The organism is Nocardioides jensenii JCM 1364 = NBRC 14755, from assembly GCF_001552535.1.
Lineage (GTDB): Bacteria > Actinomycetota > Actinomycetes > Propionibacteriales > Nocardioidaceae > Nocardioides > Nocardioides jensenii.
In genome coordinates this window covers 1-56349 of the sequence record NZ_BCRJ01000062.1, presented here as the reverse complement: position 1 = coordinate 56349, position 56349 = coordinate 1, and the positions used below count along the sequence as shown (strand labels likewise).

General features: G+C 70.4%; 53 protein-coding genes and 1 pseudogene (1 of these 54 only partly in view). 22 read left to right on the top strand and 32 right to left on the bottom strand.

The window, feature by feature from the left end:
• The 3 genes from NJ4_RS14125 to NJ4_RS14115 all read left to right on the top strand — a co-directional run.
• Nucleotides 1–450 carry the 3' portion of a YceI family protein gene (locus NJ4_RS14125; RefSeq protein WP_067436258.1) on the top strand. 156 nt of this gene lie to the left of the window's left edge, so the window shows 450 of its 606 coding nt (coding positions 157–606); its start codon lies off the left edge, out of view; it ends in the stop codon at nucleotides 448–450.
• 185 nt (nucleotides 451–635) lie between these two features.
• Entirely contained in the window at nucleotides 636–1529 is an 894-nt protein-coding gene (locus NJ4_RS14120; protein WP_067436256.1) for a GNAT family N-acetyltransferase, read from the top strand.
• A gap of 65 nt (nucleotides 1530–1594) precedes the next feature.
• Complete coding sequence (locus NJ4_RS14115; RefSeq protein ID WP_067436253.1) at nucleotides 1595–2464, top strand: ABC-2 transporter permease; 870 nt, start codon at nucleotides 1595–1597, stop codon at nucleotides 2462–2464.
• A 10-nt stretch (nucleotides 2465–2474) separates the two neighbouring features.
• On the opposite strand, the gene trxA is transcribed toward NJ4_RS14115, so the two are convergent.
• Nucleotides 2475–2822, bottom strand: a complete 348-nt coding sequence (gene trxA / locus NJ4_RS14110) for a thioredoxin (protein WP_067436250.1) — start codon at nucleotides 2820–2822, stop codon at nucleotides 2475–2477.
• 116 nt (nucleotides 2823–2938) lie between these two features.
• On the opposite strand from trxA, the gene NJ4_RS14105 reads away from it, so the two are divergent.
• Entirely contained in the window at nucleotides 2939–3511 is a 573-nt protein-coding gene (locus NJ4_RS14105; protein ID WP_067436247.1) for an NADPH-dependent FMN reductase, read from the top strand.
• Nucleotides 3512–3517: 6 nt separating this feature from the next.
• Here NJ4_RS14105 and NJ4_RS14100 read toward each other — a convergent pair whose 3' ends face one another.
• The 4 genes from NJ4_RS14100 to NJ4_RS14085 form a co-directional block, all read right to left on the bottom strand.
• Complete coding sequence (locus tag NJ4_RS14100) at nucleotides 3518–4591, bottom strand: alanine racemase (RefSeq protein WP_067436246.1); 1074 nt, start codon at nucleotides 4589–4591, stop codon at nucleotides 3518–3520.
• Nucleotides 4592–4600: 9 nt separating this feature from the next.
• Entirely contained in the window at nucleotides 4601–6625 is a 2025-nt protein-coding gene (locus NJ4_RS14095) for a spermine/spermidine synthase domain-containing protein (protein WP_067436245.1), read from the bottom strand.
• 96 nt (nucleotides 6626–6721) lie between these two features.
• Complete coding sequence (locus NJ4_RS14090) at nucleotides 6722–7162, bottom strand: pyrimidine dimer DNA glycosylase/endonuclease V (RefSeq protein WP_067436241.1); 441 nt, start codon at nucleotides 7160–7162, stop codon at nucleotides 6722–6724.
• Nucleotides 7162–8439 carry an MFS transporter gene (locus NJ4_RS14085; protein ID WP_245644571.1) on the bottom strand — a complete coding sequence of 426 codons (1278 nt, stop codon included), beginning with the start codon at nucleotides 8437–8439 and terminating at the stop codon, nucleotides 7162–7164. The genes NJ4_RS14090 and NJ4_RS14085 overlap by 1 nt, the downstream gene beginning before the upstream one ends.
• A 55-nt stretch (nucleotides 8440–8494) precedes the next feature.
• On the opposite strand from NJ4_RS14085, the gene NJ4_RS14080 reads away from it, so the two are divergent.
• The 7 genes from NJ4_RS14080 (at nucleotide 8495) to NJ4_RS14045 (ending at nucleotide 19203) form a co-directional block, all read left to right on the top strand.
• On the top strand, nucleotides 8495–10012 hold the full coding sequence (locus NJ4_RS14080; protein ID WP_067436234.1) for an SDR family NAD(P)-dependent oxidoreductase: 1518 nt from the start codon (nucleotides 8495–8497) through the stop codon (nucleotides 10010–10012).
• 104 nt (nucleotides 10013–10116) lie between these two features.
• Complete coding sequence (locus tag NJ4_RS14075; RefSeq protein WP_157551134.1) at nucleotides 10117–10995, top strand: hypothetical protein; 879 nt, start codon at nucleotides 10117–10119, stop codon at nucleotides 10993–10995.
• A gap of 52 nt (nucleotides 10996–11047) precedes the next feature.
• Entirely contained in the window at nucleotides 11048–11638 is a 591-nt protein-coding gene (locus tag NJ4_RS14070) for an ArsR/SmtB family transcription factor (protein WP_456093717.1), read from the top strand.
• A complete protein-coding gene (locus NJ4_RS14065) occupies nucleotides 11635–12864 on the top strand; it encodes an MFS transporter (protein WP_067436225.1) in 1230 nt (409 codons plus the stop codon). Before NJ4_RS14070 ends, NJ4_RS14065 begins: the two co-directional genes overlap by 4 nt.
• Nucleotides 12865–13385: 521 nt before the next feature.
• The gene (locus NJ4_RS14055) at nucleotides 13386–15533 is read left to right on the top strand and encodes an aryl-sulfate sulfotransferase (RefSeq protein ID WP_067436219.1); all 2148 of its coding nucleotides are present in this window, start codon (nucleotides 13386–13388) and stop codon (nucleotides 15531–15533) included.
• A 92-nt stretch (nucleotides 15534–15625) separates the two neighbouring features.
• A complete protein-coding gene (locus NJ4_RS14050) occupies nucleotides 15626–17146 on the top strand; it encodes an MFS transporter (RefSeq protein WP_067436216.1) in 1521 nt (506 codons plus the stop codon).
• Nucleotides 17080–19203 (top strand): oxidoreductase, encoded by a 2124-nt coding sequence (locus NJ4_RS14045; RefSeq protein WP_067436213.1) that lies wholly within the window; start codon nucleotides 17080–17082, stop codon nucleotides 19201–19203. Before NJ4_RS14050 ends, NJ4_RS14045 begins: the two co-directional genes overlap by 67 nt.
• Before the next feature lie 24 nt (nucleotides 19204–19227).
• Here NJ4_RS14045 and NJ4_RS14040 read toward each other — a convergent pair whose 3' ends face one another.
• The 4 genes from NJ4_RS14040 to NJ4_RS26730 are packed head-to-tail and all read right to left on the bottom strand — an operon-like array spanning nucleotide 19228 to nucleotide 24646.
• On the bottom strand, nucleotides 19228–20238 hold the full coding sequence (locus NJ4_RS14040; protein WP_067436209.1) for a GTP pyrophosphokinase: 1011 nt from the start codon (nucleotides 20236–20238) through the stop codon (nucleotides 19228–19230).
• Between the two features lie 60 nt (nucleotides 20239–20298).
• A complete protein-coding gene (locus tag NJ4_RS14035; protein ID WP_067436206.1) occupies nucleotides 20299–21783 on the bottom strand; it encodes an aldehyde dehydrogenase family protein in 1485 nt (494 codons plus the stop codon).
• A complete protein-coding gene (locus NJ4_RS14030) occupies nucleotides 21783–23375 on the bottom strand; it encodes a GMC family oxidoreductase (RefSeq protein WP_067436203.1) in 1593 nt (530 codons plus the stop codon). The genes NJ4_RS14035 and NJ4_RS14030 overlap by 1 nt, the downstream gene beginning before the upstream one ends.
• A gap of 29 nt (nucleotides 23376–23404) precedes the next feature.
• A complete protein-coding gene (locus tag NJ4_RS26730) occupies nucleotides 23405–24646 on the bottom strand; it encodes a putative protein N(5)-glutamine methyltransferase (RefSeq protein WP_082748607.1) in 1242 nt (413 codons plus the stop codon).
• Here NJ4_RS26730 and NJ4_RS14020 point away from each other — a divergent pair.
• Nucleotides 24645–25580 (top strand): M15 family metallopeptidase, encoded by a 936-nt coding sequence (locus tag NJ4_RS14020; RefSeq protein ID WP_082748605.1) that lies wholly within the window; start codon nucleotides 24645–24647, stop codon nucleotides 25578–25580. The two genes, NJ4_RS26730 and NJ4_RS14020, sit on opposite strands and share 2 nt — an antisense overlap.
• 62 nt (nucleotides 25581–25642) lie before the next feature.
• Here NJ4_RS14020 and NJ4_RS14015 read toward each other — a convergent pair whose 3' ends face one another.
• The gene (locus tag NJ4_RS14015; RefSeq protein ID WP_067436197.1) at nucleotides 25643–27490 is read right to left on the bottom strand and encodes a penicillin-binding transpeptidase domain-containing protein; all 1848 of its coding nucleotides are present in this window, start codon (nucleotides 27488–27490) and stop codon (nucleotides 25643–25645) included.
• A gap of 70 nt (nucleotides 27491–27560) precedes the next feature.
• On the opposite strand from NJ4_RS14015, the gene NJ4_RS14010 reads away from it, so the two are divergent.
• Both NJ4_RS14010 and NJ4_RS14005 read left to right on the top strand, forming a co-directional pair.
• The gene (locus tag NJ4_RS14010; protein WP_067436276.1) at nucleotides 27561–28151 is read left to right on the top strand and encodes a GNAT family N-acetyltransferase; all 591 of its coding nucleotides are present in this window, start codon (nucleotides 27561–27563) and stop codon (nucleotides 28149–28151) included.
• A gap of 25 nt (nucleotides 28152–28176) precedes the next feature.
• On the top strand, nucleotides 28177–28593 hold the full coding sequence (locus tag NJ4_RS14005; RefSeq protein WP_067436194.1) for a hypothetical protein: 417 nt from the start codon (nucleotides 28177–28179) through the stop codon (nucleotides 28591–28593).
• Nucleotide 28594: 1 nt separating this feature from the next.
• Here the strand turns inward: NJ4_RS14005 and NJ4_RS14000 are convergent, their stop codons facing one another.
• The 4 genes and pseudogenes from NJ4_RS14000 to NJ4_RS13985 form a co-directional block, all read right to left on the bottom strand.
• Complete coding sequence (locus NJ4_RS14000; protein WP_067436191.1) at nucleotides 28595–29008, bottom strand: VOC family protein; 414 nt, start codon at nucleotides 29006–29008, stop codon at nucleotides 28595–28597.
• A 171-nt stretch (nucleotides 29009–29179) separates the two neighbouring features.
• A pseudogene (locus NJ4_RS13995) lies at nucleotides 29180–30225 on the bottom strand (NAD(P)-dependent alcohol dehydrogenase).
• A gap of 325 nt (nucleotides 30226–30550) precedes the next feature.
• Complete coding sequence (locus NJ4_RS13990; RefSeq protein ID WP_067436187.1) at nucleotides 30551–31831, bottom strand: MFS transporter; 1281 nt, start codon at nucleotides 31829–31831, stop codon at nucleotides 30551–30553.
• 96 nt (nucleotides 31832–31927) lie between these two features.
• Nucleotides 31928–32722 carry a glycoside hydrolase family 25 protein gene (locus NJ4_RS13985; protein ID WP_157551133.1) on the bottom strand — a complete coding sequence of 265 codons (795 nt, stop codon included), beginning with the start codon at nucleotides 32720–32722 and terminating at the stop codon, nucleotides 31928–31930.
• A 57-nt stretch (nucleotides 32723–32779) separates the two neighbouring features.
• Between NJ4_RS13985 and NJ4_RS26725 the strand changes: the two genes are divergently transcribed.
• On the top strand, nucleotides 32780–34477 hold the full coding sequence (locus tag NJ4_RS26725; protein WP_082748603.1) for a glutaminase: 1698 nt from the start codon (nucleotides 32780–32782) through the stop codon (nucleotides 34475–34477).
• Nucleotides 34478–34643: 166 nt separating this feature from the next.
• Here NJ4_RS26725 and NJ4_RS13975 read toward each other — a convergent pair whose 3' ends face one another.
• Complete coding sequence (locus NJ4_RS13975; RefSeq protein WP_067436181.1) at nucleotides 34644–35756, bottom strand: DNA glycosylase AlkZ-like family protein; 1113 nt, start codon at nucleotides 35754–35756, stop codon at nucleotides 34644–34646.
• Complete coding sequence (locus tag NJ4_RS13970) at nucleotides 35753–36343, bottom strand: GNAT family N-acetyltransferase (RefSeq protein WP_067436178.1); 591 nt, start codon at nucleotides 36341–36343, stop codon at nucleotides 35753–35755. Before NJ4_RS13970 ends, NJ4_RS13975 begins: the two co-directional genes overlap by 4 nt.
• 58 nt (nucleotides 36344–36401) lie before the next feature.
• Between NJ4_RS13970 and NJ4_RS13965 the strand changes: the two genes are divergently transcribed.
• The gene (locus NJ4_RS13965; RefSeq protein ID WP_067436175.1) at nucleotides 36402–37382 is read left to right on the top strand and encodes a helix-turn-helix transcriptional regulator; all 981 of its coding nucleotides are present in this window, start codon (nucleotides 36402–36404) and stop codon (nucleotides 37380–37382) included.
• Nucleotides 37383–37438: 56 nt separating this feature from the next.
• On the opposite strand, the gene NJ4_RS13960 is transcribed toward NJ4_RS13965, so the two are convergent.
• Genes NJ4_RS13960 through NJ4_RS13950 form a run of 3 tightly spaced genes read right to left on the bottom strand, consistent with a single transcriptional unit; the run spans nucleotide 37439 to nucleotide 38936 of the window.
• Nucleotides 37439–38227 (bottom strand): hypothetical protein, encoded by a 789-nt coding sequence (locus NJ4_RS13960; RefSeq protein WP_067436171.1) that lies wholly within the window; start codon nucleotides 38225–38227, stop codon nucleotides 37439–37441.
• A gap of 56 nt (nucleotides 38228–38283) precedes the next feature.
• Nucleotides 38284–38688, bottom strand: a complete 405-nt coding sequence (locus NJ4_RS13955; RefSeq protein ID WP_067436168.1) for a type II toxin-antitoxin system VapC family toxin — start codon at nucleotides 38686–38688, stop codon at nucleotides 38284–38286.
• Nucleotides 38689–38690: 2 nt separating this feature from the next.
• Nucleotides 38691–38936, bottom strand: coding sequence for an AbrB/MazE/SpoVT family DNA-binding domain-containing protein (locus tag NJ4_RS13950; RefSeq protein ID WP_067436165.1), 246 nt, complete (start codon nucleotides 38934–38936; stop codon nucleotides 38691–38693).
• Between the two features lie 67 nt (nucleotides 38937–39003).
• Between NJ4_RS13950 and NJ4_RS13945 the strand changes: the two genes are divergently transcribed.
• Nucleotides 39004–39288, top strand: a complete 285-nt coding sequence (locus NJ4_RS13945; RefSeq protein ID WP_067436162.1) for a hypothetical protein — start codon at nucleotides 39004–39006, stop codon at nucleotides 39286–39288.
• A 25-nt stretch (nucleotides 39289–39313) separates the two neighbouring features.
• Here NJ4_RS13945 and NJ4_RS13940 read toward each other — a convergent pair whose 3' ends face one another.
• Together NJ4_RS13940 and NJ4_RS13935 are read right to left on the bottom strand one after the other, a co-directional pair.
• Nucleotides 39314–40132 (bottom strand): dienelactone hydrolase family protein, encoded by an 819-nt coding sequence (locus NJ4_RS13940; protein ID WP_067436158.1) that lies wholly within the window; start codon nucleotides 40130–40132, stop codon nucleotides 39314–39316.
• A gap of 40 nt (nucleotides 40133–40172) precedes the next feature.
• The gene (locus NJ4_RS13935; protein WP_067436155.1) at nucleotides 40173–40841 is read right to left on the bottom strand and encodes a hypothetical protein; all 669 of its coding nucleotides are present in this window, start codon (nucleotides 40839–40841) and stop codon (nucleotides 40173–40175) included.
• 48 nt (nucleotides 40842–40889) lie between these two features.
• Here NJ4_RS13935 and NJ4_RS25980 point away from each other — a divergent pair, with 48 nt between their 5' ends.
• The gene (locus tag NJ4_RS25980) at nucleotides 40890–41051 is read left to right on the top strand and encodes a hypothetical protein (RefSeq protein WP_169799265.1); all 162 of its coding nucleotides are present in this window, start codon (nucleotides 40890–40892) and stop codon (nucleotides 41049–41051) included.
• A gap of 64 nt (nucleotides 41052–41115) precedes the next feature.
• On the opposite strand, the gene NJ4_RS13930 is transcribed toward NJ4_RS25980, so the two are convergent.
• From NJ4_RS13930 to NJ4_RS13910, 5 genes are all read right to left on the bottom strand, one after another.
• Nucleotides 41116–42423, bottom strand: coding sequence for an MFS transporter (locus NJ4_RS13930; protein WP_067436152.1), 1308 nt, complete (start codon nucleotides 42421–42423; stop codon nucleotides 41116–41118).
• An 18-nt stretch (nucleotides 42424–42441) separates the two neighbouring features.
• Nucleotides 42442–43089 (bottom strand): hypothetical protein, encoded by a 648-nt coding sequence (locus NJ4_RS13925; protein WP_067436149.1) that lies wholly within the window; start codon nucleotides 43087–43089, stop codon nucleotides 42442–42444.
• Nucleotides 43090–43247: 158 nt separating this feature from the next.
• Complete coding sequence (katG, locus tag NJ4_RS13920; RefSeq protein WP_067436146.1) at nucleotides 43248–45440, bottom strand: catalase/peroxidase HPI; 2193 nt, start codon at nucleotides 45438–45440, stop codon at nucleotides 43248–43250.
• Nucleotides 45437–45901 carry a Fur family transcriptional regulator gene (locus tag NJ4_RS13915; RefSeq protein ID WP_174524606.1) on the bottom strand — a complete coding sequence of 155 codons (465 nt, stop codon included), beginning with the start codon at nucleotides 45899–45901 and terminating at the stop codon, nucleotides 45437–45439. Before NJ4_RS13915 ends, katG begins: the two co-directional genes overlap by 4 nt.
• A gap of 56 nt (nucleotides 45902–45957) precedes the next feature.
• Complete coding sequence (locus NJ4_RS13910) at nucleotides 45958–48315, bottom strand: ATP-binding cassette domain-containing protein (protein ID WP_067436143.1); 2358 nt, start codon at nucleotides 48313–48315, stop codon at nucleotides 45958–45960.
• A 319-nt stretch (nucleotides 48316–48634) separates the two neighbouring features.
• On the opposite strand from NJ4_RS13910, the gene NJ4_RS13905 reads away from it, so the two are divergent.
• A complete protein-coding gene (locus NJ4_RS13905; RefSeq protein ID WP_067436140.1) occupies nucleotides 48635–49246 on the top strand; it encodes a dihydrofolate reductase family protein in 612 nt (203 codons plus the stop codon).
• Nucleotides 49247–49257: 11 nt separating this feature from the next.
• Here NJ4_RS13905 and NJ4_RS13900 read toward each other — a convergent pair whose 3' ends face one another.
• A complete protein-coding gene (locus NJ4_RS13900) occupies nucleotides 49258–50193 on the bottom strand; it encodes a cation diffusion facilitator family transporter (protein ID WP_067436136.1) in 936 nt (311 codons plus the stop codon).
• 72 nt (nucleotides 50194–50265) lie between these two features.
• Between NJ4_RS13900 and NJ4_RS13895 the strand changes: the two genes are divergently transcribed.
• Together NJ4_RS13895 and NJ4_RS13890 are read left to right on the top strand one after the other, a co-directional pair.
• Nucleotides 50266–51765 (top strand): APC family permease, encoded by a 1500-nt coding sequence (locus NJ4_RS13895; protein ID WP_067436271.1) that lies wholly within the window; start codon nucleotides 50266–50268, stop codon nucleotides 51763–51765.
• Nucleotides 51762–52652: a universal stress protein gene (locus NJ4_RS13890; RefSeq protein ID WP_067436133.1), complete on the top strand. Its 891-nt coding sequence runs from the start codon at nucleotides 51762–51764 to the stop codon at nucleotides 52650–52652. Before NJ4_RS13895 ends, NJ4_RS13890 begins: the two co-directional genes overlap by 4 nt.
• Before the next feature lie 50 nt (nucleotides 52653–52702).
• Here the strand turns inward: NJ4_RS13890 and NJ4_RS13885 are convergent, their stop codons facing one another.
• Both NJ4_RS13885 and NJ4_RS25695 read right to left on the bottom strand, forming a co-directional pair.
• Complete coding sequence (locus tag NJ4_RS13885; RefSeq protein ID WP_067436130.1) at nucleotides 52703–53440, bottom strand: ParB N-terminal domain-containing protein; 738 nt, start codon at nucleotides 53438–53440, stop codon at nucleotides 52703–52705.
• Nucleotides 53428–53580 (bottom strand): hypothetical protein, encoded by a 153-nt coding sequence (locus NJ4_RS25695; protein ID WP_157551132.1) that lies wholly within the window; start codon nucleotides 53578–53580, stop codon nucleotides 53428–53430. The genes NJ4_RS13885 and NJ4_RS25695 overlap by 13 nt, the downstream gene beginning before the upstream one ends.
• An 82-nt stretch (nucleotides 53581–53662) precedes the next feature.
• Here NJ4_RS25695 and NJ4_RS13880 point away from each other — a divergent pair, with 82 nt between their 5' ends.
• On the top strand, nucleotides 53663–54268 hold the full coding sequence (locus NJ4_RS13880; RefSeq protein ID WP_067436127.1) for a TetR/AcrR family transcriptional regulator: 606 nt from the start codon (nucleotides 53663–53665) through the stop codon (nucleotides 54266–54268).
• On the opposite strand, the gene NJ4_RS13875 is transcribed toward NJ4_RS13880, so the two are convergent.
• The 3 genes from NJ4_RS13875 to NJ4_RS13865 form a co-directional block, all read right to left on the bottom strand.
• The gene (locus NJ4_RS13875; RefSeq protein ID WP_067436124.1) at nucleotides 54253–55065 is read right to left on the bottom strand and encodes a putative hydro-lyase; all 813 of its coding nucleotides are present in this window, start codon (nucleotides 55063–55065) and stop codon (nucleotides 54253–54255) included. The two genes, NJ4_RS13880 and NJ4_RS13875, sit on opposite strands and share 16 nt — an antisense overlap.
• Entirely contained in the window at nucleotides 55055–55942 is an 888-nt protein-coding gene (locus NJ4_RS13870) for a 5-oxoprolinase subunit C family protein (protein ID WP_067436121.1), read from the bottom strand. Before NJ4_RS13870 ends, NJ4_RS13875 begins: the two co-directional genes overlap by 11 nt.
• A gap of 3 nt (nucleotides 55943–55945) precedes the next feature.
• The coding region (locus NJ4_RS13865; RefSeq protein WP_157551131.1) for a 5-oxoprolinase subunit B family protein at nucleotides 55946–56349 on the bottom strand (404 nt) is incomplete at its 5' end.

Below are 56349 nucleotides of genomic sequence, written 5' to 3'. Positions count from 1 at the left end.
CGCGGTGCGTTCAAGGAGTTCCAGGGCACCGCGACGATCGACGCGGCGAACCCGGCCGCCTCGAAGGCCGAGCTGACCATCGCCGTCAACAGCGTCGACACCGGCTCCGCGGACCGCGACGGCCACCTGGCCTCCGGCGACTTCTTCGACGTCGAGAAGTTCCCCACGATCACCTTCACCTCCACCAAGGTCGAGGCCGACGGTGACGACTGGGCCGTGACCGGCGACCTCACCATCAAGGACGTCACCAAGCCCGTCACCGTGCCCTTCGAGTTCGTCGGTTCCGCCCAGGACCCGTTCGGCAACGTGCGCGTCGGTTTCGAGGGCGAGATCGTCGTCAACCGCAAGGACTGGGGCCTCTCCTGGAACGCCGCGCTCGAGACCGGTGGCGTGCTCGTCTCCGAGAAGATCAAGCTCAAGTTCGACGTCTCCGCCATCAAGAACGCCTGACCTCACCCGCGGCTTCTTGACCGCACAGCCGGCCGGTCCCCCTGGGGGCCGGCCGGCTTTCGTCGTACCCGAAGAGTCGTACCCGAAGAGTCGTGCCTGAGAAGTCCTGCCCAGGGAGTCCTGCCCAGGGAGTCCTGCCTGAAAAACCAGGTGCGTGCCGGGCCACCGACCCGGACAATCGGGGCATGCCGCTTCCCGCCGGGCTCACCTCACGAGCCCTCCGTCAGGACGACGCACCAGCCGTGACCGCCGTGATGGCCGCCGAGGAGCTGGCCGACGTCGGTGAGGTCGCGATCGAGCTGGCCGACATCGTCAGCGACTGGCAGCGGCCCAGCTTCGACCTCGCCGCGTCCACGCTCGGCGTCTTCGACGGCACCAGGCTGGTCGGCTACGCCGAGCAGTCCGGCCCCGACCGCGCCGACGCCGCGGTCGAGCCGGCGTACCACGGGCGCGGCATCGGCACCGCCCTCGCCGACTGGTTGGAGCAGCACGCCCGCGACGCCGGCAGCACCGTGATCGGCATGCCCGTGCCCCAGGACTCCCCCGGCGACAGGTTCCTCGCGGCCCGCGGCTACGGGGTGCGCTGGACGTCATGGGTCCTCGAGCTGCCGGCCGGCGCCGCGATCGAACCCAGGCCACTGCCCGACGGCTTCCGGCTCCGGCTGGCGGCTCCCGACGACCTGCGTTCGGTGTGGACCGTGGTCGAGGACGCCTTCTTGGAATGGTCGGTGCGCGACCGCGAGCCCTTCGCCGACTTCGAGGCCAAGGTCGTGGGACGCCCCGGCTTCGAACCGTGGAATCTGCGCGTCGTCGTCGACGCGGACGATGCCGTGGTGGGGGTGTCCTCGGTCGTGCTCGCCGACGACTGTGGGTACGTCGACCGCCTCGCCGTCCGCAAGGATCTGCGGGGTCGGGGACTGGCCCAGGCGCTGCTTGCCGACTCCTTCGGCGCGGCCCGAGCGCACGGAGCCGCCCGCTCCGAGCTCGGCACCGACTCGCGCACCGGTGCGCTCAGTCTCTACGCGAAGGTGGGCATGACGGTGACCTCGACCTGGGTCAATCGCGCCATCGACCTGTAGCGCGGCCCCGGCATGGGATATTTGGGGCGAATCCATCCCCCTCGATGCGGTCCCGGGAGTGCCCCATGGCAGAGAAGAAGTCATCGTCCGGCAAGAAGATCGTGCGTGCCGACAAGGCAACGACCCCCAGGAGCGGTGGCTCCGGGAGCAGGGGACGGTCCAACGACACCGGTGTCGATGAGGTCGAGCCGACCTGGAAGCCCACACCCGAGGCGAAGAAGAAGGCGACCACGTTCCGACTGATCGCGGCAGCGCTGTGGGTGCTGGCGATCGCTGGCGAGCTGTTCGGCATCTTCTGGGTGCTGCGCCAGGACGACGTCAACATGGTGCTGCTGATCGCGTTGATCGTGGTGATCGGCGCGCTGGCGATGGGCGGCTCGTTCCTGTGGAAGAAGGCCAACCGGCTCGACCCGGCCTCCCGCCAGGACACCGTGCGGTTCTTCGTGCAGAACCAGCTCGGCGCGATCATCACCGTGATCGCGTTCCTGCCGCTGATCGTGATGATCTTCCTCAACGACACCATGGACAAGAAGGACAAGGCGATCGCCGGCGGCATCGGCATCGCGGTGATGGCCGTGGCGACGCTGTTCGGCATCGAGTGGGACGCGCCGTCGGTCGAGCAGTACACCGAGGAGACCAACCAGGTCGAGGACATCGTCGGGGAGAACCTCGTCTACTGGACGAAGTCCGGTGAGGTCTTCCACCTCTGCGCCGAGGCGAAGGCGGTCAACCGGGAGTCGAAGGACGGCAAGATCTATGAAGGCACCGTCGCCGAGGCCCACGAGGCCGGCAAGTCTCGATTGACCAAGCAGATCGCCCAGGAGACCAGGGAGTGTGGCTTCGACACGCCTGACACCGAGACCAGCGACGCACCCGCTTCGGACGACCCCGAGCCCTCTGGCGCCGTGGAGCCCTCACCCAGCGCAGCCGAGTAGTCCGGGCCCGTCAGGCTTGGTCGTCGACTGCCGAGAGGTCGAGCTCGCGCACCGCGGCGATGACCTGCTCCAGGGCCTCGGCCGGCAGGGCGCCGGGCTGGCTGAAGACCAGCTTGCCCTGCTTGAACGCCATCAGGGTCGGAATCGAGGAGACCCGGGCGGCGGCCGCGAGCTGCTGCTCCTGCTCGGTGTTGATGCTGCCGAAGACGATGTCGGTGTGCTGCTCGGCCGCGGCTTCGTAGATCGGCGCGAAGTTGCGACACGGACCGCACCAGGACGCCCAGAAGTCGACGAGGACGATCTCGTTGGCGGTGATGGTGGACTCGAAGTTGGCGGCACCCAGTTCGATGGCAGACATGGCATCGAGGGTAACCCGACGCCGGTCGTCGCCCGGGTCACGTTGTGCTCACCACCCCGACCCGCCATGGTGGGTACGACGCACTCGGCAGCAAAGACTGACGTGGAGGAATGCGAATGACCGTGCACACCGTGGGACACCTGATCGGCAGTCTGTCGAAGGACTCGATCAACCGTCGCCTGGCGACGGCGCTGATCAAGCTCGCACCCGACAACCTCACCTTCGAGGAGGTCGCCATCAAGGACCTGCCGCTCTACAACCGCGACCTCGACGGCGACTACCCACCCGAGGCCCGCGCCCTCAAGGACCACCTGTCGCGGGTCGACGCGATGCTGTTCGTCACCCCGGAGTACAACCGCGACATCCCCGGCGGCCTCAAGAACGCCATCGACTGGGCCAGCCGGCCCTACGGCAAGAACTCCTTCTCCCGCAAGCCCTCCGCGGTCATCGGTGCATCGATCGGCGCGATCGGCACCGCCGTCGCCCAGCAGAACCTGCGCAGCGTCCTGAGCTTCTGCGACTCGCCCCAGATGAACTCACCCGAGGCCTACATCCAGTTCACCGAGGGCCTCGTGGACGACGACGGCAACGTCACCAACGCCGAGACCGAGGAGTTCCTGCGCGGGTTCATGGCCAACTTCGGTGAGTTCATCACCAGGGTGCGTGCGGTGATCCCGCCCGAGGAGTGAGCCGGTTCACGAGTTCCTCCCACGGGCGGCGATCGCCCACTGCCGGCGTACGACGCGCGCGGCGTCCGCGTCGAGCACGGTGAACGTGTCGGCCAGGTTCACTGCGTTGCAGGCGTGGTTGGGCACCACCCGGACGCGACTTCCCAGCGCCGGCAGCGGCCCCGTCATCTCGACCACGGCATGGTGCTCGGAGAGGATCACGATCCGCGCCTCGGGGTGGTCGAGCAGGCGACCGAAGCCGGTGGCGAACGCCGACCAGTCGGCGCCGAGAGCCTTGCTGCCGGAGTCGAGGACCACCCGTCCACCGGCATGGCTGACCACGGTCGCGACACAGGTCAACGCGATCTGGTCGGGCGTGCAGCTGCCGAGCTCCCACTGCTGGGCGTCGCCGAACACATAGACGCCGGGTCGCAGCTCGGTGATCTCCGAGTCGGCACTCAGGCTGGCGGCGAGACTGGGCGTGGATCCGCCACTGACCACCGACGGCTCGATCCCGACACCACGGAGCGACGCGGCCGCGGTGGCCAGCGCCGTCGCTTCGTCGTGGGCCGCGGTCGTCGTACGGTCAGGGGCGTAGCTGTGGCCGGGAAACGTGAAGACGCCGACGACCGTGTGGCCGGCAGAGCGAGCCGCGAGCGCGACCGAGCCGGCCTCCTCGACGGGCACACCGCTGCGGTGGTGTCCGCTGTCGATCTCGACCAGCACACGTTGCGGCCCGGCCAGCGCCAGCTGGCCGGCCGCCTCGGCGGAGTCGAGACCGACACTGAGCGTGGCTCGTTCGGCGAGTGCCCGCAGGCGCGCGGCCTGGGCCTCGGTGACCCACAGCGGGTAGGCCACGAACACGTCGTCGAAACCGGCCTCGACGAAGACCTCGGCCTCCCCGATCGTGGCCACGGTGATGCCGGCGGAACCTGCCGTGGCCTGGAGCCGGGCAATCTCGACGCACTTGTGGGTCTTGACGTGCGGTCTCATCGACACCCCCCTCGAGGCGGCGAGGGCGGCGACTCGTGCGATGTTCCCTCGCATCCGCGCGGCGTCGATCTCGAGGTACGGCGTGGGCTGCTCGTCGGTTCCGGTCACAGGGCGAACCTAGACCGGAAGGGTGGCCCGAGGCTTCAGCAGGAACGCGGCGAGGTAGAGCACCGCCACCACGATCAGCAGGTTGCGGTAGCCGGTGAGCAGCGCGGAGTACTCCAGGCAGCCACCCACGATGGCGCCGAGCAGGTTCACCCCGAACGCCGCCTGGGAGTCGCCGGACACCTCGAACCGTTTCGCGAAGGCGATGTTGGCCAGGTAGATCGGCGCGAAGGCCAGCAGCACCGCCACCAGCAGTCGCGGGGTGAAGGACAGGCCGAGCAGCCAGGCGGGCTGGACCACCCAGGCGACCGCGAGCGAGATCGCGACCAGGCCGAACACCACCGGCAGCGACGGCGTGCGGAGCCTGCGGGTGGTCTCCACCGCAGCCAGCACGATCAACAGCACTCCGGCGAAGACCATCGCGTTCACGATCCAGGTGGTGCCGAACAGCAGCGCGAAGGTCGCGATGTTCTTGGTCTCCAGCAGCAGGAAGGCGGCGCCCATGAAGAACAGGTCCGCGTAGGGCCGCATCGCGCGCAACGGGCCGCCGAACGCCCGCACCAGGAGGAGCGAGATGAGCAGGATGCCGCCCAGCGCCCACAGGTAGATGGTCGGGAGCATGCCGCCGTCGTAGTAGAGGAATGGCGCGTCGTCGGTGGCTGGTTCGAGGTGCGACGACGGGAGCGCGTGGTTGTCCGGGCCGCACCTCTGGTTGCCCGGGTCCTTCGCGACGGAGACGACCGCAGTGGCCGCGCCATAGGTGTCGATGCACGGAGCGTGTCCGAAGGCCGCGGCCGCCGTACCGCCGAGCCGGTCGATCAGCCAGTCCTGCCGGTAGTAGTTGTACATCGCGAAGACGCCGTCGTCGGTGAGGTGCTCCCGGGCGGAGCGCAGCGCCTCCTCGGTGAAGAGGAACGACTCCAGCCGGATCTGCGAAGCACCGCTGACCAGGGACAGCGAGTCGGGCAGCGCGAACAGGATCAGGTCGTACTTCGCGTCGGTGCCCTCGAGGAACGCGCGGCCGTCGTTGATGTGTCGGGTCACCCGCGGGTCCTGATAGGCCCCGTCGGGGTTGTCGTCCACGCCGATCTGCACGATCCGCGGATCGATGTCGACGGCGTCCACGTGTTCGGCGCCCTTCTCGAGCGCGATCGCCACGTCGGAGCCGGAGCCGGCGCCGACGACCAGCACGTCGCGCAGCGGCGTCTCCTCGCGCCGTTCGTAGGGAGCGCCGTAGATCTCCGAGGCGCGGTTCAGCTTCCAGTCGGCCGAGGACATCGACTGGTGGGGCACCCCGTTCACGGAGATGTAGACCCGGGCGCCCGAAGGTGCGTCGACGGTCTCGGTGGTGACCTTGTAGTACGGCGACCAGGAGACGCCGGCGGTCGTGGACTCGACCACCAGCGTCGCCACGACGGCGACGCCCGCCAGCAGTGCCAGCCAACGCTGCCAGCCGCCGACCAGCACGACCAGGGCAAGACCGGCCACCGTTCCCCAGACGTACGACGGGGCCTGCAGGACGGAGAGCACGGAGAACCCGACGATCCCGCACAGCGAGCCGACCAGGTCCCAGCGGTAGGACGTGAGCGGAGGCAGCTGGGCGAAGCAGCGGCCCACCGCCTCGGCAGGTCCGGCGAGGATGGCCGCGACGACGAGGAAGACGATCGGCAGCATCAGCCAGGCCGGCGGACCGGTGGTCTTCAACGCGGTGAAGAAGATGACGTCGGCACCCTGCCGGTCGATCGACACCGGGTAGTGCCGCACCACCAGCACCAGGCCGGCGAGGAGCACCGGCGTCCACGGCAGCACGGACCAGGTCTTGCGTGAGATCAGGAAGCCGAGACCGATGCCGAGGAAGGAGCCGAGCAGCACGAAGTTCGTGAAGTAGGACAGGTGCACGATGTTGGCCCCGAGCCAGCGGATGAGGGCCAGCTCCAGGAACAGCATGAGGGCGCTGGCCAGCACGAGCCGGGGAACCGGGTGCACCGTCGCGCGGACATGGATGGGCGCGGACTCCTGGGTCCCTGTGGTGGCCATCGCTCTCCCCGGGTCGAGCCGTCAGGTGCAGCCACGTCGAGCATGGCAGAAGAGTCGCGCCTGCGGGAGCCCCCGGCCGCTGCCGGACCGTGCCTGCTATCGGGCTCGGGTGACCACTTCCCACGGCTCGATCGGGCCGGGGCGTACGACGAACAAGGGGTGGACCCGGGGCTCGGTGACCAGCAGGGCCTGGTGCCTGGTCGGTTCTCGCAACGCCACCTTGGCGAGCAGGTGCTGCCACTCGTAGGCGACCTGGCCGTCGGTGACCGGCATGCGCAGGGCCCGGTCGGCCTCGCTGACGACGCGGGTCCGGTCGAAGTGGTAGCCCCGGGCATCGGCCTCGTCGGCGATGCCGTGCAGATAGGTCGCCACCGCCACCACCGGGTCGTCGGTGGCCCGGAACCGCACCAGCTGCGGGTGGTTGCGGTAGCCCTCGGTCAGCCCCCGCAGCACCTTCTGGGCCAGCAGCGTCTCGCGCCAGCAGGCGACCAGGCCCTTCGCGTCGAGCTGCTCCGGGTGCAGTGACCAGATCCGCATCAGTCGTCGACCTTGTCTGTGCGGGAGAGCCGGTAGCGCATGAAGGCGGGTGCGGCGATGGCGGCCACGATGGTCAGCGCCACCACGAGCACGCCGCCACCCGCGGCCGCGGACGCCGTACCGGCCATGGCTGCGGCACCTCCGTGGGCGACGTCGGCGATGCGCGGCCCACCGGCGACCACCACGATGAAGACGCCCTGGAGCCGACCGCGGACCTCGTCGGAGGCGGCGCTCTGCAGCATCGACTGCCGGAACGCGGCGGACACCATGTCGGCCGCGCCACCGATCATCAGCATCGCCACCGCCGCGCCCAGCATCACGCCGCCGCTGCCGTTGGCGAACCCGACGAAGATCCCGAAGAACGCGATCGCCGACCCCCACACGAGGATCGCGATGATCACGGCCCGGCCCTGGCGCTCCACGCGCGAGACCCAGCCGGAGAACACACCACCGAGAACGGCGCCCGCCGGGATCGCCGCGAAGAGCAGGGCGAAGGCGATGCCTCCTTCGCTCGGGCCGCCGAAGTCGCTGGCCGCCATCTCGGGGAAGAGTGCGCGAGGCATGCCGAAGACCATCGCGATGATGTCGACGACGAAGCTCATCATCAGCACCGGGTGACCGCGCAGGTAGGCGAGGCCGTCGATCACCGAACGCAGGCCGGGGGCGCTGGTCACGCCCTCGATCGGCAACGGGGGCAGGGCGATCACCGCCGAGAGGGTGGCGAAGAGGGTCACCGTGTCGGCCAGGTAGAGCCAGGAGTAGCCGAGCAGCGGGATCAGCGCACCGCCCACCATCGGGCCCGCGATCGCGCCGGCCATCATCACCGTCATGTTCAGCGAGTTCGCCGCCGGCAACAACCGCATCGGCAGGATCTTGGGCAGCACCGCGCTGCGGGTCGGCTGGTTGACCGCGAAGAACGCCTGCTGCACCGAGAAGAGGCCGAGCAGCAGCCACACGTTCTGGTTGCCGACCGCGGCCTGCACGCAGAACAGCCCGCTGGTGACGATCAGGCCGATCGTCGTGCACAGCAACAGCGTGCGGCGGTCCATCGCGTCCGCGAGTGCGCCACCCCACAGCCCGAACACGACCAGCGGCACCAGGCCGAAGACGCCGGTCAGGCCGACGTACGCCGAGGAGCCGGTGATCGCGTAGATCTGGGCCGGCACGACGACCACGGTGAGCTGGGCGCCGATCACGGTGATGATGTTGGCGATCCACAGCCGCCGGAAGTGGTCGTTGCGCAGGGGCGCGGTGTCGGCGACCATTCCCCTCAGCACCGGCCCATATTTGCAGGAATCACGGCCCGGGCCCTCATCGACCTAGAATTCGGCCGTGACCAAGCCGCCCGAGGACGCCTCGCCCACGCTCGACGCGATCGACCCCGACGAGCTGGCGACCGCGGTCAAGGTGCTCAACCAGCTGCACGAGCTGCCGAGCGACCACCCTGACGTGACCACGGTCAAGCACGCGGCCTCACACATGTACAAGGCGCTCAAGCAGGCCCGTCGCCTGCGCAAGCGGGCCGCCGAGGCCGCCGCCGACCGGGCCGTCATCGAGGCCACCGCGACCGGCTCGCGGATGCGCATCGACGACGAGACCCAGGGCATCCCGCTGGTCTCGAACACCACCGGCGACTTCGCTGGCGAGCTGCTCAAGCCGCGCGGCTGCTACATCTGCAAGACCGACTACACGCTGGTCGACGCGTTCTACCACTGGCTGTGCCCCTCGTGCGCCGCGATGTCGCACGCCAAGCGCGACCAGCGCACCGATCTGACCGGCAAGCGAGCGCTGCTGACCGGCGGCCGCGCCAAGATCGGGATGTACATCGCGCTGCGGCTGCTGCGCGACGGCGCGCACACCACGATCACCACCCGCTTCCCGAAGGACGCGGTCCGCAGGTTCGCCTCGCTCGAGGACAGTGGCGAGTGGCTGCACCGGCTCAAGGTGGTCGGCATCGACCTGCGCGACCCGACCCAGGTGATCTCGCTGGCCGACGACGTCGCCGCCGACGGGCCGCTCGACATCATCATCAACAACGCCTGCCAGACCGTACGCCGCTCACCCGGCGCCTACAGCCAGCTGGTCGAGATGGAGTCCGCTGCTTTGCCGACCGATCTCGAGCTGCCCGAGATGGTCAGGTTCGACCGCATCTCCGAGGCGCACCCGGCGGCGATCGCCGGCGCACTGAGCACCGACGCGGTCGCCCACCACGAGGGCGAGTCGCTCGAGCACGCCCGGGCCGCGCACACCGCGGCGTCACTGACCTCGCTCGCCCTCTCGGCGGGCAACGCCTCCCTCGAGGCGCACCTGGCCGGCACCGCGGTCGACGCCGGCGGGCTGCTGCCCGACACGGCCACGGTGAACTCGTGGACCCAAGTCGTCGACGAGGTCGACCCGCTGGAGCTGCTCGAGGTGCAGTTCTGCAACTCGATCGCGCCGTTCCTGCTGGTCTCCCGGTTGCGTCCGGCGATGCGGGCCGCCGTCCAGGCCGGTGCCCGGAGGGCGTACGTCGTCAACGTGTCGGCGATGGAAGGCCAGTTCTCCCGCCGCTACAAGGGCGCCGGCCACCCGCACACCAACATGGCCAAGGCCGCGCTGAACATGATGACCCGCACCAGCGCGGGCGAGATGTTCGAGACCGACCAGATCCTGATGACCGCCGTCGACACCGGCTGGATCACCGACGAGCGTCCGCACCAGGACAAGCTGCGCATCGCCGCCGAGGGGTGGCACGCGCCGCTCGACCTGGTCGACGGCGCCGCCCGGGTCTACGACCCGATCGTGCTCGGCGAGTCCGGCGAGGACCTCTACGGCTGCTTCGTGAAGGACTTCAAGCCCAGCCCCTGGTGAGCTTCACCTCGAACCACGAATCCGTTCCAGCACCTGCCTTCCTCTCATCGTCCAGGGTTGTCGTCGAGGGCCTGCGGTGGTGTGCTCTGAAGGTGTCGACGTCGGTGTCACTCCCCGCCCTGGTGATCGTCGTGCTGGTCGCCGTCGGCGGGTGCGGGGCCGACCATGCCGACGACGGCCCGGCGACGGCGACCCACCCGATCCCGACGCTGACCGCGCCGACGCCGCCGCCACCGGGCCCGCCGTCGGGTCGCCTGGTCGCCAACGTGCGACAGCACTCCCGCGATGCCGCCGTCGGCCAGTTCCAGGTGTGGATCCTCAACGACCGGGCCCGGGACTACACCCCCACCTCGATCCACTACCGCGACCCGCGGCTGCGGGTGACCGTCGAAGGCGACCGGATGCGCACCATCCCGGCCCGCTCCGAACGCGGCTACTCCTTCGACCTCCCCGAGCCGGACTGCACGCATCGCTCGGGCTCGGGCACGGTGGTGGTGCACCGACGCGGCGACGTGGACACGCTGCGGGTCGCCGACGTGAACGACACCATCGAGCAGTACGTCGCCCAGCGCTGCCTCGAGCTCGCCGTGAACCGGATCGCCGACCTCAGGTTCACCGACGTGGAGGTCGACGGTTCCGGGACGGGCACGTCCGCGACGCTGGTGATGGAGGCCCACCCGACCGGACGGAACGGCTGGTTCGTGCTGGATGCCGTGAACGGCACTCCCGTGATCGCGCCCTCGGGCTCCGCCGTGTGGCACCCCCGCACCCGCGTCGACGGCACCGGTTCTCCGCAGCGCATCGAGCTGCCGGCGATCCCGGCCCGCTGTGACTCGCACGCGTTCCAGGAGTCAGGTGGCGCCACGGCGTTCCGGCTGCACCTGCGCGTCGGGGGGCACCGTGGCGAGGTCATCCTGCGCATGTCTCCCCGGGTCGCCGAACAGACGATCACGTGGGCCCTGACGTCCTGCGGCCTCGAGTGAGGGCGTCGTACGCCGGCCCTGAGCGGCACCGTCCGGAGATGTACAAGAACTCTTGTTGAATCACGGAGACGCTCCTAGCGTCCTCGGCATGACCTCCATCGAGACCCTGCGCGCCGTCTACCACCCCACGCGGCGGCGCATCATCGACTACCTGGGCATCCACGAAGCGAGCCAGGTCACCGAGCTGGCCGCCGCCCTGGACGAGCAGGTCGGCAGCATCAGCCACCACCTCCGCATGCTGGAGCGCGTCGGCATGGTCGAACGGGCCCCCGAGCTGGCCACCGACGGCCGCACCAGCTGGTGGCGGGCCTCGGCGGACAGCTCCTTCTCGTGGTCGGTCGAGGAGTTCGACGACAGGCCGGCCGACCGCATGCAGGCCAAGGCCGCCGAGAAGCTGAACATCGACCACCAGTTCGGCAAGCTGGTTGCCTGGAAGCGCCGGGCCGACCGCGCGGCGACCGAGTGGCGCACTGCCGCGTTCAGCTCGAGCACCACCACGCAGGCCACCGCCGCCGAGCTCGACCACCTCCAGGAGCTGCTGAACGCGACGACACGCGACTGGATCGCTGCGATCGACGGTGACGACGGCCAGCAGCGCGAACCGGTCTTCGTCTTCACCCACGGCTTCCCCTCCCAACCATGAGCACCGCCGTCGCCGCACGCGAGGCGCCCGCGTTCGCGCGCGATCGCCTGGTCCAGCTGTGGATCCTGATGAAGTCGCTCTCCGACGCCGGCGACGCGATCTGGACCATCGCCCTGGCCTGGACTGCCGTCCAGGTCGCCAGCCCCGCGACGGCCGGACTCGTGGTGGCCGCGGGCACCATCCCCCGCGCCGTCGTGCTGCTGGTCGGCGGCGTCGTGGCCGACCGGTACGACGCCCGGCGGGTGATGGTCGTCGCCAACACGGTGCGGGTCGTGGTGCTGGTCGCCGCCGCCGTGTGGGTGACCACCACCGGGCCCTCCGTCCTGATGCTGCTGCTCGTCGCCATCGCGTTCGGCATCACCGATGCGGTCCACGAACCGGCGGCGTCCACGATCGGGCGACAGCTGGTCCGGCCGGCTGACCTGCCCGCGTTCGGTGGCCTCGCTCAGCTCGGCAACCGGCTGGGCACGATGATCGGGGCAGCGATCGGGGGCTTCCTCGTCGCCAACGCCGGCATCGAGGGCAGCGCGTCGGTCGACGCGCTCACCTTCGTCGGCATCATCGCCTTCCTCGCGATCTGGCTGCGCCCGCGCCACCCGCTCGACCGCGCCGATGCGGAACCGGTGCTGCGCAGCATCCGCGGCGGATTCACCCACCTGCGTCGTACGCCGGTCACACGGTTGCTCGTGCTCGCACTCTCGGGGCTCAACCTCGCGGTCACCCCGGCCCTGGGTCTCGGCATCCCGCTGCGTGCCTCGTCCGAGGGATGGGGCGCCCAGTCGGTCGGCCTCCTCGAGGCCCTGGTCGGCCTCGGTGCCGCGGTCGGCGCCCTGTCGATGCTGCGCTGGAAGGCACGGTTCCCGGCGCGCACCGGATTCGGCTGCCTGGTCGCACAGGGCGTCGCCATCCCGGCGCTCGGACTCGGCCCGTGGTGGCTCAGCTCCCTTGCCTGCTTGACGATCGGCGTCACTGCCGGGGTCGCCTCGGCCCTGCTCGGCGCGGTCTTCATGACCACGGTCGACGGCGCCCACCTCGGCCGGATGGTCTCGATCCAGAAGCTGGGCGACGACGTGTTCATGCCGGTTGCGATGGTCTCCTTCGGAGCGTTGGCCGGGCTGACGTCGGTGACCGTCGCGTTGTGCGCGTTCGGCACCGCGATGGCTCTGCTGATGCTCTGGCCGCTGAACAACCGCATGCTGATGTCGCTGCGGCTCGGCGAGGCATGACGGGTTCTCCGAATTCGCCGTCACGGGCCCCGTGGCCCACCTAGGATTCGCTGCGACGGAGGCATCCCTGGGAGTGAGCGGAACGATGACGGCAATGGCCACCGAGCTGGGGGGTGAACGTGCCGGCCGCGAATGAACTCTCCGAAGACCGACCGGGAGCACTGCCCACACCGAGTCGGTCGCTCCGGGTGCTGGTCGCGCTCTTGGCCGCCTTCGCCGTCCTGGCCACGACCCGAGCGGGATTCGCCCTTGCACGGTCGGACTGGGCGGGCGTCCTTTCCGCCACGTGTCAGGCAGGAGCCGCGGCGTCACTCGTCGTCGTCCTCTGGCGCCTGTGGAACGCCAGGTCGGCGACGGCAGCACCACTTCTGACGGCGGCCGCGTTCACGCTGGGATGGCTCATTCTCCAGACGCTCGACTGGTTCTGATCAACCAGCGCACGAGAGCACGTGCCTGAAGACCGGCGTACCGAAAATTCTGGTTCGCGGGTCGCCGCGCCCCGGCGCATGCGAACGTGAGTCATGCACGTGAAGCTCGCTGCCCTGGTCACCGCTCTGGTTGCGGCTCTCGTCGTCACGCCTGTGCTCGTCACGCCACCCGCGGCCGAGGCCGGGGTCTCCGCCCCTCCGACGGCCGCACCGACGCACACCCTGCGCATCGAGGGCACCGGTGTCGCGACGTACCCCGTCTTCTCGCCCGCCGTGCCCCGCTACGGGATCACGAGCACCGAGGCGAGCACGGGCACCGTCACGGTGACCGCGAAGACGAGCGACAGCCGGGGGAAGGTCTTCATCGACGGCCGGTTGGCGCCGAACGGCACCCGCACCGTCACCGGTCTCGAGCCCAACGACGAGGTCTCGGTGATCTTCAAGGACGCCGGTGGCACCAAGGCGCACTCCGCGATCTATCTCCCACCCGGGTTCCCCACGCTCGAACGCACGACCCCACCGAACGCTGCGGTGAGTGAGGGCCAGGTGCTCATGACGTTGTCGAGGTTCACCGAGGGTGCCACCAGCTTCGAGACGGCCGTCGACCGCAACGGCGTCCCGGCGCTCGCCCACGAGGAGAGCTCATCGCTCGACTTCAAGCGACAGCCGAACGGCACCCTCTCGGCCTCCCGTGAGTCCGGCACCAGCCCCGGCCGCAGCGGCGGTGCCGTGGTGGAGCTCGGCGAAGACCTGACGCCGCTGCGCACTCACGAGACACTGGGTCTGACCAACACCGACGGCCATGATTCGATCCTGGCTGCCGACGGAAGCTCCTTCCTCATCGCCTACGAGCCGAACCGGACCTCCGGCAACCTCGACGCGGTCATCCAGGGCATCGACCCCGAGGGCCGGGTCACGTTCACCTGGAACTCCGCCGAACACGTCGACATCCCCCACGAGACCGTCCTTCACGACCGAGCCGACTACGCCCACATCAACTCGATCGCGGTCACGGCCGACGGCAACCTGCTCGCCTCGTTCCGGCACTTCAGCGCCGTCTTCAAGATCGCTCTCAGGAGCGAGGACGGCCACCAACAGGGTGACGTCCTGTGGCGACTGGGCGGGCACAGGAGCGACTTCGACTTCGCGGCCGATCCCCACTACGGCCCGTGTGCCCAGCACTCCGCCAGCGAGCTGCCCAACGGCCACATCCTCATCTTCGACAACGGCTCCTACGGCGGAGTCTTCGGCACCTTCTGCATCGATCCGGCCGACCCCGCGGGCCCGGAGGTCACTCGTGCGTTCACCCGGATCACCGAGTACGCGATCGACGAGTCCACCTGGACTGCGACCCTGGTCTCCTCCTTCACCGAGGACGAGCGAAAGGCACTCTTCGCGGGCAACGTCGAGCAGCTCGCCGACGGCCACCGCATCATCGGATGGGCCTCGTCGCGTGCCGTCATGGCGACCGAGCTCGCCCCCGGCGGCGCCAAGCTCTGGGAGCTGCGCGACACGAACCCGACCGAGAACGACCGCCTGTTCACCTATCGCGCCCACGTCACCACCATCGAGGACGTCACCGCCCCGGAGGTGAGACTGCCGGTCACCGCCAGCGCCACGTTCCACCGCGGGCAGGTGGTCAGGCCGCGGTTCAGCTGCACCGACCGCGGCGGCTCGAGCCTGCGCGCGTGCGTCACCACCGGCATCGTCGCCGACCGTCTCGACACCTCGCGCACCGGTCGCCACACGGTCAGGGTCACCGCCACCGACGGTGCCGGCAACACGAGCACGCAGTCGCGCACCTACGTGGTCGAACCCGCTCACCGACCCGATGCCATGCTCCGCGCCACGGCGGCCCGGACGGTCGTCGGCAACGACATCTACGGCTCACCCACCCGGCAGACGATCACCCGGTCGATCCGTCGCGGACGGTCCGACGTGACCGTCGTACGCATTGACAACGACGGGATGCTGAGCGACCGGTTCCGGGTCAGCGGCACGAGCGGCAGCAGGAGGTTCCTGGTCGCCTACTTCACCGGTGGGAGGAACGTGACTGCCCGCGTCGTGGCCGGCACCCTCCGCACTCCGCGGGTCGCCGCCGGAGGGCACTGGACGATGACGGTGAGGGTCACCCGCACGTCGCGGGCGCGCCGGGGAGACGTCAGGACCGTCACCGTGCGAGCCCACTCCGGCGCGGAGGCGCTGCGTGACGCAGTGGCCGTGCGCAACCGGGCACGCTGAGCCACGAGTCCCGCCGAACGAGAGTCGACCCCCGCTCGCGGGTCAGAGGCTGCAACGGTGAGCCGTCCACGGAAGAAGTGAGGACGTGCGAGATGACCCTGCGGCAACGCCTGCTGCTGCCCGTGCTGCTGCAACTCGCCGCCGTCGGACCGATCGTGAGCAGCGTCGGCGCACCGTTGGTCCCGCTGATCGCGCGAGAGGAGGGCGTCTCCCTCGACACCGCCCAGTGGTCGCTCACCGCCACCCTGCTGATGGGTGCGGTCGCCACCGTCGTGGTGGGTCGCCTGGCCAGCGGTCGTCGACGGAGGCCCACGATCCTGGTCGTGGTCGCCCTGGTCTGCCTCGGCTCCGCGCTGGCCGCACTGCCTCTCCGCTTCGGTTTCCTTCTGGCCGGTCGCACCCTGCAGGGCATCGGCTTCTGCGTCTACCCGTTGGCGCTCTCGTTGGTGCGCGAGCACCTCCCGCCCGAGCGACACCGCAACTGGATGGCGCTGCTCTCCCTGACCACCGTGACCGGCACCGGCCTGGGCTTCCCCATCGCCGCCCTCGCCGCGCAGTGGGCCGGGCTGGCCGGCGCGTTCTGGCTGACCTTCGCGCTCAGCCTCTCCGCGTTGGTGTTCTCCGTGGTCGCCGTGCCCGGATCCGGTCGGGCCGACACACAACCCCGGGTGGACTGGCCGGGTGCGGTGCTGATCGCGTCAAGCACGTTCGGCCTGCTGCTGGTGCTGAGCCGGGGCTACCGGTGGGGCTGGACCTCGACGCCGGCCCTGGGCACCTTGTCCCTCTCGCTGGTGGCGCTGGTCGGTTGCGTGTGGTGGCTGCTGCGCGCCGAGGACCCGGTCGTCGACCTGCGCGTCGCGGGCCGCCCCGGCGTGTTCGGCGCCAACCTGATCGCCGTGGTCGCCGGAGCGGGCATGTATGTGTGCCTCTCGCTCGGGATGGTGCTCGTGCAGGCCGACCCCGCCAGCGGCTTCGGGCTCGGCCATTCCGTGAGCATGAGCGGGCTCGCGATGGTGCCGTTCGCCGTCGCCAGCGTGCTGGCCAACCGGCTGTCGCTGCGCCTGGCCCCGATCATCGGCCCCGACATGCTGCTGCCCCTGGGCTGTGTGGCCTTCCTGGTCGGCAACCTGGTGCTGGCCACCGCACACGCCCACCTGTGGCAGGCCTTCGTGGCCATGGCGCTCACCGGGATCGGCAGCGGGCTCTCGTTCTCCGCGATGCCGTGGTTGATGGTGCGCTTCATCCCCGAGTCGGAGACCAGCAGCGCGCTGAGCTTCAACCAGGTCCTGCGCTACCTGGGCTTCTCCGCCGGCAGCGCCCTGTCCCTCACCGTCGTCGGCATGTACGACGGCCGCACCGGCAGTGCCCCCGGCGACGGATACGCCGCCGCCGCCGGACTGGCCGTGCTCCTGTGCGCCGTCGGGGCCGGCACCTCGTCGGTGATGGCCTGGCGGATGCGATCGCGGGAGGCCGGCAACGGATCCAGTCCCAACCTCCGGGAAGTGGGTCGTCGCCTGACGCCGTCTGCACCTACCGTGACGGCACCATGCGAACCAAGCGCCCCCGGAACGACTTCGCCCACCTGCTCTCCCCCGGCCGGATCGGGCACCTGACCCTGCCCAACCGGGTGGTGATGCCGGCGATGGACATGAACGTGTGCCACGACGGTGTGATCGACGAGCAGGACATCGCCCACTACGCGGCCCGCGCTGCCGGGGGCACCGGCATGGTGATCACCTCCGCCTCCGCCGTGGCGTTCCCCGTCGGAGCGACCAGCCTCAAGGAGCCCGGCCTCTCCGACGACAGGTTCATCCCCGGGCTGCGGGCGCTCGCCGACGCGGTGCACCGGGCCGGTTCGTTGCTCTGCGTGCAGGCGACCCACCACGGCAAGGTGGCCCGCATCGACGTCGCCCAGGGCCGGCCGATGCTGGTGCCGTCGACGCCGATCGTCGACCGCGATCTCGAGGCCCTGCGTGACAACACCGCCGAGGAGCTCACCAGGATGGCTGCGGTGTCCGGGGGGATGAAGAGCACCTACCGTGAGGCCACCGAGGAGGACCTCGCCTGGGTGATCGACCAGTTCGCCCAGGCCGCCCGCCGGATCATGGAGGCCGGTGCCGACGCCATCGAGGTGCACTGCGCCCACGGCTACCTGCTCGGGGGATTCCTCAGCCGCGCCGACAACCGGCGTACCGACCGGTGGGGCGGCTCGCTCGAGAACCGCGCCCGCCTGGTCTGCGAGACGATCAAGGCGGTCCGGGCCGAGGTGGGCGACCGCCTCGCCATCCTGGTCCGCGTGGCCGGGCAGGAGTTCGGCGAGGAGGGCTCGCTGACCACCGAGGAGACCGTCCGCGCCGCGCGCCTGATGGAGGCCGCCGGCGCCGACGCCATCCACGTCACCGCCTGGGGTCGCAACGCCTTCCGTGACTTCACCAAGGGCCCCCTGCCCAACCAGGTGGCCGCCTACCGCGACTACGCCCGCCAGGTGAAGGCCGCCGTCGGCATCCCCGTGATCGCGGTCGGCCGCATGCTCCCCGAGGTCGCCGAGGACACGCTCGCCTCCGGCGACGCCGACTTCGTCGCGATGGGGCGGCAACTGCTGGCCGATCCCGACCTGGTCAACAAGATCCGCGCCGGACGCCGGGAGTCCGTGCGCCCCTGCATCAACTGCTACGTCTGCGTGGAGCAGAACTTCTGGGACGACACCCCCGTGTGCGCGGTGAACCCGGCGCTCGCCGACGAGGGCAAGGCGGTCCTGCTGCAGGTGACCTCACCACGCCATGTCGTCGTGGTCGGCGGTGGGCCCGCCGGCATGGAGACGGCGCGGGTCTCCCGCGAACGCGGCCACCGGGTCACCCTGGTCGAGGCCGGCGACCGCCTCGGCGGGTCGGCCTGGTTCTCCCAGCTGACCACGCCCGCCAACGGTCCGCTGCTGGACTGGCAGAAGCACGAGCTGGAACGACTCGGCGTCGTGGTGCTCCTCGGCCACCGGGCCACCCCGGAGTCACTCGCCGACCTCCGGGCTGACGCGGTCGTGGTCGCCACCGGCGCCCACCGCGGGCTCCCGCCCGTGCCGGGCGCGGCCCTGCCGCACGTGCAGACCGGCGACACGCTCCGCGCGCTGCTCACCGGCGCCGACGGCGCGGTCGGCGCAACCCGGACCATGCGATGGGCGGCACGTGCCGGCCGCATCACCGGACTCACCCGCAACCCGAAGCTGATCGCCCGCGCCACCCGCACGATCCTGCCGGTCGGCAAGCACGTGGTCGTGATCGGCGGCTCCCTGGTCGGCCTCGAGCTCGCCGAGTTCATGGCCGAGCGCGGCAAGTCGGTCACCGTGCTCGAGTCCGGGCCACAGCTCGGGCTACCGATGGCGATGCCACGCCGCTGGGAGGCGGTCCGCCAGACCGGCCAGCACGGCGTGACGCTGCTCCGCAACGCCGTCGTGGAGGAGATCACCCCCAGCACGGTCCGCTACCGACACCAGGACGGCGTTGCCGCCGCGCCCGCCGACCTGGTCGTGGTCGCCTCCGAGGTCGAGGCAGCGGCCCCGCTGGCCAAGCAGCTGGCCGACCGGGGCATCCCGGTCGACGTCGTCGGCGACGCCTCGGACGTCGGCTACATCCAGGGCGCGATCCACTCGGCCTGGCGGGTCGCCAACACCCTCTGACCGACCGGCGGCCGCACCCCAGTGCTACTCGGCGAGATCGGGCAGGTCGGCGCGCAGCTTCTCGAGGCGGGTACGCAGCAGGTCGACGCGATGGGCGTTGCCGTGCAGGCCGACGTACCGCGCCCCGAAGACGGCCAGCAGTGCGTCGTCGAGACGGCGTACGGCGCCGGCTGGGTACTTGTAGCCCATCCGCGCATCGATCGAGGTGGTGTCGATCGAGACCAGCAGCCCGGCCAGCTCGTCGAGCGAGGTGATGCCCAGCTCGAGCAGCAGCCCGGAGATCCAGGCGTAGTGGTCGGTGCGGGACCAGCCGACGTCGGCGTACTGCGTGTTGAGGAAGGTCGCCAGCTCCTTGGCGTCGATGCGCGGGTCCTCCTCGTCGGCCTCGGCGCGCTCCTCGGTGACGGTGGCGCGCAGGACGTCGCGGATGCGGGAGAACTCCTTGTCGGCCAGCTCCAGCAGGCCCGCGGCCAAGGTGAAACGACGGTCGAGGTCGGGGGCGTGCTCCTCGGGGATCTTGCCCTTGTAGCGGATGTCGTGCTCGAACTCGGCCCACGCGTGCTGGAGGACGGTGCGGACCTGGACGGAGGCGCTGTTGCCGTTCAGCTCACTGGTGTCGTCATCGCGCACGGTCACCAGCACGTGACGGCTGGAGTAGCCGAACCGGCCCTCGTTGGCGGTCTCCTGGCCGAGGTCGCGGTCGTCGAGGATGACCAGCTCGTCGCCGAGCACGTCGGCCACGGCCGCGACGTCCGCGTGCACGTAGGTGATCACCCGCACTCCGATGGTGTCGGTGATCTCGGTCAGCGGATCCTCGCCCTCGGTCAGCCGCTCGGCCTTCGCGGCATAGGAGGCGACCGACTTCGTGCGCCCGGTGACGCTGAGGTAGTTGATGCCGGCGTCGTCGAGCATGTGGGTGATCAGGTCGACGTACCGCTCGGTGACCGGTTGCAGTCCGGGCTGCGCGTCTGCGTACTTCTGCACGGCAGCAGCGACTGCTGACGTGGCGCGACGACGCCGGGGCTTCCTGGACATGCCTCACAGACTGCCAGAACCGGCGGCTCCGTGTGGACTTCAGGCCGGATCCGGGTCGGTTCAGTCGGCGATCCCCCGCACCCGGGACGCCCGACCGTGCAGGGCGGTGAGCAGGGTGGCGAAGGCGGTGTCCTCCTTCTGCCCACGCGTGAAGCTGGTCAGGTTCATCAGCGGCTTCATCCGTTGACGGGTCGTGGCGTGGGTGTAGGTGAACTCCTTGAGCCCGTCCTCCCCGTGGATGCGGCCGAAGCCGGAGTCACCGACGCCGCCGAACGGCAGGGACGGCACGCCGGCGAACGCGATCACCGAGTTGACCGACGTCATCCCCGAGCGCAGTCTCTGGGCCAGCTCGGCGCCACGGGTCTTGCTGAACACCGCGCCGCCGAGGCCGTACTTGCCGCCGTTGGCCAGCTCGACGGCCTCGTCCATGTCCTTGACCCGGGTCACGGTCACCGTCGGCCCGAAGGTCTCCTCGGTGATCGCGAGGGAGTCCTCGGGCACGTCGACGAGGATGGTCGGCTGGATGAACCGGTCGCCGACCGCGTCGGCGCCGCCGATCACCGCACGACCCCCACGGGCCAGCGCGTCCTCGATGTGGCTGCGCACCACGCCGACCTGGCTCTCCATCGTCATCGGGCCGAGCTGCCCACCGACTCCGGCTCGTACGCCGTCCGCGGCCTTGGTCAGCTCGGTGAGGAACCCGTCGTAGACCTTGTCGTGGACATAGATCCGCTCGACACCGACACAGGTCTGGCCGGCGTTGGAGAAGGCGCCCCACGCGGCCGCATCCGCAGCGGCGGCGAGGTCAACGTCCTGGTCGACGAGGAGCGCGTCCTTGCCGCCGGCCTCGATCACGACCGGAATCAGGTTCTCCGCGCAGGTCGCCATCACCTTCTTGCCGGTCGCCGCCGAACCCGTGAAGGCCAGCTTGTCGATGTCGGCCCGGCACAGCGCGGTGCCGGTCGGACCGATCCCGTGCACGCAGGTGAGCAGGCTCTGGTCGGGCAGCACCTCGCTGAGACTGTCGGCCAGCCACTGGCCGACGCCGGGCGTATGCTCGCTGGGCTTGAAGACGACCGCGTTGCCGGCCGCGAGGGCGTAGACGATCGAGCCCATCGGCGTGAAGACCGGGTAGTTCCACGGCCCGATCACCCCGACGACGCCGAGCGGCTTGTACTCCAGCTCGGCGACCTGGTTGGCCATCAGCAGACCGGCGTTCACCGTGCGGCGACCGAGCACCTTCTTCGCGTGACCGGCGGCCCAGGCCAGGTGGTCGATGGCCAGCCCGATCTCGAGGGTCGCGTCGGCGTGCGGCTTGCCGGTCTCCTCGTGCACGACCTGCGCCAGCTGCGCCATGCGCCGGGTGATCACCCCGCGCCACTGGGCCAGGACCTCCTTGCGGCCGTCGTACCCGATGGAGACCCACCACGGGGTCAACGCGCGGGCTCGCTGCACGGCGGCTGCGATCGAGTCGGCGTCGTCGATCGGGTAGGTGCCGACCACGTCTCCGGTGATCGGGTTGAGGGACTCGAGCTTCTCGGTCATCACTTCTCCTTCGAGGTGGCCCGGCCGCGGATCAGGTCCGCTGCCTTCTCGGCGATCATGATCGTGGGGGCGTTGGTGTTGCCACGGGGCACCATCGGCATCACGCTGGCGTCGATGACCCGGAGCCCCTCGACGCCGCGGACCCGCAGCTCGGGGTCGACCACGGAGCGCTCGTCATCGCCCATCGCGCAGGTGCCGACCGGGTGGAAGAGCGTCTGGCTGTAGCCGCGGATGTGCTCCACCAGCTGGGTCTCGTCAGGGTCGCTCATCGCCGGCATCGACGGGCCGGCGATGAATCCGGCCAGCGGTCCCGTGCGTGCGGTCTCGATCAGGCGTCGGGCGCCCGCGACCATGGCGTCGAGGTCGGCCTGGTCGTCGAAGTAGTTCGGGTCGATCTCGGGGTGCCAGTGCGGGTTGGTCGACCGCAGCCGGATCTGGCCACGGCTGAGCACGTTGACCAGGGTCGGGGCCAGCGTCACGCTGCGAGTGGTCGACTCGTGCAGCCCGTTGTCCCAGAACGCACTCGGCGCGATGTGTGCCTGCAGGTCGGGGGCGGCGAGGTCGTCACGGCTCTTCCAGAAGCCGCCACCCTCGCCGACGTTGGAGACCAGCGGTCCGGTTCCGGTGGCCTTGGCCCGGGCGAAGTTGGCGAGGTTGTTGTGGTCGGCCAGGTCGGTGGTGCCGCGGGTGTGGAAGATCAGTGGCGTGACGGGATGGTCGTGCAGGTTCTGCCCCACCATCGCCAGGTCGACGGCCACCTCGACACCGACCTCGCGCAGGTGGGCCGCCGGGCCGACACCGGAGAGCATCAGGAGCTGGGGGGAGTTGATGGCGCCACCGCACACCAGCACCTCCCCGTCGGCGTACGCCGTCTGCGGCCCACCGGGGCCGAGGTAGGCGACGCCCTTGGCTCGGCCACCCTCGATGACGACACGCTCCGCGAGCACGCCGGTGCGGATGGTGAGGTTGGGCCGGGCTGCTGCCGGGTCGAGGTAGCCGCGCGCGGTCGACCACCGACGCCCCTTGTGCTGGGTCACCTGGTAGAGGCCGGCGCCCTCCTGGTCGACGCCGTTGAAGTCGTCGGTCGGCTTGAAGCCACTGGCCACGGCCGACTCGACCCAGGCCTCCGTCAGCGGGTGTGTGTAGCGCCGGTCCTCGACGTGCAACGGCCCGTCCTGCCCGTGCAGCGGCCCGCCGAGGCGGGTGTTGCGCTCGGCCTTGACGAAGTAGGGCAGCACGTCGTCGTGCCCCCAGCCGGTCGCCCCGTAGTCGTCACGCCAGGTGTCGTAGTCGGCCCGGTTACCGCGGATGTAGATCATCGCGTTCATCGACGAGCAGCCGCCGAGCGCCTTCATCCGTGGCCAGTCGGTACGACGACCGTTGAGCTGCTTCTGCTCGGCGGTGCGGTAGTTCCAGTCCCAGCGGGTCTTGATCAGCGTCGCGAAGGCAGCCGGGATCGCGATCTCGTCGGCGTCTGCCGGGGGCCCCGCCTCGAGCAGGAGGACCGTGGTGCCCGAGTCCTCGGTGAGTCGGTTGGCGAGCACGGCGCCGGCACTGCCCGCGCCGACGATGAGGTAGTCGAAGGTCTCCACTCTCGGAGACTAGGCCTCGGTGTCGCCGGTCACAATGGGCTGTCCGCGCCGCTTCGTCCGATCACCACGGTGGCACCGAGCTCGTCGTCGTGCGCGACCGTCGCCACCAGGCCGTGGTCCGCGAAGACCCGCGTCAGCACGGGTGCCTGCGCCCTACTGGTCTCGATCAGCACGATGCCGTCGGGGGCCAGCCACTCCGTCGCCGACGCGGCCACCCGGCGGGCCACGGTCAGCCCGTCGTGCCCACCGTCGAGGGTCACCGCGGGCTCGTGGTCGCGCGCCTCGGGAGGCAGGAACGCGATGCCGTCGGTCGGGACGTACGGTGTGTTCGCGAGGAGTACGTCGACCCGTCCGCGCAGGCTGGTGGGCAGCGCGTCGAACAGGTCACCGCGATGAACGCGGGCGATCCCATTGCGTTGGGCACAGGCCACCGCGGCGTCCTCGCTGTCGGCGGCATGCAGCTCGGCCCCGGGCACCCGGTCGACGAAGGCGATCCCCAACGCGCCCGATCCGCAGCAGAGGTCGACGACCAGCCCGGCACCCGGGGCCAGGGCGACGGCCCGCTCGACCAGGAACTCGGTGCGTCGGCGCGGCACGAACACCCCCGGTGACACGGCGATCCGCAGTCCGAAGAACTCTGCCCAGCCCACGACGTACTCCAGTGGCTCCCCCGCGACCCGGCGGGCGACCAGGGACTCGAGATCTCCCGCTGAGCCGGCCTCGCCGGCCTCGAGCAGGATCGCGGCCTCCTCCTCGGCGTAGACGCAGCCCGCCGCGCGGAGCCGGGCCACGAGGTCAGCCACCGCGGCACCCCGACCGGGCAGCCGCACCATCCACACGTCGACCTCGTCCTGTCGGTCCGGGGCGAATCCGTGTCGTTCGTAGAGACGGCGGGCGGCGCTGCCCTGCAGGACGTTGACCCGGACCCGCACCCCGTCGGCATCGGTCCGCTGCAGCAGCGAGGCGAGGACTGCGGAGCCGAGTCCGCGGTTCTGCACCTGCGGGGCGAGGTAGAAGTGCTCGAGCCAGGTCGCGTCGGCGTCCGGCCGCAGGCTCACGCAGCCCGCGAACACCCCGTCGGCCTCGACCACCCAGCTGTTCTCCGGGGAGAAGGAGTCCCGCATCCGCTGCCGGACCCGGTGCTCGTCGAAGCGGCCCAGCCGCTCCAGATCCTCGCGCATCACGGTGGCGCGCAGCTCGACGAGCGTCTCGAGGTCGCTCGGCAGAGCAGGGCGCAGCAGCCACTCCGCCGGCTGGGTGCTCGCATCCATGGCCCGATCATCGCAGCCGGGCGCCTCGCTGCCCACCGGTCAGCCCGGTCGTAGTCTCGACGACGTGCGAGGACGGATGCTGGCGGTGGTTGCGGTCTCGACCGCGCTGCTGGTCGCCGGCTGCTCGGACGACGGTGCCGACACCCCCGTGGCCAGGCCGACGGCGTCGACCTCGTCCGAGCCCGCTCCCGGGCCGAGCGCGTCGACGACACCCCGGCCGCCGCTCGGCACCGTGCCCCCACCCTGGCTCGGCAAGCGGGTTCTTCCCACCACCGCTGAGGGGTACGGCGAGCAACGCCCGACGCCTCCCGCTCTGCGCAACCGACGGTTCACCCTGCCCGACACACTGCCGATGCTGCCGGGCACCGGGTTCAAGGCGGTCGTCACGGATCCCGCACCAACACAGGTGATCGCGCGTTCGACATGGGCACCCGAATGCCCCGTGCGCGCCGACCAGCTGTCCTGGATCCGGTTGACGTTCCGTGGCTTCGACGGCTCGCGCCACACGGGTGAGCTGCTGGTCAACAGCGCCGTCGACGACCAGCTGGTGCGGGTCTTCCACGACCTGTGGGACGCCGACTTCCCGATGGAGCAGCTCGCCGTCACCACCGTCGCCGAGCGTGATGCTGCCCCGACCGGTGACGGCAACGGCACCGGCGCGTTCAACTGCCGGCCGTCCACCGGCGGGTCGTCGTACAGCCAGCACGCCTACGGCCTGGCCGTCGACGTCAATCCCTTCCAGAATCCGTATCTGAAGGGGGATCTGGTGCTGCCGGAGCTCGCGACGTCGTATCTCGACCGGGGCACCGTGCGTCGCGGCATGATCACGCCGGACGGCCCCGTGGTGCGGTCGTTCGCCGCGATCGGGTGGGGCTGGGGTGGGGGTTGGAACTCGCTCAAGGACTACCAGCACTTCAGCGCCAACAACCGCTGATCCGGGCGCAACCCCTCTCCCCTCACCCGGCCTCGACGCTTCGGCCGGGCGAGCGGTCCGGGTCAGCGCTCGAGGAGTGAGCGCAGCAGCGGACCGGCGGTGGCGGAGCCGGACTGGCCGGTCTCCACGAACACCGCGACCGCGAGCTTCGGGGTCGAGGCGATCATCCAGGTGTGGGTCGGCAACGGGGCCCCGGTGCCGTACTCGGCGGTGCCGGTCTTGGCCATCACCTCGCCCGGGAGGTCGGCGAGGAACGCGGCGGACCCGTCGGTCACCACGCCGCGCATGAGTTGCTGCAGCTGCTTGGCCTCACCTGCGGTCAGCGGCACCTCGGGCTGCACCCGGTCGACGTCGTGGTCGGCGATCAGTCGGGGCAGGACGGTGTGGCCGGCGCGCACCGATGCGGCCACGGCCGCCATCGCCATCGGGGAGGCCAGGATCTTGCCCTGACCGATCTGGTCGGCGGCCTTCTCGGTCTCGGACGCCGCGTCGGGCACCTGGCCGAAGTAGGCCGGGAAGCCGAGGTCGTGGTCGACGCCGAGGCCGAGGGCCGCGGCCGCGTCGGCGAGGTCGCCCTTCTTCAACCGGTCGCGCTCGGCGATGAAGGCGGTGTTGCAGGACTGGGCGAACGCGTCACGGAACGGGATGTCACCCACGTGCGAGGCCGGGTAGTCGTCGTAGTTCTTGAACGTCTTGCCGTCGACGACCAAGGTCGAGGTGCACGGCACGACGGTGTCCGGGGTGAGCCCGGCACGCAGCAGGGCCAGTGCGGTGACCACCTTGAAGGTCGAGCCCGGTGCGTACTGCCCGTAGGTGGCGGTGTTGATGCCCTTCGAGCCGGGCCCGCTCGCAGCGGCGAGGAGGTCACCGGTCGTCGGGTCGATCGCGACGATGGCGCTGGCCGGCTTCGTCTGCGCCAGGATCTGCTCGGCCCTCAGCTGCAGCTCGCTGTCGAGGGTGAGGGTCAGTGGCTGGCCGTTCTCGGGGCGGGTGGTGAACAGCTCGCGCTCGCTCCCCTTGCCCGCGACCGCCTCGATCTGTACGCCGGACGTGCCCGACAGCTGTTCGTCGTACCTTGCCTGGAGTCCGGAGAGCCCGGTGAGATCGCCCGCGGAGAGGCGACCGCCGGACTTCTCGATCAGCTCCGCGGTGGCCTCACCGACGGTGCCGAGGATCGGTGCCGCGAACTCCTTCGTCGGCGCCAACGGGCGCTGGGAGCCGATGGCCACGGCGCCCTTGATCTCGCCGTACGCCGGCGGCAGGTTCGCGGCGTCGGCCTTGCGCAGCACCAGGGCTTCGACGAACGCCTTCTCCCCACTGGCCCTGACCCGCTTGGTGAACGACGCCACCTCGATGTCGAGCACCCGAGCGATGGCTCGGGCACTGACCGCCTCTTCGGCGCGGGTCAGGGTCGACTTGTCGAGTCCGAGCTTCACGACGTCGCGGTCGACGACGATCGGTGTCTCGTCGGGGCCGAGGATCGCCCCACGGGAGGGCAGCAGCACGTCGACGTCGATGACCTCCTTGCCGGTCAGCGAGGGCTCGACCAGGTTGCGCTGCCACACCACCTTCCAGGTGTCGCCGTCCTTCGCCAGGTCGGCGCTGGAGCGGTAGCTCCACTCGTTGCCCTTCACGTCCCACGTCCAGGTCAGCGACACGGTCCCCTTGTCGCCGTCGAGGTCGGGGTCCGCGGCACTCACCTCCACCGGTGCGTCACCGAGACCGGCGACGACGTCGCCGAACTCGTCGGTCGGGTCACCCTCGGTGAACGGGACGTCGGCGAGCGACCCGTCGCTCAGCCCCTTCGCGAGCGCGACGGCGGTCGTGCCGGCGTCATCCTCGTCACCGGACGAGCAGGCGGTGGGCAGCAACAACAGCAGGGAGCTCCCGAGAGCAGCGATCGTGCGCATGCCTCAGATCATTGCAGTGCGGCGGGAACGAGCCCGAAATCAGCTTGCGGCGCTCGGCAGAATGGAGGCCATGTCCCGCACCCTCGACCGCATCGACTGGCCCGTGCGCACCGAGCGGCTGACGCTGCGCCCCGCGACCTTCGAGGATGCCGAGGCCACCTGGCGATTCCGCAGCCTCCCCGAGGTCGGCCAGTGGATCACCCGTGCTGCCACCGACCACGACGCCTACGTGCATTGGTTCATGCACCCGGATTCCATCGACCTGACCATCGTGATCGAGCTCGACGGCGAGGTCATCGGCGACCTGATGCTGCGGGTCTTCGACCCCTGGGCCCAGGCCGAGGTGCGTGAGGCCGCCGCCGGAACCCAGGCCGAGCTGGGCTGGTCGCTGCACCCCGACCACGGCGGACGGGGCTACGCCACCGAGGCGGTCCGGGCCGCGTTGGCGCTCTGCTTCGAACGGCTCGGTCTGCGCCGGGTGACGGCCGAGTGCTTCGCCGAGAACGAGGCGTCCTGGCGGTTGATGGAGCGTCTGGGCATGCGCCGCGAGGCACACACCGTCAAGGACTCACTGCACCGCGACGGCACCTGGCGCGACGGCCTGCTCTACGCGATCCTCGCCGAGGAGTGGCCCGTTGACCGGTCGGTGACGCAGCGTTGACAGCGGTTGAGGTTGACTGGGCGCCATGAAGTTCACCGAACGCGAGATGACCGAGGCCGTCGACGCCGTCGGGCAGAAGCTCTTCGCCGCGTCCCGGCCGCTCAAGCGCAACCGTGACGACGCGTGGCGAGAGCTGTCGAAGATCGAGAAGTACCACCACCGCGCGGCTGCCGGTGAGATGATCCTCACCGCCCTGATCGCGCTCCCCGAGCGCCCGACGGTCGGTGCGTCGCCGGAGTTCACCCCCGAGGAGTACGCCGAGGCTGCCTCCGCCGGAACCCGTCAGCTGATGGACCACCGTCAGCCGGGGGCCTTCGACGGCCTCTCACGTCGCAAGCAGCAGGCACTGGTGAAAGGGACCGCGATGATGGTCGAGCACGGGGTGCGTGCGATGCCGATCCGTCAGGACCCGGACGCGTTCATCGTGCCCGACCACCTCTGACTCATTCGCCGCCGGCGCTGATGTTGAAGCCCCAGGGAGTGCCGAACCTGTCGACCAGGTCGCCGTACTCGTCGCCCCACACCTGCTTGGCCAGGTCGGTGCCGACGATGCCGCCCTCGGCGAGTTTCGCCCAGGACGCATGGAGAGTCTCGGTGTCATCACCGCTGAGCATCATGGTGATTCCGGCGGCCGGGGCAAAGGTCATGCCGGGCGGGGTGTCGGCGCCCATCATCGTGAAGCCCGCCGCCGTCTCGAGCCGGCCGTGCATGACCAGGTCGGCCTCGGGTGTATCGGGGTGGCCGAGCGAACCGAACGTGGTGATGTCGAGCTCGCCTCCGAACACGTCGCGGTAGAACTCCAGCGCATCGCGGGCGTTGCCGTTGAAGCTGAGGTAGGGAGTCAACAGGGAAGCCATGGTTCCTCCAGGAGGGGTGTGGTTCCTACGCTAGCCCCGTGCACCGACAGCCCGGACCGATCTGAGTGCACGATTTCTGTCGAAATCCGGCCTCAGGAGGACATGGATCGTGCACTCAACGGGAACCCGTCCGTTGACCCGCCGCCGCGACCGCGACCGAGCGCTCGGCGTTCAGGCCTGGATCGTGGCCGTGTCGATGACGAAGCGGTAGCGCACGTCGCCGGCGACCACCCGTTCGTAGGCCGCATCGACGTCCGAGGCGGCGATCGTCTCGATCGAGGCACCGATGCCCTTCTCGGCGCAGAAGTCGAGCATGTCCTGGGTGGCCTGGATGCCGCCGATGTTGGAACCGGCCACGACGCGGGACCCGCCGATGATCGAGCCGGGCTTGATCGCCCACGCCGAGGGCGGCATGCCCACGTTGACCAGGGTGCCGAGCGGCTTCAGCAGGCCGACGTACACGTTGAGATCGAGATCGGCGCTGACCGTGTTGAGCACCACGTCGAAGGTGCCACGCAGGGGCTTGAGGTTCAGCCTGTCGGCGGTGGCGACGTGGGAGGTCGCGCCGAGTGCCCGGCTGTCGTCGGCCTTGGCGTCGCTGCGGGACAGCACGGTGACCTCGGCCCCGAGCGCGGCGGCGAACTTCACGCCCATGTGGCCGAGCCCGCCGAGGCCGATCACGGCCACCTTGCTGCCGGGCCCGACGCCCCAGCGCTTGAGGGGCGCCCAGGTGGTGATGCCGGCGCACAGCAGGGGGCGGCCTCGTCGAGGCCGATGCCGTCGGGGATGGAGCAGACGAACCGCTCGGAGACCGCGACCTGCTTGGCGTAGCCGCCCTTGGTCTCCTCGCCGTCGAACCCTCGCCCGTTGTAGGTCATGACGGCGCCCTTGACGCAGTACTGCTCCTCGCCGTCCTTGCAGTACTCGCACTCGCCGCAGGAGTCGACCATGCAGCCGACGCCGACCCGATCGCCGACCTTGTGCTTGGTGACACCGGCGCCGACGGCGGAGACGACGCCGGCAATCTCGTGACCGGGGGTCATCGGGAAGATCGCCTTGCCCCACTCCTCGCGCACCTGGTGGATGTCGGAGTGGCAGATGCCGGCGTACGCGATGTCGATGAGGATGTCGTCGTCGCGCAGGTCGCGGACGGGGATCTCGGCGACCTCGAACGGGGCGCCGGCGGTGACGGCCTGGAGAGCAGTGGTGGTGGACATGTGGCCCACATTAACCCCGGGTGGATGCGGGCCGGCGCGGGCTCAGCCCTGGTGCAGCACCGCCATGGCGACGGCGCCGAGGTTGACCGCGAAACCGGCCAGGATGAGGCGCTCGCGGTGCAGGACACTGAGGACGTTGCTCTCCCGAATCTTCTGGTTCATGCACGTGAAACGGCGTACGCCGGGGACCATGACGCAATTCGCGCGACGAGATCGGGAGTGACTTCCGTCGCACGGGGGTGTCAATCTCGCGTGAACCAGCCCGCCCGACCGCCGAACCGCCTGCCCCCCGCGCTGCTGGTGCGCGCGTTCGCGGCTTACGTCCCTAGATGAGGGTCGGCTCCTTCTCGCCGACGCCGTTGACCTCCGGCGAGATCTGGCGTTCGAGGCGTACGGCGACCACGGCCAGGACGGCACACCCGGCCAGCAGCACCCCGATGAACGCGCTGCCGAGGTGGTGGCGCAGCAGGACGCCGGCGACCAGGGGCGCCACGACGGCACCCAGCTGGAAGGCACCGGAGGTCAGCGCGTTGTAGCGACCACGCAGGTGAGCCGGGGCGAGATCGTTGGTGATCGCCGGCAGCGTCGGTTGGAGCAGGGTCTCGCCGCTGGCGAACAGCGCGTGGAAGACCAGCACCATCGTGGCCGCGGTCAGGGTGCCGGCGAAGGGCCCGGTGGCGCCGAGCACGAGCCACGAGCCCGCCCAGATCGCGGCCATCAGCACGACCACCCGGGTACGGCGGTGACCGTGGATGCGGCGCAGCACGAAGAACTGGAACGCGACGATCACCACGGTGTTGATCGCGAAGGCCCATCCGATCACTCGCGTCGACACCTCGCTGACCTGGCGGGCGAACGCCGGGAAGCCGGCCTCCATCTGCCCGTAGCCGACGAACGAGAAGACCAGGCCGATCAGCACGAGGTGGAGCACACCCGGTCGGCGCAGCAGGGTGAGGTAGCCGACCTCGACCCCCTGCTCCTCCTCCGGGGTCTCGCTCCGACCGTGCACGTGGCGCAACGGGCCGAGCATCATCGCGATCGGGATCAGCATGCAGATCGCGTCGATCAGGAAGATGGTGGTGAACGTCTCCGGCCGGTGCACGTCGATGTACACGCCACCGACCACACCGCCGAGCCCGATGCCGAGATTGATCAGGGCGAAGTTGATCCCGAAGTACTGCACCCGCACGGGGCCGTCGACCAGCGACGAGATCAGCACGTTGAACGCCGACCAGCCGCCGGCGTTGCAGATGCCGATGAACACCATCGCCAGCGTCACGGTCGCCACGTCGTCGGCGAAGGCGAGGATGCCGACGCCCACGCTCTGGGCGGCACTGCCCACCATCACCATGATCCGGGCACCGAGGCGGTCGGTGAGGTTGCCGGCCAGTGGCGTCAGCACCAGGGCCACGGCGAACGCCAGGCCCATCATGGTGCCGGCCACGTCGAGGGTCAGGCCGCGCACCTCATGGAGGTAGATCACGGTGAACGGGAGAGTGAGACCGCGGCCGAGCACCTGGAAGACGGTGGAGGCCAGCAGCCAACGGGCAGGACGGGGCAAGGCTGCCCAGAACGACCGGAGCGTCAGATTGTCCGGAGAGGTCACCGCGTCATTCTCGTTCCTTCGAGGGCCGCGGGCGAGCGGTTTTCGGTCGTCGCCGTGGAGTGACGTGGGTGGTGTGACCGATCCGCTGTCGGACTGTCAGCGGCGCATCACGTCGATGTCCACCGGGGTGTCGATCCCGTCGACGGTCCCCGCGTCGTCCCGTTGCCAGATCACCCAGTCCCCCGGCGGTGGACGGTCACCCACCCGCCGTACCCACAGCGGTCGGTCCAGCAGGTCGACCATCGCGTAGTGCGCCTCGAAGTCGGGGTGGAAGTAGACCACCATCCGGTGATCGGTGGCCTTCTCGACGAGCCCGATGAACTGCTCCACCTCGGCCCGCAGGGTCGCCTTCGCCGGAGGCGGGTCGCAGTTGCCGATCAGCTCGAGATCGACCACCGGCGGGAGGACCGTCGGTGCTCCCTCGAGCGTCGCAGCGAAGTGCTCGGCCTGCGGCCCGGGCGGCGTACACAGGGAGTAGTAGTGGTAGCCGCCGACCTTCAGGCCCGCCGCCGTGGCCTCGCGGGCGAAGCTGTCGAACCGGTCGTCGGTGAAGCCGCTGCCCTCGGTGGCCTTGAGATAGGCGAAGTCGATGTCGTCGCCGGCCACCGCAGCCCAGTCGATGGCGCCCTGGTGGTGGGAGACGTCGATGCCCCTGAGTCGCGCGCTGCCGGTCGGCCGTTCCTGCGGCGAGCCGGGCGCGACGGGTGTGACGGTCGGCGACGCAGCCGACGGCCTGGGGGCGGTCGTCGTCCTGGGCGTGGACGACGAGGTCGGCGTCCCGCCTGCGACCTCCGAGTCGCCGCCACCGTCGTCACTGCAGGCGCCGAGCAACGAGAGCACGAGCACCATCCCGATCAGCCCGAGGGAGGGCCTGGGCCCACGATGAGTCATGGCGGGAGTCAAGCACGCGGCCCCCTCGGCCGCCCCGCCGATCCGTACGGTGGTGGCATGCGCTCCCCGATCCCCGACTACCTGGCCGCCGTGCTCGACGCCTGCAGCCCGGATGCTGACAGCGTCGCCGACTACATCCCCGAGCTGGCCGCGGCTGACCCCGATCGACTCGGCATCTGTGTGGCCACCCCGGACGGTGCGGTCTACGACGCCGGCGATGCGCAGGTGGAGTTCACCGTGCAGTCGATGTCGAAGCCGTTCGTCTATGCCCTTGCCATCGCGGAGATCGGGCTGGCGGCCGTGCTGGAGAAGATCGACGTGGAGCCCTCCGGTGAGGCGTTCAACGAGATCTCCCTCGAGGAGGGGACCGGTCGCCCGGAGAACCCGATGATCAACGCCGGCGCGATCCTGACCCACTCGCTGATCCCCGGCGCCGACTCCGACGAGCGCTTCGCCCGCATCCTCGCCCTGTTCAGCCGGTGCGCCGGGCGAGAGCTCGCCGTCGACGAGCAGGTCTTCGCCTCCGAGTGGTCCACCTCGCACCGCAACCTCGCGATGGGCCACATGCTCAAGGCGGTCGGGGTGATGGACTCCGACCCGGTCGACGCGGTGCGCGGCTACGTGCGTCAGTGCGCGATCCGGGTGACCTGCCGCGACCTGGCGTTGATGGCCGCGACCCTGGCCGGGGGCGGCGTGCAGCCGATCACCGGCGAGCAGATCTTCACCCGCGAGGTCACCCGGCAGTCGCTCAGCGTGATGACGACCTGTGGCATGTACGACGCGGCCGGCGACTGGGTCACCACGGTCGGCATCCCGGCGAAGAGCGGGGTGAGCGGCGGCATCCTCGGCGCGCTGCCCGGCCAGGTCGGCATCGCGGTGTTCTCACCGCGGCTCGACGTGCACGGCCACAGCGTCCGCGGCGTGGAGGTCTTCGAGCGACTGTCCCGCGACATGGGCCTGCACATGATGGACGTCGCCGCGCACCACGCCGCCACCCTGCGACGGCACTTCGTCACCGACGACGGCGGCACGACGGTCTACCGACTGCAGGGACCGTTGCGCTTCTCCGGCACGGAGACCGTGGTGCGCGCGGTCAGCGAGGCCCACGTCGAGACCGACCGGGTGCGCCTGGACCTGAGCATGGTCAGTGACGCGGATGACGTGTCCCGGGTGATGCTGGAGGAGGTGATCCGGCGGCTCCGCGTCGACGGGGTCAGCGTCGAGATCGTCGATCCGGACTCCGTGCTGAGCCCCGACCTGGCCACCATGCACCTGCGCCCGGCCACGACCGAGGACGCACCAGCAGTCGCGAGGATCTGGGAGCCCGGCTGGGCGGAGGCCCACACCGGCCGGGTTCCCGACGAGCTGCTCACGGCGCGGCCGGCGGAGTTCTTCGCCCGGGTCGCCGCCGAGCGGGTGCCGGACACGACCGTCGCCGTGGTCGCCGGCACCGTGGTCGGGTTCGTGATGATCGCCGACGACGCGGTCGACCACATCTACGTCGACCCTGGCCAGCGTGGCGGCGGCATCGCGGTCGCGCTGCTGGCCGAGGCGGAGCGTCTCATCGCCGCGGCCGGCCACGACAGGGCCTGGCTGGCGGTGGTGCCGGGCAACGACCGCGCCCAGGCGTTCTACCGACGCCAGGGCTGGGTCGACGAGGGTGTCTTCGACCACGCCGCCACGGGCCCGGACGGCCCGATCCCGACCCCCTGCCACCGCTTCACGCGGGACCTCAGTCGGCCAGGGCCTCGTTGAGGTCGAGGCTCACGGACAGCTCCTCGGTCACCGCGTCGGGTGGTTCCGGGCGTCGGCATGGTGGCGCCCGAGGTGACCGACACCGTGACCGCCCTTCTCCATGGTGGGCACGGGTGGTGCCCGGTCCGGCCTCGGTACGCCGGGCAGGCGACCCGCTCTCCACAGGTCAGGCCCGCGACTCAGCCAGCCCCAGGAAGCCGGCGAGCCTCGCGATCTCTGCGTCCACCGCCGAGCGCATCGCACGGGTCCACCTGCCGTCCTCGTGCACGGCGTCGACCTGCAGCACCCCGGCCTCCCGGTCGGAGGTGGCGTCGAGCTTCCCGACCAGCCGGTCGCCGTGGAGGATCGGCATCGCCCAGTAGCCCCACCGCCGCTTCGCTGCGGGCTTGAACATCTCCAGCTGGTAGTCGAACTCGAAGATCTCCGCCATCCGCCTGCGATCGATCACCAGTCGGTCGATCGGTGAGAGCAGCGCGGTGCGTCCGGTGAAGTCGCCGGCGCCGACTGCCGAGAGGTGGGCCGGGTCGACCCGCCAGGTGCCCTTCACCCCCTCGATGACCGCTGGCTCGCCGCTCTCTCCCACGTCGTTGGGCTCGCTGGGCATCTTCTGCGACTTCGCCCGGGCCACCCCCAGGGCGGCCAACCGGCGTCGGTTCCTGATCGCCACCGCCGCGTCGTACGGCACGATCGGGTGATCAGGATAGATGCGCTCGGCGAGGTCCCACAGCCGCTCCCGTCCCTCGACGCCGGCGGCTGCGATCTCGCCGCGGCCCACCATCATGTCGAGCAGCTTGCGCAGGCTCCGGTCGTTGTTCCAGCCACTCGACTCCCACGGCACGACGGTCGTGTCGGGGAGCGCGCTCGCGGGGAGCGCGCCCTCGAGGGACAACCTGTCGAGCACGTCGCGCCGGCAGCCGTCGTTGGCGATCATCCAGTCGCGGATCCTCTCCTGCCACTCCTTGAGCGGCCCGACCCCGGGCCAGGTCGCCATCTCCGCACGGAACAGGGCGATGTCCTCGGCCGGCCTGAGCAGCAGGTCGAGCTCGACCAGCGAGCCGGCAACCTGGGCGGCTTCGAGGTCCTCGGCCACGAAGCCGTTGCCGAGGCGGCTCCACAGCACGAGCTCGGCACTGGGTGCGACCGCCTTGGCCGGGTCGGCCTGCAGCAGCGTCAGACGGCGTACGACGTCCAGCAGGTCGGTCGGTCGCGGCTCGTCGAGCAACTGGGCCCGCACGGCGATCCGCCGGGCCTGTTCACGGGTGAGCTCGTGCGGCGTCACGTGCGCAGGTCCTTGCGCATGATCACCCGCGGAAAGCCACCGGAGGTGGCGTCCGTGGTCGAGGCCATCGTGAAGCCGGCCGCCTCGAACAGCCGGCGCGTGCCGACGTACGCCATGGTCAGGTCGACCTTCGACTCCCCGTTGTCCACCGGGTAGCCCTCGACCATCGGCGCACCCTGTGCGACGGCGTACGCGACGGCGCCGGGGATGAGGTGCCGGGCGACGCCCTGGCCTCGGTGACCGGGACGCACCCGGAGGCACCAGACCGACCACACCGGCAGGTCGTCGAGCTGCGGGATCTTCGTCGACCTGGCAAAGGGCAGGTCGGCCTTGGGGGCCACCGCCGCCCAGCCGACGACCTCGTTGCCGTCGTGGGCGAGGACTCCGGGGGCCACGTCGCGCGAGCACAGGTCGCGCACGAACTCCGCGCGGTCCGGGCCGATCAGCGTCCGGTTGAGCTTGGCCGGGATCCGATGGCTGAGGCAGAAGCACACCGACGACGCCGGGTTCTTCGGCCCGAGCATCGTGGCCACGTCCTCGAAGTCATGGGCCGGGACGATGCTGATGCTTCCGCTGCTCGGGGTCATGGGCCGACGATAGGCTCGTTTGCGGACGTTCTTCTTCCGGAACCGGGGTGGTGGCGCGATGAGACCAGAGACGAGTCCGACGGCGCGCGCGCTGCTCACCCTCGAGCTGCTGCAGGGCCATCCGGGGATCACCGCACGACGGCTGGCCGATCGGCTCGGTGTCTCCGAGCGGGCCGTCCGCCGCTACGTCGACATCCTCCGCGAGGCCGGCATCCCGGTGGAGTCCGAGCGTGGTCCCTACGGCGGCTACCGCGTCGGTCGCGGGCTGCGCCTGCCTCCGTTGACGTTCACCGCCACCGAGGCCCTCGGTCTGGTGATGGCCGTGCTGGACGGGCACCACCGCGCCGGAGACCCGACCGACCCGGTGGGCAGCGCCCTCGGGAAGATCGTGCGCGCCCTGCCCGAGCCGGTCGCCGCCCAGGCCGAGTCCGTACGCCGAGCCGCGGCGCCCGCCCCCGACCGATCGGCTGCCCGCCCCGACCCGGCGACGACCACCCGACTCGTCGAGGCGGTCTCGGGTCATCGCGTGGTGCGGTTGTCCTATCGCAGCGAGGCCGGTTCCGAGTGGTCCTGCGAGGCCGAGCCGTGGGCGATCGTCGTACGCCACGGGCGTTGGTACCTGCTCTGCCGCCTGATCGACCGCGACAACGTCCGCACGCTGCGCATCGACCGGGTGCAGGCGGTCGAGGTCGACGAGGCGACCTTCGTGCCGCCGACGGACCTCGATGCCGTCGCCGAGCTCGAGCGGAACCTGTCGACGGGCTGGGAGTACGACGTCGAGGTGGTGATCGAGGCGCCACTCGACTCGTTCTGGTTCCCGCGGGCACTCGGCAGGCTCGAGGCCGTCGACGACTCGACCACCCGGCTGACCGGCACGACCAGCAATCCGTGGATGTACGCCGAAGCTCTGGCCGGGCTCTCCGTGCCCTACCGGATCGTCGGCGGTGACGAGGTGCGTGCCGCCGCCCGCACGGTGGCCGAGCGGATGTTGGCCGCGAGCGCTCCCGTGGACAGTCTCGTCGCGCCTCGGGACACCTGAACGAAGGAGACTCTCCGGCGTCCCCGTGCCGGCACTTCTCCATGGTCAGGCAGGTGTCAGCCGAACCAGCGTCGACGCTTCCGTGGCGGCTCGGGAACCGGGTGCATCAAGGAGGACCGCAGCGCGTGGAGCGCCTCCGGATCACCGGACACCGAGACGGTCCCGTCGGCGGGCGCGTGGCCGTGCAGCCACCACAACAGGTCGGTGGCCACGGCCTTCACCATCACCTGCGGATCACCCTCGGGGACCAGGCGGATCTCGGGCAGGCCTCCCGGTTGGGCACGGCTCACACCCAGATGCCAGGTCGCACCGGTGTCGGAGGCCCGGAGCGCCACGGTCTCGGGTCGCCACGTGTCGCTCGCGTCGGGCGCATTCCAGTGGCCCAGGGCCTGGTCGATGCCGTCGGCGGCGACGGCCGGCGCGAGCGTAGGCGACGTACGACCCGCTGCTCGGCTGGTGGCGTAGCCCACCGTGATCGTCTCGTGTGCCAGCAGTCTGGCCACCTGCGAGGTCGTGCCCGGCTCGCCGAAGTAGTCGATCGGGGCATCGGGTCCCGACTTCAGCAACGCCGCCTCGATGCGGTCCAGCTGCGCGGCGACACCGGCGACGAGGGCGGTGTGGTCGGCCGGTGAGTCCGGTTCGTCGCGGGTGCTCCAGTGGCCGGTCGGGTTCTCCAGCGACCACGCCCAGATCTCCAGGGTGGCCCAGTGGTCGGCGATGACCTCGCGGGTCGAGGCGTCGCGTGGTGGCACCCGGTCGCCGGGCTGCAGCTGGGCCAGGCTGGCCACGGCTGCCCGGCCGTGCAGGTCCAGCAGGTCGACGTGCTGGAGGAAGGGGACGCTCACGGGAGTCGAGCGTAGACGAGTCGGTCGAACGCACGAGGCCGGCCGCCGGCCGCGGGTCACACCAGTGTGTGGCGCACTCCGATCACGTCGTACGTCGACCGCGCCCGACGATCTCGCGTGAGCAGCAGCCGATCGTGGTGGAGCGCGGTGGCCGCGACGAGCGCGTCATACACGGCGCCACCACGAATGCCGTCACGAGCCAGGGTCATCACGATGTCGCGATGGCGCCCGGCGGGCAACGTCAGCGGCTTCCACGGGAGGGCACCGACGGCCTGCGCCGCGTCGGCGGCAGCAAGGCGGTGCGGCGCCGGCAGACGGGTGAGCACGCTGTAGCACTCCAGGAGCACGTGGGCCGGCACGGTGTCGACCGAGCCTGTCACCGCCCGACGGCACGCCGCATGATCTGGGTGCCAGGCGAGGAGTGCGGGAACCAGGACGCTGGTGTCGCAGGTGGTGGCCACACTCACCGTCGGGTTGCTTCGAGAGTGTCGCGCACCAGGTCGTCGGAGAGCTCGGGCAGGGGGTCACGCGAGACGACGCGGGGCAGTCCGCGTTCGGTCGTGACCTCGACCTCGGCAGGTGCGAGCTCGATCTCGATGCGGCCGTCGGTGAACACCACGTCGATCTTTCGTCCGGCGCTGAGCCCCATCGCATCGCGGACCGCCTTGGGCACCACGATGCGCCCGGCTCCGTCAATGGTGGTTCTCATGGTAGAAAAATACCACGAATCCGTCCGTGTCGGTGGCAGGCACTAGAGTCAGCCGGGTGAGTCGACGATGAGCAAGATGGATGACCTGCGCAAGATGCGCGAAGCCCGTTACGAAGCCGCGGCCGCGCGCGCCAAGCAGGCGGCCCCGAAGCCCGCAACGGCGGCGAAGTCGGAGCGCGCGCCGGTGGCACCCGCGAAGCCGCGAGCCGATGCAGAGGCGGCACCGGCCGAGGGCATGGTGCCCGCCGACGACCAGGCCCCGACCGAGGAGCTGTGCGGCCACCGCAACATGGGCGGTCGCACCTGCACCCGCGAGAAGGGCCACGCGGCCAAGAGCCACCGCTACTCCTGACCCGGGAGCGCCCTCGCTGACGGCCTCAGGCCAGCAGCTTCGTCCGGAAGAGTGCGAGGACGTCGTCCAGCGCCTGACGGGTTCGGGTGCCGGGTTCGTCGACGAGGTGCTCGGTGAGCACCGAGTGCGGGGGCAGCAACCCCTCGGGGTTGGCGTCGGCATCGTCGAGCTCGACGGCGACGAACGCGTCCCCGAGCTGGTCGCGCAGCCAGGCGAAACGCTCGTCGGAGACCAGCTTGTCGCTGCGGAACCGCAGCCCCATCACCTGCAGGTCACCGGCCAGGCAGCGCTGCTTCACGACGGCGAGGTCGTCGGGCGAGATGTCGGTGCCGCGCTTGCGACCGGGCACCAGGGTGAGCGGCAGCGACGGCTGGGAGAGCACCGGAGCCAGCATCCGCTCGTCGGTGGCCATCGCCAGCGCGAAGCCACCGGTCAGGCACATTCCGACCGCGCCGACGCCCGGCCCGCCACAGCGGTCGTGTTCCTGCGCGGCCAGGGAGCGCAGCCAAGCCACGACCGGCGAAGTCCTTCCGGTGGCGAACAGGCTGAACTCGCGACTGACGCAGACCCTGCCCAGCGCACGGGCGCCGGTCGCCACCGTTCCGGGCCAGCCGTGCGCGGGCGGGTTCGGGTCCCGCCCGGGTGCGCCGAACAGGTGCGGCATCACGACGGTGAAGCCCTCGTCGCGCACGGTGCGGGCGAACTCCACCACCTTCGGTGTGATGCCGGGGATCTCGGCGATGACGATCACCGCCGGTCCGCTCCCGGAGCGGTAGACCGGGTGCGTCGTACCGTCGGCGGAGAAGCTCTCGAGGTCGAAGTCGCGCAGGGCGTCGTCCGTCATGCGCGCAAGCGTAGGGCAGCGCGGACCGGAGCTCTGGAGGTCAGGCCCGCCAACGAGTGCGGCTGCTCGGAGCCCGTCCGGTGGGCTCCTCGCCGACCTGCACCTCGCCGCCGTACGCCCACGGACCCGTCAGCGGCAGGTAGGCGCCGCTCCAGAACGTGCCGGGGTCGTACCACTGCGCCTTGCGGTCATCCTCGAGAATCCCCATCTCCATCAGGGTCTCGGCCGTGACCTCGGCGCAGAAGGCCGCCTCGGGGCGCACTCGACGACCGCGCTTCCTGCGTGGGACGTAGGCGTCTCGACCACGCAGCCAACGGCCCGCAAGCTTCATCGTGCCGGGGAACGAGACTCCGTCCAGGCGGGCGATCGTGCGCATCGCCGCGTCCTCCTCGGGCTTGCCGGCCTCGGGGATCAGCTGGCGCATCCAGGATGCCTGGCCGTAGACGTCGCGCCACCGCGTCAGCGACTCGGCCAGGTCGTGCAGCTGGACCCCGCGGTGGTGGTCGCCGGTCCACTGGTCCATCAGGGTCTTGCCGAGCTCGGCGTGCCACATCAGCGGCGGCAGGTCGTCGAGGACCACCGCCATGCCGACGTGGTTGACGGGCGCGTTCGTCAACGTTCGGATCGCACGATCGGTCACCGTGCGCCCGCGGAACAGCCACAGGTCGCCGGTGCGGGTCAGCCGGATTGCCTCATCGATGTCGAGCACGACCCCAGTGTGCCCGGCCCCGCCGTGGATGGCGGTTAAGGTCGGGGCATGGTGAAGCGTTGGTGGAAGTGGGTCGGCCTGGCCGGTGTTGCCGGAGTCGCTGCGACCGGCGCGGTGATCGCGCGGGACGAGCGGGAGCGCCGTTCCTACTCGCCGGACGAGGTGCGGTCCCGACTGCACCAGCGGTACGACGAGGCGAAGCAGGAATGACCTCGATCAGTGGAGGGTTTCACGCACGGGCTGCGTGAAACCCTCCACTGATGGTTTCGTCGGCTCACCTCCCGGCGCTGACCTCTGGCAGTGACCGGCCCAGGGCGGCACCGCAGACGCCGAGCACCGCGAGCAGCACCAGGGCCGGCCCATTGCCCCAGATCGACAGCACGGCGGTGGCGCCTCCGGTCACCAGCAGCAGCACTCCCATCGCGGTGTTGGCAACCGCCACGTATTCCGTGCGCCGGTCGCCCTCGGCCATGTCGACGACGTACGTCTTGCGCGCCAGCCGGGTGCCCAGGTGCACGACGGCAAGCAGCAGGTAGGTCACGGGGTAGAGCCATGCCGACTCACGCACCGTGGGCGCCAGCAACAGCAGCAGGAACGCGATCGTGATCGCGGAGGCGCCCAGCGCGCAGCCGACCATCAGCAGCCGCGAGGACCGGTCGGCCAACCGGCCGAAGAGGCGGCCACCGATCAGGTTGGCCACCCCTTGGGCGATCACGAAGAGCCCGAGCCCGGAGAGCCCGTCGCCCTGATTGGCGACGCCGATCGCGACCACGAACGGAGGGCTCAACGCCGAGACCAGCAGCAGTGACCGCACCAGCACGAAGCGTCGGAAGGTCGCGTCGTCACGCAGCAGGTGCCACGCCTCCGCGATCCAACTCGACTGGTCATCGGGCTCCTCGACGGATCCCTCGGGCTCGCGCACGGTCACGAAGACCAGCAGGCCGACCACCCAGGCGAGCGCCGCACCGAGCAGCAGGACGGCGAGGAGGCCGGCGCCGACATCCCCGCCCCAGACCTCGAGACCGAGCCCCAGAACCAGGGCGAAGGCACCCGAGAGCACGGACACGACGCCGTTGATCTGCCCGCGTTGACCCTTGGGCACGGTGCGACCGAGCACGTCCTTGCTGGCCAGGGAGCACAGGGCCCGACCCACCGCGAAGACCGCGAGCGCGACGATGATGGCGATCCCCGCGGGCCAGCCCTCGAGGGTCAGAGCGGCCACCGCCATCGCTGCGCTTCCGACTGCCTGGGCCGCTGCCCCCGCCACCCAGGCCCACTTGCGGGCCCGCAGTCGGCGTACCCACGGGGTCACCGGCGCCTGCGGCAGCATGGAGCCTGCCTCGCGGACCGGGACGAGGAAGGCCAGCAGCAGCCCGGGAGCCCCGACGGCGCCCATCAACCAGGGCAGCACGATCTTGGCGTTGACGACCTGGTCGCCGATGCCCTGCATGGCCTGACCGCCCATCTGGCGGAGCCCGTTGCGGGCGATGTGCGGGCGGGCCGACGCGGCGATGTCCTCGTCGGAGTCACCCTCGGCGTGGATCAGCCTGCCGTAGAGCGCGGTCGCCGGCCTGGTGCACACCTGTCCAGTCTGCACGAGTCAGGGCGTTGCGGTGACCCGTTCGGCCAGGCGTACGGCGGCGTGGGCGGCCACGGCCGCCTCGGCGGGATCGGCCGCCGCCTCATGTGGCACCAGCCCACCCAGCAACGCGACCGGCTGGGTCAACCACGCCCAGGCGTTCCACGGATCCATACCGGCAGCCAGCAACGGCTTCAGCAACGCGTCCAGTTCGGGTCGCACGTCGCCACTGTCGGTCAACTGGAAGGCCGGGATCAACGTGCTCCCGTCGTCGGCCACCACCAGCATGGAGTGCTCCGCCTGCCCCTTGTGCACGGCGAAACGCGTGGCATTCACCGTGGCGCCACGCAGCTCGGCCAAGGAGTCGTAGGTGTGGGTCGGGCTGGCCACGAGCTCGGCGCGCACCCGTGCCTTGCGGGCCAGCATGACGAGCGCGACAGGCACGGCGTGCTCGGGTTCGGAGCCTTCGTTGTGCAGCAGCCCGTCGAGGCTCTCGAGCTGCTCGACGGTCAACGGCTCGTCGGTGGCCGGGTCGGTCCAGACCGCGACACCGTTCACGTCGCGGGTCAGGACAGGAAGGCCCGCTTCCCCCACGTGGTCTGCCAACCCCAGGCCCTCGAGCCAGGCCGCCAGCCGCTCGCCGATCCCGCCGGCATCGTTCGCACTCATGGCACCAGCCTGCCGCACACGACGTACGGCGTCTCAGGCAGGCTCGCCGACCGTTGCAAGCGCGGCCACAGACCTCGCACCGGGCACGCTGGTGTGGTCGCTCCACACGCGTCACAGCATGTGTGGAGCGACCACGGCCCCGCGTCACATCGGGTGGGTCAGCGGCGGACGTCGTACCTGTCGGCGTCCATCACCTTGGCCCAGGCGGCGACGAAGTCGTTGACGAACTTCTCGCCGGCGTCGTCACTGGCGTAGACCTCACCGACCACGCGCAGCTCGGAGTTGGAGCTGAACACCAGGTCGGCACGGGTCGCCGTCCACGCCTGGCCCTCGGCGCCCTCGCCGACGTACGTGCCCTGGCCGTCACCGGGACGCCAGGTGGTGCCGAGGTCCATCAGGTTGACGAAGAAGTCGTTGCTCAGCACGCCCACCCGGTCGGTGAGTACGCCGGCCTGCGAGCCGCCGCTGTTCGCACCGAGCACCCGGAGGCCACCGACCAGCACCGTCATCTCGGGAGCGGAGAGGTTGAGCAGGTTCGCCCGGTCGACGAGGTAGTTCTCGGCCGGCAGCTTGAGGTCGCCGCCCTCGTAGTTGCGGAACCCGTCGGCGCGCGGCTCGAGGTAGGCGAACGACTCGACGTCCGTCTGCTCCTGGGTCGCGTCACCACGACCGGGGGTGAACGGCACCTCGACGGTCACGCCCGCGGCGGCCGCGGCCTGCTCGACGCCCACGTTGCCGGCCAGCACCACGGTGTCGGCGAAGCTCAGCCCGGTCTCGGTGGCGATCGACTCGAGCTGCGCGATCACCGGCGCCAGCTCGGCCGGGTCGTTCGCGGCCCAGCTGCGCTGCGGCTCGAGGCGGAGACGACCACCGTTGGCACCGCCCCGCTTGTCGGAGTGGCGGTAGGACGACGCGGCCGCCCAGGCAGTCTTGACCAGCTGGGTGACGCTGAGACCGGAGTCCGCGATCTGCTGCTTCGCGGCGGCGACCGCGTCGGCCGAGGGCGCGTCGACGGCGGGGATCGGGTCCTGCCAGAGGAGCTCCTCGGTGGGGACCTCGGGGCCGCAGTAGCGCGCGATCGGGCCCATGTCGCGGTGGGTCAGCTTGAACCAGGCGCGGGCGAACGCGTCGGCGAACTGGTCGGGGTTCTCGTGGAAGCGCCTCGAGATCGGCCCGTAGATCGGGTCCTCGCGGAGCGCGATGTCGGAGGTGAGCATGCGGGGCTCGCGGCGGCCGCTGCCGTCGGCCTCGGGCACCATGTCGGCCCCGGCACCGTTCTTGGGCCGCCACTGGTGCGCACCGGCCGGTGACTTGAAGAGCTCCCAGTCGTAGGCGAAGAGGATGTGGAAGAACTCGTTGTCCCACCGGGTCGGGTGGTAGGTCCAGGTCACCTCGATGCCACTGGTGATGGCGTCGAGGCCCTTGCCGCTCTTGTAGGTGCTCTTCCAGCCGAGGCCGTTCTGCTCGATCGGTGCGCCCTCGGGCTCGGGCCCGACCAGCTCGGCGTCACCGGCGCCGTGGGTCTTGCCGAAGGTGTGGCCGCCGGCGATCAGGGCGACGGTCTCCTCGTCGTCCATCGCCATCCGGGCGAAGGTCTCGCGGATGTCGATCGCCGAGGCGAGCGGGTCAGGGTTTCCGTTGGGGCCTTCGGGGTTGACGTAGATCAGGCCCATCTGGACCGCGGCCAGCGTGTTGTCGAGGTCGCGCTCACCGGTGTAGCGCTCGTCGCCGAGCCACTCGGTCTCCGGGCCCCAGTAGACGTCGTCGTCGGGCTCCCACGAATCGGGGCGGCCACCGGCGTAGCCGAAGGTCGTGAAGCCCATGGACTCCAGTGCCACGTTGCCGGCCAGCACCATGAGGTCGGCCCAGGAGAGGTTCTTGCCGTGCTTCTTCTTCACCGGCCACAGCAGGCGACGAGCCTTGTCGAGGTTGCCGTTGTCGGGCCAGGAGTTCAGCGGCGCGAAGCGCTGCTGGCCGGTGCCGGCCCCACCACGACCGTCCTGCACCCGGTAGGTGCCGGCGCCGTGCCAGGCCATCCGGATCATCAGCGGGCCGTAGTTCCCGAAGTCGGCGGGCCACCAGTCCTGCGAGGTGGTCAGCACGGACTCGATGTCGCGCTTCACCTCGGCCAGGTCGAGGGACTCGAAGGCGGCCGGGTAGTCGAAGTCAGACCCGAGCGGGTTGGTCGCCGGGGCGTTCTTGTTGAGAATCTTCAGGTTCAGGCGCTGGGGCCACCAGCTCTGGTTGGCGGCGCCCTGGGTCGAGTGGGCACCACCGTCGTGGAACACGGGACAGCCGCTTGCGCTGCTCTCGTTCAGGTCCTTCAGCTCGGTGCCGGAGTCGTTGGTCATCGACTTTCCTTCTTCATGATCGGTGCGGTCTGGGTGAGAGGTGCGGTTCGGGATGAGCAGGTCGGGCAGGTCCCCCAATAGACGACCTCGGCCTCGTCGATGACGAAGCCGTGGTCGGTCGTGGGCGTGAGGCAGGGTGCGGCACCGACGCTGCAGTCCACGTCGGCGACCTCGCCGCAGGTGCGGCACACGACGTGGTGGTGGTTGTCACCGACACGCAGCTCGTAGCGGGCCACCGACCCGGCCGGCTGGATGCGACGCAGCAGGCCGGCCTCGGTCAGCGCGCTCAGGCAGTCGTAGACGGCTTGGTGGCTGACGTTCGGCAAGGCCAGGCGTACGCCGGCCAGCACCGCCGCGGTGTCCGCGTGAGGGTGCGCATGGACCGCGTCGAGGACGGCCAGCCGCGGCTTGGTGACGCGTAGGCCCGAACTCCGCAGCACGGTGTCGTGTTGCCCTGTCATGCCCTCCATCCTCGCACGTCTCTTGAACGAGTCAAGTATGGATTCGGGGCAGCGAGTCAGCTGCCGACGTACGCCGCCAGGTGCTCGCCGGTGAGCGTCTTCGCCTCGGCCACCAGATCGGCCGGCGTTCCCTCGAAGACCACCGTGCCGCCGTCGTGTCCGGCGCCGGGGCCGAGGTCGATGATCCAGTCGGCATGGGCCATCACGGCCTGGTGGTGCTCGATCACGATGACGGTCTTCCCCGAGTCGACGAGCCGGTCGAGCAGCCGCAGCAGGTTCTCGACGTCGGCCAGGTGGAGGCCGGTCGTGGGCTCGTCGAGGACGTAGACCCCGCCCTTCTCGCCCATGCGCATGGCCAGCTTGATCCGCTGGCGCTCGCCGCCCGAGAGCGTGTTCAGCGGCTGGCCGAGCTTGAGGTAGCCGAGCCCGACGTCCTCCATGCGCTGCAGGATCGCCGCGGCCGCGGGGGTCTTCGCGTCGCCGTCGGCGAAGAACGCGTGGGCCTCGGTGACCGGGAGGTCGAGCACGTCGGCGATGTTGAGGCCGCCGAAGGTGAGCTCGAGGACCGAGGCCTGGAACCGCTTGCCCTGGCACTCCTCGCACAGGGTCGCGACGGTCTCCACGAAGCTGAGCTCGGTGTAGATCATGCCGTTGCCGTTGCAGCTCTCGCAGGCGCCTTCGGAGTTGGCGCTGAACAGCGCCGGCTTCACGCCGTTGGCCTTCGCGAAGGCCTTGCGGATGGGCTCGAGCAGGCCGGTGTAGGTCGCCGGGTTGCTGCGCCGCGATCCCTTGATCGCACCCTGGTCGATCACCACCACCCCGTCGCGACCGGCCACCGATCCGTGGATCAGGGAGCTCTTGCCGGAACCGGCCACGCCGGTCACGACCGTCAGCACCCCGGTGGGTACGTCGACGTCGACGTCGCGAAGGTTGTGGGTCGAGGCACCCCGGATCTCGAGCGCGCCGGTCGCCTTGCGTACGTCGTCCTTGAGCCTGGCCCGATAGCTGAGGTGCTGGCCGGTGAGCGTCTCGGACTTCCGCAGACCGTCGACGTCGCCCTCGAAGCAGATGGTGCCGCCGCCGGTGCCCGCGCCCGGGCCGAGGTCGACGACGTGGTCGGCGATCTCGATGGTCTCCGGCTTGTGCTCGACCACGAGCACGGTGTTGCCCTTGTCGCGCAGCTCGAGGAGCAGCTTGTTCATCCGTGCGATGTCGTGCGGGTGCAACCCGATGCTGGGCTCGTCGAAGACGTAGGTGACGTCGGTGAGCGCCGAGCCCAGGTGTCGGATCATCTTGGTGCGCTGGGCCTCTCCGCCCGACAGGGTGCCGGCGGGGCGGTCGAGCGAGAGGTAGCCGAGACCGATCTCGACGAACGAGTCGAACAGGTGCAGCAGGTTGGCCAGCAAGGGCGCGACGGACTTGTCCGTGATGCCACGCGCCCACTCCGCAGCGTCGGTGATCTGCATCGAGCAGACCTCGGCGATGCCCTTGCCGTTCACCTTCGCCGACCGCGCCGCCTCGTTGAGCCGCGTGCCGTCGCACGCGGGGCACGGGCCGAAGACCGCGGCCCGCTCGACGAACGCCCTGATGTGGGGTTGCAGGGAGTCGACGTCCTTGCTGAACATCGACTTGCGGATCTTGGGGATCAGTCCCTCGTAGGTGACGTTGATCTTCTCGACCTTGACCTTGCGCGGCTCGGCGTACAGGAAGTCCTCGAGCTGCTTCTTCGTGAAGTCCTTGATCGGTACGTCGGCGGGCACCGCGACCTTGAACGCGGCCACCATCCAGCCGTCGGCGGTGTAGCCGGGAACCAGGATCGCGCCGTCGACGAGGGACTTCGACTCGTCGTAGATCTCGGTCAGGTCGAGGTCGGAGACGCTCCCCCGCCCTTCACACTCCGAGCACATGCCGCCGAGGTAGACCGCGTTCTTGACGACCTTCTTCTCGACCCTGCCGCCGGCCTTCTCGGTGCTCATCATGCCGCCCGCCCTGCGGGTCGGCACGTTGAACGCGAACGCCGTCGGAGGGCCGATGAACGGGTCACCGACGCGGCTGAACAGCACGCGGAGCATCGCGTTCGCGTCGGTCGCCGTGCCGACCGTCGAGCGCACGTTGGCGCCCATGCGTTCCTGGTCGACGAGAATCGCGGTCGTGACGCCCTCGATGTTGTCGACCTCGGGGCGGGCCAGGTTGGGCATGAAGCCCTGCACGAAGGTGCTGTAGGTCTCGTTGATCATGCGCTGCGACTCGGCCGCGATGGTGGCGAAGACCAGCGAGCTCTTGCCCGAGCCCGAGACCCCGGTGAAGACGGTCAGCCTGCGCTTGGGCAGCTCGATGCTGACGTCCTTGAGGTTGTTCTCCCGGGCCCCGTGGACCCGGATCAGGTCGTGGGTGTCGGCGACGTGCTGGGTCATCGTTCTCCATCTCTCGGGCGGCGGTGCGGATCCGACTTCGGTGCGGATCCGACCAGCACCAATCCAAGCAGGCCGCCGTGCCCTGCGCTTCTCGATTCCTGTCCGGTGCTCCGAGGTCGGCTCCCGAGCCGCCGTCGAGTGCACGGTTCCTGTCCGGTTCTCGCCGATTCCCGACAGGAATCGTGCACTCACGGGGTTCATGCTCGGATCGGCCGATGACTTCTGCCAGGGCTCGTGGTCTGATCGCCGAGGGTTCAAGGCACGGCGCACCCACCACCAGCCCTCGACCCACCCACCACCCACCCCCAAGGAGCACCACATGGGCCTCGTCCACGCAGATCTCGGCATCACCCTCGACGGCTACTCGGCCGGGCCGAACCAGCGGCTCGAGCAGCCGTTCGGCGACTTCCCCGTGGAGCACCTGCACTCCTGGATGTTCGAGCACGGCGACGAGAACGCGGCCGAGGTGGCCGCGATCGTCGACGCCGGCGCCTTCGTCATGGGACGCAACATGTTCACCGCCGGCAGGGGTGAGCACGACCCGGAGTGGAAGGGCTGGTGGGGCGACAACCCGCCCTACCACGGGCCGGTCTTCGTGGTCAGCCACCACGCACGGGAGTCGATCCCGATGGAGGGCGGCAGCACGTTCCACTTCGTCACCGACGGCGTCGAGTCGGCGATGGCGCAGGCCAAGGCACAGGCGGGCGACCGCAACGTGTCGGTCACCGGCGGCGCCCGGACGGTCAACCAGTGCCTGGCCCTCGGCCTGATCGACGAGCTGCGACTGCACGTGGTGCCGTTCACCGCCGGCGACCCGGGCGACGAAGGCTCACGGGTGTTCGCCGGCGTGCCGCAGATCAGTCTCGAGATCGCGTCGGTGCGCAGCACCCCGCACGTCAACCACCTGACCTACCGACGCCCCGGTCTCTGACCGCTCGCCACCTACAGCGTCGGCTCCGAGAGCACGGCGAGGGTGAGCACGGCGTCCTCGATCATCTCCTCCTGCTCGAGCTCGGCCTCGAGGCCGCGCAGCCGAATGGCGAGCTCGGTCTCCCGGTCGTCCCCGGTCAGGTCCACTGCGGCGACGATGAAGAAGCGGTGCGGGCCGACGTACTCCACATGCAGGTAGCTGACCCGGTTGATCTCGGGACGCTGCTTGAGCGTGGCCAGGATGCGCTCCTCGAGCTCCGGCGAGATCTCCTGGCCGAGCAGGTAGTCCATGTTGCGGCGCATGAGGAAGATCGCCACGAAGCCGAGCAGCACGCCGACGGCGATCGAACCCAGCGCGTCGAAGACGGCGTTGCCGGTCAGCTCGTGCAGCCCGATGCCGGCGGCGGCGAGCAGCAGTCCGGCGATCGCTGCCGAGTCCTCCATGAACACCGCCCGCAGGGTGGAGTCCGAGGTGCGGTCCACGAACTTCAACGGCCGCATCCCCCACGTCCTGGCCTCGCCCACGACCTGCCTGGTGGCCTGGAGCAGCGAGACTCCCTCGAGCACGAAGGCCACGCCGAGCACGACGTAGTTGATGAGGTGGTCCGGGTCCTCGCCCTCGCCGGTGAGCTCGGTGAGGCCGTGCCACACCGAGACCACCGAACCGGCCGCGAACAGACCGAAGGCGGCCACCAGCGACCAGACGTACGTCGCCCTGCCGTAGCCGCGCGGGTGGGTCTCGTCGCGCTCACGACTGCCGGCGCGTTCGGCGAAGAGCAGGAACACCTCGTTGCCGGTGTCGGCCCAGGAGTGCGCTGCCTCGGCGACCATCGCTGCCGAGCCGGTGAACGCCGCGGCCGCTGACTTCGCCAGCGCCACCAGCGCGTTGGCGACGAGGGCCACGATCACGGTCAGCAGGGATCCGGAGGACTGCTTCTGCTCGGGCACCCGCCCAGTGTCACACGCCGAGAGCGACGGCAAACGCGACGAATTTCCCTTGGTATGTCCTACCTTCGAGAGATGAATTTCTCGGATCTGACTCGGACCAAGCACGTCGACGACGTCATCCACCAGAACGATGCAGACCCCGAGGACGAGCACGCCGGCCACCTCAAACAGAACCTCTCCGCCCGTGACCTGATCGGGTTCGGCATCGGCATCGTGATCGGCACCGGCATCTTCACCCTGACCGGTCTGCAGGCCAAGGAGAACGCCGGACCGGCGGTGGTGATCAGCTTCCTGATCGCCGGGTTCGTCAGCCTGTTGGCCGCCCTCTGCTACGCCGAGCTGGCCGCCGCCGTTCCGACCGCGGGCAGCTCCTACACCTACGCCTACACGACGATCGGCGAGATCTTCGCGTGGGTGATCGCGTGGGACCTGATCCTCGAGTTCGCACTGGGTGCGGCGGTGGTGGCCCGTGGCTGGTCCGGCTACGTCGCGGGCGTCTTCGACCTTCCGCAGAAATGGTTCGGGGAGGAGGGGTCGGTGATCAACGTCGGCGCGATCGCGATCACCCTCGTGCTCGGCTACGTCGCCATCCGGGGCATCCGCGAGTCCAAGTGGGTGACCAACGGGCTGGTGGCGATCAAGGTGATCGTCTGTCTCTTCGTGATCGCGGTGGGCTTCTTCTACGTCAAGACCGACAACCTGACCCCGTTCATCCCGAAGGCCGAGTCCGGTGGCAGCGACAGCGGGTCCCTGACCGCCCCGCTGTGGCAGTTCGTCACCGGCATCGAGCCGTCGACGTACGGCGTTGCCGGTGTGTTCGTCGCCGCCGCCGTGGTCTTCTTCGCCTACAGCGGGTTCGAGGCGGTGGCCAACCTCGGCGAGGAGACCAAGAAGCCCGCACGCGACATGCCGATGGGGCTGCTCGGCACGCTCGGCATCTGCACCCTTCTCTACGTCGGTGTCTGCCTGGTGCTGACCGGCATGGTGCACTACAAGGATCTGTCCGAGGGTGACGCGGTGGCCGACGTCTTCGACCAGGTCGGGCTCGGCTGGGCCGGAATCCTGGTCGGCATCGCCGCCGTCGCCGGACTCAGCTCCGTGATCCTGGTCGACCTCGTCGCGATGGGACGCATCGGCTTCGCGATCGCCCGCGACGGCCTGCTGCCCCCGATCTTCAGCCGGGTGCACCCGACGTGGGGCACCCCGGTGCTGATGACCTCGCTGACGGTCGGCGCGGTGGCCCTGCTGGCCGGCCTGATCCCGATCTCCGTGCTGGCCGAGATGGTCAGCATCGGCACGCTGTTCGCGTTCGTCGTGGTCTCGGTCGCGGTCGCCGTGCTGCGCCGCACCCAGCCGGACATGAAGCGCCCCTTCCGCACCCCGCTGGTGCCGCTGGTGCCGATCGCGTCGGTGGTCTGCTGCCTCGCCCTGATGGCCAGCCTCGCGGTCGAGACCTGGCTGCGCTTCCTGGTCTGGCTGCTGCTCGGCTTCGTGGTCTACGCCTGCTACGGCTACCGGCACTCCAAGGTCGGCAAGCGTGCCAAGGCCCGTGCAGAGGAGGCGAGCGCGTGAGCATCGTCGTCGGATTCGGCCCCGATGTCCGCAGCACCGCAGGGCTGCGGCTGGCGGGGCAGCTCGCCAGCACCACGGGCCTGCCCCTGGTGCTGTGCTGCGTGGTGCACGACGCCTTCGATGCGCCGGGGCTGCGCGACGCCCACCATGTCGACGCCGAGTGGCGAGCCCACCTGAACAACTCGGCGCGGGAGGCGATCGCCGCCGCCCGAGATGTGCTGCCCGCAGACGTCACCGCCGAGACGGTGGTGCGCACCGGCCGTTCCGTGCCACAGGTGCTGCGCGACGAGGGCGTACGCCGCAAGGCCACCTTGCTGGTGGCCGGCTCGGCCACCGTCGGCAGTCTGGGTCGCATCGCGCTCGGCAGCACCACTGACCGGCTCGTGCACAGCTCGGCTGTTCCGGTCGCCCTCGCTCCGCGCGGCTACCAGGACGACGGCGCGGTACGCCGCATCGTGCTCGCGATGGAACCGACGCGTGGTGACGTCGCACTGGCCGAGCCCGTCGCCGCCCTGGCCGCGAGCCTGGGCGCCGAGGTCGAGGTGGTGACCTTCCTCGTGCGCCAACGGTCGGCCAACGCGGCCTTCGCCTCGGGCGCGGTGATCCGCGCCTGGCACGAGGAGGTGACCCGCGCCCACCGCGAGTTCGCCGAGCTGCTCGGATCGCGTGAGGTGAGTGTGACTGGAGCGAGGGTGGCCGAGGGTGACGGCTGGAACAACGCCCTGCGTGTGCCCGACTGGCAGCCGGGCGACCTGCTCGTCGTCGGCTCCAGCCACCACGGCCCCGTGGCCAGCGTGTTCCTCGGCTCCACCGCGGCGCGGATCCTGCGCCACTCGCCGGTGCCGGTGATCGTGCTGCCCCGGCTGCGCGGGCAGGTCAGCCCCTAGGCGCCGCTGGGCAACGTACGTCGCACCCACCCCGGCAGCGTCGGGTGGCTTCAGGAAGCAACCCGCTCGGCGAGGTCGTCGGGCCAGTCCGAGGACCCGAGCCGATCCCGGACCGCGAGCGCGGTGACGTAGAGCTGCACGTCGCGCAGGTCCGTGACGCGTGGACGCAGCCGGTCGAGCACCGGGACCACCTCGTCACGCCACCACGACGCGGCGAGCTCGGAATCGGTGACCGGCTCGCACCGCCTGCTGCGCGTGCGATGCGCCCAGGCCTCGGCCGAGTCCGCCAGCCGGCCCCAGTCAGCGGGGGCGTCGAGCCAGAGGTCACGGCGTACGTCGTCGGGCAGCGGCACGCGCTCCAGGAACCTGCGTTCGGCCGCCTTGCTGGGCAGGTGTGACCTGCGCAGGCAGCACATCGCGTAGGCGACCGTGCAGACTCGGGTGACCCTCGCCGGCAGGCTGTCCCAGCCCAGGCTCTTGGCCGCCGAGACACGGTGGTGCCCGTCGCGCACGAAGTAGAGCTCGCCCAGCTGGACCAGGTCGACCGGCCCGAGAGGGTCACCGGCACGAAGCATCGCGACCAACCCGTCTCGCCGGCCGCGCAGCGCCGGGTTGGTGAGACCGAAGTCCTCGTCGAAGTCCTGGGCGCGTGCCGCACTGCCGACCACCGCGGCGAGCGGAACGATGCCCTCGTGTCGCCCCATCGTCCCTGCATCGCCCAAGGCGTCCAGGGCGTCGTACAACGGGATCAGGGTCGTCGTCGGCCTGCGCCACCTCAGCTGTCCCACGGCGCGCTCCGTCCGTGCCGGTGGTGCCTGGCAACAGAGTCGGCGTGCACCTGACGCCCGTGCCGCATGGCGTGACCGGCGTCCACGCCGGCCGCGAACTCGCGCATCCACCTGCTGAGCATTCGCTTCCTGGGTCCCATCACCACTCCTTGGTACACTGATCTGTGAAGTTGCCTTCCACCATAGGTACACAGATCTGTGAATGCAAGGAGATTCTCGAGAATGCCCGCCACCCCCACGGCCGACCTCGACTCACTGACGCCGGGTGCCCGGCGAATCCTCGACACCGCGTCCCGGCTCTTCTACGAGCAGGGCATCCATGCGGTGGGCGTCGACACCATCGCCGCCGAGTCCGGGGTCACGAAGCGGACGCTCTACGACCGGTTCGGTTCCAAGGACGGCCTGGTGACGGCGTACCTCCGGTCACGCGACCGTCGCTGGCGCTCGATGATCGAGGCCCGCCTCGGGGAGGCCGGCGCCGACCCGCTGCCGCGGATCCTGGCACCGTTCGACGTGCTCCCGCTCTGGCTGGACGAGTGCACCCGCGGGTGCAGCTTCATCAACGCCTTCGGAGAGCTGCACGACGGCGACCACCCCGGACGGGACGTGATCGTGGAGGAGAAGACCTGGCTGCTCGACCACTTCCGCACGAGCCTCACCCAGGCAGGGATCGTGGAGCCCGAGCCACTCGCCGTCCAGCTGCTCAGCCTGCACGAGGGTGCGATCGTCGCCTACTCCATCACCAGTGCCGCGGGCGCCGCGGAAGCCGCGCACGCCGCGGCCCGGAGCCTGGTCGAGCTGGCGCTGACCAGTCAGGGCACGAGGTAGGCGCTGTCGCGGGCGTCGGTGATCGCCATGTGGCCGGGCGCATGCCCGATCGCGAAGGCCGGGCGCGACGCCATGACGGCCGCCTGCGGGGTGACGCCGCAGGCCCAGAAGACCGGCACCTCGCCGGCCCGGATCTCCACCGCGTCGCCGAAGTCCGGCGCGTCGAGGTCGGTGATCCCCAACGCGGCCGGATCGCCCACGTGGACCGGCGCGCCGTGCACGGAGGGATACCGCGAGGTCACCCGCACGGCCGTGGCGACCTGGGCGGCCGGCACCGGACGCATCGAGACCACCATCGGACCGGACAGGCTGCCGGCCGGGCGGCAGTCGACCGAGGTGCGGTACATCGGCACGTTGCTGCCCTGCTCGATGTGTCGCACCGGTACGCCGGCCTCAGCCAGGGCCGCCTCGAACGTGAACGAGCAGCCGATCAGGAACCCGACCAGGTCGTCGCGCCAGAACTCCGTCGCGTCCCTCACCTGCGCCACCGGCTCGCCGTGCTCGTAGACGACGTACGCCGGCAGGTCGGTGCGCAGATCGCCGGCGAAGAGCGGGCTGTCGACCGCGCCCACCTCGGTGACGTCGAGCACGGGGCACGGCCGGGGGTTGCGCTGCGCGAACAGCAGGATGTCGTAGGCCAGGTCGCGCGGGAGTGCGATCAGGTTGGCCTGCGTCCACCCGGCGCTCCAGCCCGTGGTCGGCACCTGGAGGCCGCCGCGGAACAGGGCGCGCGCTGCCTCGGGGGACAGGCTGGCCGGATCGGTCGGCCGATTCGGGACGGACAGGTCAGAGGTCATCGAGATCTCCTCCGGGGAGGGTCGTGCGGGTGAACCGGACGCGCTGCCCGGGCCGGGCCTGGGCGGCCTTGGACAGGTCGGCGGCGACCACCACGGCGATCACCGGGTAGCCACCGGTGACGGGGTGGTCGGCCAGGAAGAGCGTGGGCTGCCCGGACGGCGGCACCTGGAGGGCACCGCGCACCATCCCCTCACTGGACAGCTCGGCGTCGGCGACGCGTTCCAGCTCCGGCCCGGCCAGGCGCATGCCGATGCGGTTGCTCTCGGCGGTGACGTCGTACGCCGCACCGACGAGCGCGTCCAACGCCTCATCGGTGAACCAGTCCGCGCGCGGGCCGGGCACGATGCGGAGTGCGATCTCGTCATCGCTCGGCGGGCACACGGGAGCCAGGTCCACGTCGGGCAGGTCGCCGGTCGGCGTACCGACCGGAAGCACCGTGCCTTCGGCGAGCGGGTCCGGACCGACCCCGGCGAGGAGGTCGGTCGAGCGCGACCTCAGCACCGGGGGCACGTCGAAGCCGCCGCGCACCGCGAGGTAGCTGCGCAACCCGCTGGTGGGCACGCCGAGACGCAGGGTGGCGCCGTCGGGCATCCAGACCACCGAGTTCGCCGCGACTTGTCGGGCGTCGAGCGTCATCGGGCACGGGGCGCCGGTGAGGGCAACGAACAGGCCACCCTCGGCGCGCACCTCGAGCCCACCGAACGTCACCTCGATCACCGCAGCCTCTGGGGGGTTGCCGAGGAGCCGGTTGGCCAACCCGAAGGCCTGACTGTCGGCCGCACCGGACTGTCCGACGCCGAGCGCGGCCAGCCCGGGACGGCCGAGGTCCTGCACGGTGGCCAGCGGACCGGCCGCGATCACTTCGAGTCGGCACATGCCCTAGACCTCCACGAATCGGACCCGGATGCCCGGAGAGAGTAGGGCCGGCGGGTCGCGGTCAAGGTCCCATGCGTCGACGTCGGTGTGCCCGATCAGCTGCCAGCCGCCCGGCGACTCGCGCGGGTAGACCCCGGCGAACTCGCCGGCCAGGGCCACCGCACCGGCCGGCACCTTGGTGCGTGGCGTGCTGCGCCGCGGCACGTGGAGACGGTCGTCGGTGCCGACGAGATAACCGAACCCGGGCGCGAATCCGCAGAAGGCGACGGTCCACTCCTGACCGGTGTGGGCCTCGATCACGCCGCGCTCGTCGAGCCCGGTGAGGCGAGCGACCTCGGCCAGGTCCTCCCCGTCGTAGCGCACCGGCACCTCGAGGCGCCCGGCGTCCGGGCGGGCGCCGGGCCGCG

Coding starts and splice junctions, on each gene's coding strand:
- NJ4_RS14000 (WP_067436191.1), bottom strand. CDS start 29,008: ATGGCTTCCCTGTTGACTCCCTACCTCAGCTTCAACGGCAACGCCCGC.
- NJ4_RS14065 (WP_067436225.1), top strand. CDS start 11,635: ATGAGCACCGCCGTCGCCGCACGCGAGGCGCCCGCGTTCGCGCGCGAT.
- NJ4_RS13875 (WP_067436124.1), bottom strand. CDS start 55,065: ATGACCTCTGACCTGTCCGTCCCGAATCGGCCGACCGATCCGGCCAGC.
- NJ4_RS13940 (WP_067436158.1), bottom strand. CDS start 40,132: ATGACGGACGACGCCCTGCGCGACTTCGACCTCGAGAGCTTCTCCGCC.
- NJ4_RS13905 (WP_067436140.1), top strand. CDS start 48,635: ATGGGCCTCGTCCACGCAGATCTCGGCATCACCCTCGACGGCTACTCG.
- NJ4_RS13910 (WP_067436143.1), bottom strand. CDS start 48,315: ATGACCCAGCACGTCGCCGACACCCACGACCTGATCCGGGTCCACGGG.
- NJ4_RS14090 (WP_067436241.1), bottom strand. CDS start 7,162: ATGCGGATCTGGTCACTGCACCCGGAGCAGCTCGACGCGAAGGGCCTG.
- NJ4_RS14105 (WP_067436247.1), top strand. CDS start 2,939: ATGACCGTGCACACCGTGGGACACCTGATCGGCAGTCTGTCGAAGGAC.
- NJ4_RS26730 (WP_082748607.1), bottom strand. CDS start 24,646: ATGGATGCGAGCACCCAGCCGGCGGAGTGGCTGCTGCGCCCTGCTCTG.
- trxA (WP_067436250.1), bottom strand. CDS start 2,822: ATGTCTGCCATCGAACTGGGTGCCGCCAACTTCGAGTCCACCATCACC.
- NJ4_RS14120 (WP_067436256.1), top strand. CDS start 636: ATGCCGCTTCCCGCCGGGCTCACCTCACGAGCCCTCCGTCAGGACGAC.
- NJ4_RS14020 (WP_082748605.1), top strand. CDS start 24,645: ATGGCCCGATCATCGCAGCCGGGCGCCTCGCTGCCCACCGGTCAGCCC.
- NJ4_RS14015 (WP_067436197.1), bottom strand. CDS start 27,490: ATGCGCACGATCGCTGCTCTCGGGAGCTCCCTGCTGTTGTTGCTGCCC.
- NJ4_RS13965 (WP_067436175.1), top strand. CDS start 36,402: ATGAGACCAGAGACGAGTCCGACGGCGCGCGCGCTGCTCACCCTCGAG.
- NJ4_RS14115 (WP_067436253.1), top strand. CDS start 1,595: ATGGCAGAGAAGAAGTCATCGTCCGGCAAGAAGATCGTGCGTGCCGAC.
- NJ4_RS13915 (WP_174524606.1), bottom strand. CDS start 45,901: ATGACAGGGCAACACGACACCGTGCTGCGGAGTTCGGGCCTACGCGTC.
- NJ4_RS13880 (WP_067436127.1), top strand. CDS start 53,663: ATGCCCGCCACCCCCACGGCCGACCTCGACTCACTGACGCCGGGTGCC.
- NJ4_RS14055 (WP_067436219.1), top strand. CDS start 13,386: ATGCACGTGAAGCTCGCTGCCCTGGTCACCGCTCTGGTTGCGGCTCTC.
- katG (WP_067436146.1), bottom strand. CDS start 45,440: ATGACCAACGACTCCGGCACCGAGCTGAAGGACCTGAACGAGAGCAGC.
- NJ4_RS13870 (WP_067436121.1), bottom strand. CDS start 55,942: ATGTGCCGACTCGAAGTGATCGCGGCCGGTCCGCTGGCCACCGTGCAG.
- NJ4_RS25980 (WP_169799265.1), top strand. CDS start 40,890: ATGGTGAAGCGTTGGTGGAAGTGGGTCGGCCTGGCCGGTGTTGCCGGA.
- NJ4_RS13950 (WP_067436165.1), bottom strand. CDS start 38,936: ATGAGAACCACCATTGACGGAGCCGGGCGCATCGTGGTGCCCAAGGCG.
- NJ4_RS13985 (WP_157551133.1), bottom strand. CDS start 32,722: ATGACTCATCGTGGGCCCAGGCCCTCCCTCGGGCTGATCGGGATGGTG.
- NJ4_RS14045 (WP_067436213.1), top strand. CDS start 17,080: ATGCGAACCAAGCGCCCCCGGAACGACTTCGCCCACCTGCTCTCCCCC.
- NJ4_RS14035 (WP_067436206.1), bottom strand. CDS start 21,783: ATGACCGAGAAGCTCGAGTCCCTCAACCCGATCACCGGAGACGTGGTC.
- NJ4_RS14050 (WP_067436216.1), top strand. CDS start 15,626: ATGACCCTGCGGCAACGCCTGCTGCTGCCCGTGCTGCTGCAACTCGCC.
- NJ4_RS13970 (WP_067436178.1), bottom strand. CDS start 36,343: ATGACCCCGAGCAGCGGAAGCATCAGCATCGTCCCGGCCCATGACTTC.
- NJ4_RS25695 (WP_157551132.1), bottom strand. CDS start 53,580: ATGGGACCCAGGAAGCGAATGCTCAGCAGGTGGATGCGCGAGTTCGCG.
- NJ4_RS13895 (WP_067436271.1), top strand. CDS start 50,266: ATGAATTTCTCGGATCTGACTCGGACCAAGCACGTCGACGACGTCATC.
- NJ4_RS14040 (WP_067436209.1), bottom strand. CDS start 20,238: ATGTCCAGGAAGCCCCGGCGTCGTCGCGCCACGTCAGCAGTCGCTGCT.
- NJ4_RS14010 (WP_067436276.1), top strand. CDS start 27,561: ATGTCCCGCACCCTCGACCGCATCGACTGGCCCGTGCGCACCGAGCGG.
- NJ4_RS14005 (WP_067436194.1), top strand. CDS start 28,177: ATGAAGTTCACCGAACGCGAGATGACCGAGGCCGTCGACGCCGTCGGG.
- NJ4_RS14095 (WP_067436245.1), bottom strand. CDS start 6,625: ATGGCCACCACAGGGACCCAGGAGTCCGCGCCCATCCATGTCCGCGCG.
- NJ4_RS13925 (WP_067436149.1), bottom strand. CDS start 43,089: ATGAGTGCGAACGATGCCGGCGGGATCGGCGAGCGGCTGGCGGCCTGG.
- NJ4_RS26725 (WP_082748603.1), top strand. CDS start 32,780: ATGCGCTCCCCGATCCCCGACTACCTGGCCGCCGTGCTCGACGCCTGC.
- NJ4_RS13945 (WP_067436162.1), top strand. CDS start 39,004: ATGAGCAAGATGGATGACCTGCGCAAGATGCGCGAAGCCCGTTACGAA.